At 49.2% G+C, this 57671-nt stretch carries 45 protein-coding genes, 1 pseudogene and 1 other annotated feature (1 of these 47 running past the window's edge); of the genes and pseudogenes, 12 read left to right on the top strand and 34 right to left on the bottom strand.

All coding sequences use genetic code 11. From position 1 onward, the window contains the following. The 3 genes from carB to dapB all read right to left on the bottom strand — a co-directional run. Positions 1-2121, bottom strand: the 5' portion of a protein-coding gene (gene carB, locus HMPREF3091_RS05295; RefSeq protein ID WP_070714615.1) for a carbamoyl-phosphate synthase large subunit. Its footprint begins 1104 nt before the window's first position; 2121 of the gene's 3225 nt are visible here — the first part of the coding sequence; the start codon lies at positions 2119-2121; its stop codon lies beyond the left edge, outside the window. Between the two features lie 18 nt (positions 2122-2139). Then, entirely contained in the window at positions 2140-3327 is a 1188-nt protein-coding gene (gene carA / locus HMPREF3091_RS05290; protein WP_070714613.1) for a glutamine-hydrolyzing carbamoyl-phosphate synthase small subunit, read from the bottom strand. A 470-nt stretch (positions 3328-3797) separates the two neighbouring features. After that, the gene (gene dapB / locus HMPREF3091_RS05285) at positions 3798-4619 is read right to left on the bottom strand and encodes a 4-hydroxy-tetrahydrodipicolinate reductase (RefSeq protein ID WP_070714611.1); all 822 of its coding nucleotides are present in this window, start codon (positions 4617-4619) and stop codon (positions 3798-3800) included. A gap of 513 nt (positions 4620-5132) precedes the next feature. Here dapB and xdhA point away from each other — a divergent pair. From xdhA to xdhC, 3 genes are read left to right on the top strand one after another with little or no spacing between them, the layout of a single operon-like run. Continuing rightward, positions 5133-7418: a xanthine dehydrogenase molybdenum-binding subunit XdhA gene (gene xdhA, locus HMPREF3091_RS05280; protein ID WP_004089117.1), complete on the top strand. Its 2286-nt coding sequence runs from the start codon at positions 5133-5135 to the stop codon at positions 7416-7418. 2 nt (positions 7419-7420) lie between these two features. Then, complete coding sequence (gene xdhB, locus HMPREF3091_RS05275) at positions 7421-8299, top strand: xanthine dehydrogenase FAD-binding subunit XdhB (RefSeq protein ID WP_004089121.1); 879 nt, start codon at positions 7421-7423, stop codon at positions 8297-8299. After that, positions 8296-8772 (top strand): xanthine dehydrogenase iron sulfur-binding subunit XdhC, encoded by a 477-nt coding sequence (xdhC, locus tag HMPREF3091_RS05270; RefSeq protein WP_004089122.1) that lies wholly within the window; start codon positions 8296-8298, stop codon positions 8770-8772. The genes xdhB and xdhC overlap by 4 nt, the downstream gene beginning before the upstream one ends. A 260-nt stretch (positions 8773-9032) precedes the next feature. Here the strand turns inward: xdhC and HMPREF3091_RS05265 are convergent, their stop codons facing one another. The 6 genes from HMPREF3091_RS05265 to ribF all read right to left on the bottom strand — a co-directional run bounded on the left by HMPREF3091_RS05265 (position 9033) and on the right by ribF (position 15858). Beyond that, positions 9033-10016 carry an alpha/beta hydrolase family protein gene (locus tag HMPREF3091_RS05265; RefSeq protein WP_070714609.1) on the bottom strand — a complete coding sequence of 328 codons (984 nt, stop codon included), beginning with the start codon at positions 10014-10016 and terminating at the stop codon, positions 9033-9035. Between the two features lie 57 nt (positions 10017-10073). Next, positions 10074-11021 (bottom strand): 4-hydroxy-3-methylbut-2-enyl diphosphate reductase, encoded by a 948-nt coding sequence (ispH, locus tag HMPREF3091_RS05260; protein ID WP_004089131.1) that lies wholly within the window; start codon positions 11019-11021, stop codon positions 10074-10076. Then, positions 11002-11472 (bottom strand): FKBP-type peptidyl-prolyl cis-trans isomerase, encoded by a 471-nt coding sequence (gene fkpB, locus HMPREF3091_RS05255; protein WP_008814659.1) that lies wholly within the window; start codon positions 11470-11472, stop codon positions 11002-11004. The genes ispH and fkpB overlap by 20 nt, the downstream gene beginning before the upstream one ends. 5 nt (positions 11473-11477) lie before the next feature. Continuing rightward, entirely contained in the window at positions 11478-11966 is a 489-nt protein-coding gene (gene lspA / locus HMPREF3091_RS05250; RefSeq protein WP_035502109.1) for a signal peptidase II, read from the bottom strand. 11 nt (positions 11967-11977) lie between these two features. Beyond that, positions 11978-14827, bottom strand: a complete 2850-nt coding sequence (ileS, locus tag HMPREF3091_RS05245; RefSeq protein WP_070714607.1) for an isoleucine--tRNA ligase — start codon at positions 14825-14827, stop codon at positions 11978-11980. A gap of 92 nt (positions 14828-14919) precedes the next feature. Next, positions 14920-15858, bottom strand: coding sequence for a bifunctional riboflavin kinase/FAD synthetase (gene ribF / locus HMPREF3091_RS05240; protein ID WP_004089138.1), 939 nt, complete (start codon positions 15856-15858; stop codon positions 14920-14922). 408 nt (positions 15859-16266) lie between these two features. Between ribF and rpsT the strand changes: the two genes are divergently transcribed. Next, complete coding sequence (rpsT, locus tag HMPREF3091_RS05235; RefSeq protein ID WP_008814663.1) at positions 16267-16530, top strand: 30S ribosomal protein S20; 264 nt, start codon at positions 16267-16269, stop codon at positions 16528-16530. Between the two features lie 68 nt (positions 16531-16598). Here rpsT and nhaR read toward each other — a convergent pair whose 3' ends face one another. The 4 genes from nhaR to dnaK form a co-directional block, all read right to left on the bottom strand. After that, entirely contained in the window at positions 16599-17501 is a 903-nt protein-coding gene (gene nhaR / locus HMPREF3091_RS05230; protein ID WP_004089142.1) for a transcriptional activator NhaR, read from the bottom strand. Between the two features lie 236 nt (positions 17502-17737). After that, positions 17738-18919, bottom strand: coding sequence for a Na+/H+ antiporter NhaA (nhaA, locus tag HMPREF3091_RS05225; RefSeq protein WP_004089147.1), 1182 nt, complete (start codon positions 18917-18919; stop codon positions 17738-17740). Positions 18920-19141: 222 nt separating this feature from the next. Then, entirely contained in the window at positions 19142-20269 is a 1128-nt protein-coding gene (gene dnaJ / locus HMPREF3091_RS05220; RefSeq protein WP_004089150.1) for a molecular chaperone DnaJ, read from the bottom strand. A gap of 123 nt (positions 20270-20392) precedes the next feature. Continuing rightward, positions 20393-22303, bottom strand: a complete 1911-nt coding sequence (gene dnaK, locus HMPREF3091_RS05215) for a molecular chaperone DnaK (protein WP_004089152.1) — start codon at positions 22301-22303, stop codon at positions 20393-20395. 513 nt (positions 22304-22816) lie between these two features. Here dnaK and satP point away from each other — a divergent pair. Then, on the top strand, positions 22817-23416 hold the full coding sequence (satP, locus tag HMPREF3091_RS05210) for an acetate uptake transporter (RefSeq protein WP_004089157.1): 600 nt from the start codon (positions 22817-22819) through the stop codon (positions 23414-23416). Positions 23417-23500: 84 nt separating this feature from the next. Here the strand turns inward: satP and HMPREF3091_RS05205 are convergent, their stop codons facing one another. The 13 genes from HMPREF3091_RS05205 to tal all read right to left on the bottom strand — a co-directional run bounded on the left by HMPREF3091_RS05205 (position 23501) and on the right by tal (position 39452). Continuing rightward, entirely contained in the window at positions 23501-24994 is a 1494-nt protein-coding gene (locus tag HMPREF3091_RS05205) for an MFS transporter (RefSeq protein WP_004089160.1), read from the bottom strand. 86 nt (positions 24995-25080) lie between these two features. Then, complete coding sequence (nanA, locus tag HMPREF3091_RS05200) at positions 25081-25980, bottom strand: N-acetylneuraminate lyase (protein WP_070714605.1); 900 nt, start codon at positions 25978-25980, stop codon at positions 25081-25083. Positions 25981-26166: 186 nt separating this feature from the next. Beyond that, on the bottom strand, positions 26167-26931 hold the full coding sequence (locus tag HMPREF3091_RS05195) for a transcriptional regulator NanR (protein ID WP_371328677.1): 765 nt from the start codon (positions 26929-26931) through the stop codon (positions 26167-26169). A gap of 227 nt (positions 26932-27158) precedes the next feature. Then, complete coding sequence (locus HMPREF3091_RS05190) at positions 27159-28493, bottom strand: MFS transporter (RefSeq protein ID WP_004089169.1); 1335 nt, start codon at positions 28491-28493, stop codon at positions 27159-27161. A 164-nt stretch (positions 28494-28657) separates the two neighbouring features. Continuing rightward, a complete protein-coding gene (gene mog / locus HMPREF3091_RS05185; protein WP_004089172.1) occupies positions 28658-29245 on the bottom strand; it encodes a molybdopterin adenylyltransferase in 588 nt (195 codons plus the stop codon). After that, positions 29242-29898, bottom strand: coding sequence for an HAD family hydrolase (locus HMPREF3091_RS05180; RefSeq protein WP_004089175.1), 657 nt, complete (start codon positions 29896-29898; stop codon positions 29242-29244). Before HMPREF3091_RS05180 ends, mog begins: the two co-directional genes overlap by 4 nt. A 694-nt stretch (positions 29899-30592) precedes the next feature. After that, complete coding sequence (csiR, locus tag HMPREF3091_RS05175) at positions 30593-31291, bottom strand: DNA-binding transcriptional regulator CsiR (RefSeq protein ID WP_070714602.1); 699 nt, start codon at positions 31289-31291, stop codon at positions 30593-30595. 130 nt (positions 31292-31421) lie between these two features. After that, positions 31422-32822 (bottom strand): GABA permease, encoded by a 1401-nt coding sequence (gene gabP, locus HMPREF3091_RS05170; protein WP_004089182.1) that lies wholly within the window; start codon positions 32820-32822, stop codon positions 31422-31424. A 141-nt stretch (positions 32823-32963) separates the two neighbouring features. Then, the gene (gene gabT, locus HMPREF3091_RS05165; RefSeq protein ID WP_070714599.1) at positions 32964-34247 is read right to left on the bottom strand and encodes a 4-aminobutyrate--2-oxoglutarate transaminase; all 1284 of its coding nucleotides are present in this window, start codon (positions 34245-34247) and stop codon (positions 32964-32966) included. Between the two features lie 117 nt (positions 34248-34364). Continuing rightward, the gene (gene gabD, locus HMPREF3091_RS05160) at positions 34365-35813 is read right to left on the bottom strand and encodes an NADP-dependent succinate-semialdehyde dehydrogenase (protein WP_070714596.1); all 1449 of its coding nucleotides are present in this window, start codon (positions 35811-35813) and stop codon (positions 34365-34367) included. Positions 35814-35861: 48 nt separating this feature from the next. Next, positions 35862-37121 (bottom strand): L-2-hydroxyglutarate oxidase, encoded by a 1260-nt coding sequence (gene lhgO / locus HMPREF3091_RS05155; RefSeq protein ID WP_070714594.1) that lies wholly within the window; start codon positions 37119-37121, stop codon positions 35862-35864. Positions 37122-37210: 89 nt separating this feature from the next. Then, entirely contained in the window at positions 37211-38188 is a 978-nt protein-coding gene (gene glaH, locus HMPREF3091_RS05150; RefSeq protein WP_070714593.1) for a glutarate dioxygenase GlaH, read from the bottom strand. Between the two features lie 310 nt (positions 38189-38498). Next, positions 38499-39452, bottom strand: coding sequence for a transaldolase (tal, locus tag HMPREF3091_RS05145; RefSeq protein ID WP_035502099.1), 954 nt, complete (start codon positions 39450-39452; stop codon positions 38499-38501). Between the two features lie 478 nt (positions 39453-39930). Between tal and HMPREF3091_RS05140 the strand changes: the two genes are divergently transcribed. Next, complete coding sequence (locus HMPREF3091_RS05140) at positions 39931-41364, top strand: alanine/glycine:cation symporter family protein (protein WP_070714591.1); 1434 nt, start codon at positions 39931-39933, stop codon at positions 41362-41364. Positions 41365-41493: 129 nt separating this feature from the next. Next, a complete protein-coding gene (gene yaaA / locus HMPREF3091_RS05135; RefSeq protein WP_070714589.1) occupies positions 41494-42273 on the top strand; it encodes a peroxide stress protein YaaA in 780 nt (259 codons plus the stop codon). A 132-nt stretch (positions 42274-42405) separates the two neighbouring features. Here the strand turns inward: yaaA and thrC are convergent, their stop codons facing one another. The 6 genes and pseudogenes from thrC to HMPREF3091_RS22835 form a co-directional block, all read right to left on the bottom strand. Further along, positions 42406-43695, bottom strand: coding sequence for a threonine synthase (gene thrC / locus HMPREF3091_RS05130; RefSeq protein ID WP_070714587.1), 1290 nt, complete (start codon positions 43693-43695; stop codon positions 42406-42408). Positions 43696-43698: 3 nt separating this feature from the next. Beyond that, positions 43699-44628, bottom strand: coding sequence for a homoserine kinase (gene thrB, locus HMPREF3091_RS05125; protein WP_070714585.1), 930 nt, complete (start codon positions 44626-44628; stop codon positions 43699-43701). A 1-nt stretch (position 44629) separates the two neighbouring features. Next, positions 44630-47089, bottom strand: coding sequence for a bifunctional aspartate kinase/homoserine dehydrogenase I (gene thrA / locus HMPREF3091_RS05120; RefSeq protein ID WP_070714582.1), 2460 nt, complete (start codon positions 47087-47089; stop codon positions 44630-44632). 25 nt (positions 47090-47114) lie between these two features. After that, positions 47115-47238 (bottom strand) — a sequence feature (Thr leader region). Beyond that, positions 47174-47257 carry a thr operon leader peptide gene (thrL, locus tag HMPREF3091_RS23055; protein ID WP_071603088.1) on the bottom strand — a complete coding sequence of 28 codons (84 nt, stop codon included), beginning with the start codon at positions 47255-47257 and terminating at the stop codon, positions 47174-47176. It overlaps the preceding feature by 65 nt. A gap of 241 nt (positions 47258-47498) precedes the next feature. Continuing rightward, positions 47499-48185 carry a tRNA/rRNA methyltransferase gene (locus HMPREF3091_RS05115; RefSeq protein ID WP_070714580.1) on the bottom strand — a complete coding sequence of 229 codons (687 nt, stop codon included), beginning with the start codon at positions 48183-48185 and terminating at the stop codon, positions 47499-47501. A gap of 414 nt (positions 48186-48599) precedes the next feature. Beyond that, a pseudogene (locus tag HMPREF3091_RS22835) lies at positions 48600-48748 on the bottom strand (hypothetical protein). Between the two features lie 112 nt (positions 48749-48860). On the opposite strand from HMPREF3091_RS22835, the gene arcA reads away from it, so the two are divergent. After that, positions 48861-49577, top strand: coding sequence for a two-component system response regulator ArcA (gene arcA / locus HMPREF3091_RS05110; RefSeq protein ID WP_004089205.1), 717 nt, complete (start codon positions 48861-48863; stop codon positions 49575-49577). A 134-nt stretch (positions 49578-49711) separates the two neighbouring features. Here the strand turns inward: arcA and HMPREF3091_RS05105 are convergent, their stop codons facing one another. Next, positions 49712-50827 carry a tRNA/rRNA methyltransferase gene (locus HMPREF3091_RS05105; protein ID WP_070714578.1) on the bottom strand — a complete coding sequence of 372 codons (1116 nt, stop codon included), beginning with the start codon at positions 50825-50827 and terminating at the stop codon, positions 49712-49714. Positions 50828-51097: 270 nt separating this feature from the next. On the opposite strand from HMPREF3091_RS05105, the gene trxC reads away from it, so the two are divergent. From trxC to pssA, 4 genes are all read left to right on the top strand, one after another. Continuing rightward, positions 51098-51529 carry a thioredoxin TrxC gene (gene trxC, locus HMPREF3091_RS05100; RefSeq protein WP_004089211.1) on the top strand — a complete coding sequence of 144 codons (432 nt, stop codon included), beginning with the start codon at positions 51098-51100 and terminating at the stop codon, positions 51527-51529. A gap of 131 nt (positions 51530-51660) precedes the next feature. Beyond that, on the top strand, positions 51661-52353 hold the full coding sequence (locus HMPREF3091_RS05095) for a tRNA-uridine aminocarboxypropyltransferase (protein WP_070714576.1): 693 nt from the start codon (positions 51661-51663) through the stop codon (positions 52351-52353). Positions 52354-52397: 44 nt separating this feature from the next. Continuing rightward, entirely contained in the window at positions 52398-55073 is a 2676-nt protein-coding gene (locus HMPREF3091_RS05090) for a bifunctional acetate--CoA ligase family protein/GNAT family N-acetyltransferase (protein ID WP_070714574.1), read from the top strand. Between the two features lie 132 nt (positions 55074-55205). Then, a complete protein-coding gene (gene pssA, locus HMPREF3091_RS05085) occupies positions 55206-56561 on the top strand; it encodes a CDP-diacylglycerol--serine O-phosphatidyltransferase (protein ID WP_004089216.1) in 1356 nt (451 codons plus the stop codon). A 261-nt stretch (positions 56562-56822) separates the two neighbouring features. On the opposite strand, the gene tnpA is transcribed toward pssA, so the two are convergent. Beyond that, entirely contained in the window at positions 56823-57281 is a 459-nt protein-coding gene (gene tnpA, locus HMPREF3091_RS05080; protein ID WP_070714573.1) for an IS200/IS605 family transposase, read from the bottom strand. Between the last annotated feature and the right edge of the window lie 390 nt (positions 57282-57671).

Raw genomic sequence — 57671 nt, 5'->3', positions numbered from 1 at the left:
CGCCGCGCCCTTCTCAATCGCCTGCTCAATCGTTGACACCGTCGCGTTTGCTGGCTGCTTCAGGCCTAAACGAACCACCGCCTGCTGGAAACGCTCGCGGTCTTCAGCACGGTCAATGGCATCAGGACTGGTGCCAATCACCGGTACGCCCGCGGCTTCCAGCGCACGAGCCAATTTCAGCGGAGTCTGACCGCCGTATTGCACGATGACGCCTTGAGGTTTCTCAACCGCAACAATTTCCAGCACGTCTTCAAGCGTGACAGGTTCGAAGTACAGTCGGTCTGAGGTATCATAGTCGGTTGAAACGGTTTCTGGGTTACAGTTAACCATGATGGTTTCATAACCATCTTCACGCAGCGCCAGTGATGCATGGACGCAGCAGTAGTCAAACTCAATCCCTTGGCCGATACGGTTCGGACCACCGCCCAGCACCATGATTTTTGGACGATCGTTATTCGGGTTAGACTCACACTCTTCTTCATAGGTGGAGTACATGTAAGCCGTGTCAGTCGCAAATTCTGCGGCGCAGGTATCGACGCGTTTGTAGACCGGATGCAGATTGTATTTGTGACGCAGTTTACGAATCTCAGTCTCAGCGACACCAGCCAGCTTAGCCAAACGCGCATCGGCAAAACCTTTACGCTTCAGTTGGCGCAGGAATTCGTAGCTCAGCCCATTAATGCCCACTTCAGCCACACGTTCTTCCAAGCGCACCAACTCTTCGATTTGCACCAAGAACCAGCGGTCAATATTAGTCAGGTTAAATACGCCATCCACGGACAGCCCTGCACGGAAGGCATCAGCGATGTACCAAATACGCTCAGCGCCAGCGTCTTTGAGTTCACGACGGATTTTAGTCAGCGCTTCAGGGTCATCAAGACTAACTTTCGGATCAAATCCTGCCGCGCCGACTTCCAGACCGCGCAACGCTTTCTGTAAGGATTCCTGCTGCGTGCGGCCAATGGCCATCACTTCACCCACTGATTTCATCTGGGTGGTCAAACGGTCATTGGCACCTGCAAACTTTTCAAAGTTGAAGCGAGGAATTTTGGTGACAACATAGTCGATAGACGGTTCAAACGACGCCGGAGTACGACCGCCGGTGATGTCGTTCATCAGTTCGTCAAGGGTGTAACCCACTGCCAGTTTTGCCGCAACTTTCGCAATCGGGAAACCTGTCGCTTTTGAGGCCAACGCTGAAGAGCGGGAGACTCGCGGGTTCATTTCGATAACAATCAGGCGGCCATTTTTCGGGTTCACCGCGAACTGAACGTTGGAGCCGCCGGTTTCTACGCCAATTTCACGCAGTACCGCCATCGAAGCGTTACGCATGATTTGATATTCTTTATCTGTCAGCGTTTGCGCTGGCGCGACGGTAATTGAGTCACCGGTATGGATCCCCATCGCATCGAAGTTTTCAATCGAGCAGACGATGATGCAGTTGTCATTTTTATCACGCACCACTTCCATCTCGTACTCTTTCCAGCCAATCAGCGATTCATCAATCAGCAATTCTTTGGTTGGGGAAAGATCCAAGCCGCGCTCGCAAATCTCTTCGAACTCTTCACGGTTATATGCAATACCGCCACCGGTTCCCCCCATGGTGAAGGAAGGGCGAATAATGCATGGGAAGCCAACGTCAGCCGCGACGGCAAGCGCCTCTTCCATGGTGTGGGCAATGCCGGAACGCGCGGTGTCCAAACCAATTTTCTTCATCGCGATATCGAAACGGCGGCGATCCTCAGCTTTATCAATCGCGTCAGCGGTTGCACCAATCATGGTGACGCCAAACTCAGCAAGTACGCCCTGACGTTCCAGCTCCAGCGCACAGTTCAGCGCGGTCTGGCCCCCCATCGTCGGAAGAACGGCATCAGGGCGCTCTTTTTCGATGATTTTGCGCACGACTTCCCAGTGGATCGGCTCGATGTAAGTCGCATCAGCCATCTCTGGGTCGGTCATGATCGTAGCTGGGTTGGAGTTCACCAGAATCACGCGGTAGCCTTCTTCGCGCAGCGCTTTGCATGCCTGCGCACCAGAGTAGTCGAACTCGCATGCTTGGCCGATAACAATCGGGCCTGCGCCCAGAATCAGGATGCTTTTTATATCAGTACGTTTTGGCATTTTGTTTATTGCTCCTGATTATTTAGCGTTTACGGCTTGGGTATTGACTGAACCCGTGGAACGGTAGTTCTGAATTAAATCAATAAAGTGGTCGAACAGCGGCGCAGCATCATGTGGACCAGGGCTCGCTTCTGGGTGCCCTTGGAAGCTAAATGCGGCCTTATCGGTACGGTGAATGCCCTGAACCGTGTGGTCAAACAATGATGTGTGCGTAACGCGCAGCGTCTGCGGCAAATTATCGCCGTCAACGGCAAAACCATGATTTTGAGCAGTAATCATCACTACGTTTTTATCCAGATCTTTCACCGGATGGTTGCCGCCGTGGTGACCCAACTTCATCTTGATAGTCTTGGCTCCGCTGGCCAGTGCTAAAAGCTGATGACCTAAACAGATGCCAAACACCGGAATATCCGTATCCAAGAAGGTTTTAATCGCGCGAATGGCGTAATCGCATGGTTCAGGATCCCCCGGGCCATTCGATAAGAAAATGCCATCTGGATTAAGTTTCAGTACATCTTCAGCAGGAGTTTGCGCGGGTACGACCGTCAAGCGACAGCCTCTGTCGACCAACATGCGTAAAATGTTACGTTTGACGCCGTAATCGTAGGCAACAACGTGGAATGGCAGCTCAGACGCTTCTTTCGCAGCGGGTAAATCGCCCATCAGCGTCCAGCTACCTTGAGTCCATGCGTAAGATTCTCGGGTTGTGACTTCTTTGGCCAAATCCATCCCTTTTAGGCCTGGGAACGCGCGCGCTTTTTCCAGCGCGAGCTGCGCATCTGGCAATGAGCCATCTACCGAGCCAGTAATAATGCAGCCGTTCTGTGCGCCTTTCTCACGCAGTAGACGGGTCAGCTTACGCGTATCAATATCAGCAATAGCGACGACGTTGTGACGTTTCAGATAATCAGAGAGCGATTCTGTGCTCCGGTAGTTGCTGGCAATCAGAGGCAGATCGCGAATAATCAGACCTTGAGCATGAACAGCGGAGGATTCTTCATCAGAGGCGTTGGTGCCGACGTTACCGATATGAGGATAAGTAAGAGTGACTAGCTGGCGGGAATAGGAAGGATCAGTAAGGATTTCTTGATAACCGGTCATTGACGTATTGAAGACCACCTCGCCCACTGCCGATCCATCTGCGCCTATCGACCGACCGTGAAACTGGGTTCCGTCTTCCAGAACCAATATAGCTGACTTAATCAAAACACCCTCCAAAGAATATTCAGTCACATTATTTGCATATTAATGCAGATCATTCGATCTAAATCAACGCAAAAAACTGCCTTCTTGACTAATTTCCGGCAAATTGCGCGCATTCTAAAGACGCGATGAATCCTTGTCTACCTGAAAACGGGATTTTTTTGTGTTTTTTACAGCTTTGAATTGATTTTTACAACGAAGCGGTCAAAAGAAGATATTAATTGAAAATAGAAAACGGTTGCCAGTATCGGAGTTCAGCGGCAATGGGGTTATGATGCAATTTTCCACTACAAAGGTCAATCAGAGTTTCCATCAAGGTTAACAAAAAGTAAAATACACTTACTTATACCAATTTAACAACCAAAAAATAAAACCACCCCATAAAAAGCAAAAACCCACATATAACACACTGCTATACATGGGTTTTATATAAGATTAAAAACAACAAAATAAAACAAAAATACGTAATTTAACTAGAGTTCATTGAGAGAAAGAACATCTCGCATATCAAAGAGCCCCGTCGATCGAGTGCCTACCCATGCAGCCGCGCGCACTGCACCGCTAGCAAACGTCATCCGGCTCGATGCTTTATGAGTAATTTCAATACGCTCTCCCACATCGGCAAACATCGCCGTATGCTCTCCCACAATATCTCCTGCACGAATAGTGGCGAAGCCGATGCTCTTAGGATCGCGTTCCCCCGTATGCCCTTCGCGGGAATATACCGCACACTCTTTGAGGTCACGTCCAAGCGCCTGCGCAATAGTTTCCCCCATTGCCAAAGCCGTTCCCGATGGCGCATCGACCTTATGACGATGATGAGCTTCGATAATCTCAATGTCGGTGTAATCCCCCATGACTTTAGCGGCTTTTTCTAGCAGTTTGAGCATCACATTGACACCCACGCTAAAGTTGGCCGCAAATACAATCGCGATAGATTCAGCGGCCTGACGAATCGCCGCCTTACCCGCGTCATCAAAGCCGGTCGTACCAATCACCATGTTTTTACGTTGCTTCACGCAGAACTCAAGATGGGATAACGTGCCCTCTGGACGGGTAAAATCAATCAATACATCAAAACTATCGGCGGCATCTTGCAGGCTGGAACTCACGACAATACCGGTTTTACCGATGCCGGCAAGCTCCCCCGCATCAACGCCTAATAATGAAGACCCTTCACGTTCAAAAGCTGCGCCAAGTACGACACCATTTGTGTTTGCGGCAGCGCTGATCAGTTGGCGCCCCATACGCCCGCCAGCCCCAGCGATAGCAATACGGATCTGAGAATTAGACATCTTCCCTCTCTTAATTATTTAATTTCGCTCAGCAATATGGTCAATGAGCCTGCAATGTTAGTTTCAGGTTAACGGCTCTAAGATGTCACTGCCAGAAAAAATGCTCTGTAATTAGAAAATTGCGATGAGAGCTCAATATCATCAGCAATAACAATTTCAAAACGGGATGTTTCTGGCCTAAAACAGAAGCAGAGAATAAAAAATAATCACCAGCATAATCATGCAAAACCAAACAGTTAGCGCCGGTAGAGCTAACATCTCATTACGATAAGCTCAGTGTCAATTTGATACCAATATTCCCACTTTGATAGGCCTCAGCCCCCCTTTCAACGCCTAAAACTGCCGTTGGTCACATTCTGTGGCCCTACCGGTGAAAAACAGCCGATCATTCTCACGTTTCCGAAAATCACACCATTCAATAGCACCCGCTGGCGTGCATCTTGCTGCTTTTATTCTGTTTATACATTTCCCTTCATTTTATTAAAAAAACCACGCTCCTCTAAGGAGAAAGCTATGTCGTTAGGATCACCACTCAAGCGGGTTGATGCTGAAGCAAAGGTTACCGGACGCGCCCGTTATACCGACGATCATCAAATGCCAGGGATGCGCTATGCCAAATACGTACGCAGCCCAGTTGCCCATGCGAAGGTCACCGCTATTGATACTTCTGCTGCGCTAGCCATGCCCGGCGTAGAAGCGATTTTTACCTTTAAAGATGTACCCGAACTCCTCTTCCCTACAGCAGGGCACGCTTGGTCCTTAGAGGCCGCCAAACGTGACGTGGCCGACCGCAGTCTGTTGACCCAGCACGTCCGCCATTTTGGTGATGGGGTCGCTATTGTGGTTGCCAGAGATGCGCTTACGGCAGAACGCGCCGCAGCCCTTGTCGAAGTGACCTATCAGGAATTGCCGGTCATCACCAACGCCCAAGCCGCTCTGGCAGAAGGCGCAACCCCCATCCATCCGAATGGAAACATACTGAAAAAAAGCGACATCAGCGCGAATCAGCCGACAGAGGCGATCTCAGCGGCTGATTTACAGCTCTGCGCACACTTTCAAACGCCGGTGATTCAGCATTGCCACATGGAAAGCGTGACCTGTTTCGCTTATATGGAACAGCCCGATCACATTGTGATTGTCTCCAGCACCCAAATTCCTCAAATCGTTCGCCGCACCGTTGCTCAAGCGTTGGGGTTGCCGTGGTCAAATATTCGCGTGATTAAACCCTATATTGGCGGTGGTTTTGGTAACAAGCAGGACGTTTTAGAAGAACCTATGGCGGCGTTTCTGACGCTGAAAATGGGCGGTATTCCAGTTAAGGTCGAATTGAGCCGTGAAGAGTGCTTTTTTGCCTCTCGGACTCGCCATGCATTCAGCATTGATGCCAAGTTAGGGCTCAATAAAGACGGCATACTCACCGGCTACCAGCTTGATGTGCTCTCCAACACCGGTGCTTACGCTTCTCATGGGCACTCTATTGCATCTGCCGGTGCCAACAAAATTAGCTATCTCTATCCCCGCAGTGCCTTTGGCTATTCTGCCCTCACCCACTATTCCAACTATCCTGCCGCGGGTGCCATGCGGGGATACGGTGCGCCTCAGGTCGCTTTTGCCCTCGAGTGTTTACTAGATGACGCCGCCGAAAAACTTGCGTTGGATGCCGTGGAGGTCCGCTTATTGAATGCCGCACGCAGCGGCGATACTAATCCGGTTAACCACAAAACCATATACAGCGCTGGATTAGTCGAATGTCTGGAAAAAGGCCGCGACATGTTTGAGTGGGACGCGCGCAAAGCCGAATGCCAGCAGCAAAGCGGAGACGTGCGGCGCGGCATTGGCGTTGCCTGCTTCAGCTATGGCTCCAATACCTATCCGGTCGGCGTTGAAATTGCAGGCGCTCGAATGCTGCTTAATCAAGACGGTACGGTTAATCTGCAGATAGGAGCCACGGAGATTGGGCAAGGTTCAGATACCGTATTCGCTCAGATGGCGGCGGAAACGCTGGGGCTTCCCTTTGAGCATATTCGCGTCATCTCCACCCAAGACACCGATATTACCGCCTACGATCCGGGCGCATTTGCATCGCGTCAGAGCTACGTAGCTGCGCCCGCGGTTAGACAGGCGGCGACCGAGTTGCGTAGCAAAATTCTGGCTCATGCCGAATTGATTAGCCACCAGCCTCAGTGGGGGCTTACGCTACTCGATGGGAATGTGGTGATGGCCGCACAGCCTGAAATGGTACTGATGAGCGTCGCTGATGTCTCTATGCATGCCTATTATCATCAGGAAATCGGCGCTCAGTTGCTGGCTGAAATCTCGCACAAAACCACGACTAACCCACCAGCTTTTGGCTGCACCTTTGTCGACCTCACCATCGATATTCCTTTGTGCAAAGTCACGATCAACAAGATCCTCAATTTGCATGATTCTGGCCGAATTCTTAACCCTCAGTTAGCGGAAGGTCAGGTACATGGTGGCATGGGAATGGGAATTGGTTGGGCGCTGTTTGAGGAGATGATTATCGATGAGAAAACCGGCGTAGTACGCAATCCAAACCTGCTGGACTATAAGTTCCCCACCATTATGGATCTGCCCGATCTGGACTGTGCCTTTGTTGACACCTACGAGCCGCAGTCGGCGTATGGGCATAAAGCACTGGGTGAACCACCGATTATCTCGCCCGCTCCGGCAATCAGGAATGCAATCCGCATGGCGACCGGCGTGGCAATTAACACCTTACCCATCACGCCTAAGACGCTGTTTAACGAATTTGTTCTCGCCGGACTCATCAGGGAGTAATCATGTACGATATTGAAAGCTATCACCGCGCTCGCAACGTACAACATGCCTGTGAGCTGCTCACTGAACACCCACAGGCTCGTCTGCTGGCCGGTGGCACGGATGTGTTAATCCAACTGCATCACCTTAATCCTAAGTATCGTCATATCGTCGATATTCACGACTTAGCTGAGCTCAAAGGGATCACACTCGATCGCCATAACCATCTGCGGATCGGTTCAGCCACGACCTTTACTGAAATAATTGAACATCCATTGATCCAACAGCATCTGCCTCTACTTGCCGAGGCTGCGGCCACCATCGCGGGGCCACAGGTGCGTAACGTAGCAACCTTCGGTGGCAATATCTGCAACGGCGCCACCAGCGCAGACTCGGCGTCCCCTACGCTGGCGCTCAAAGCCGAATTAGAAATCGCCACCCAAAGCGGAAGCTATAAACGCTCAATCGAAGGTTTTCACACAGGCCCCGGTAAAGTGGCGCTACAGCAAGGTGAAATCGTGGTGGCTTTCCACTTTGCTCCGGCCTATTACCAAAATATCGGCAGCAGTTACATTAAATACGCGATGCGCGGCGCGATGGATATCGCCACTATTGGCTGCACGGCGGTTTGCCGCATTGCCGAAGGGCGTTTTACAGAACTGCGCTTAACCTATGGGGTGGCGGCGCCTACGCCAATTCGCTGCCCACAGGCTGAAAAATGCGCCATCGGTCAGCCAATTACCCAGCAAACTCTCGCCGCCGTTAGCGAGGCCGTTGCTCAAGATGTTTCACCACGCTCATCTTGGCGCGCAGAAAAATCATTTCGTCTACATCTGATCCGCACCTTGGCCCAACGGGCTATCACATTAGCCGTTGAACGCGCTGGAGGACATATCCAATGAAACATAAAAACTGGGTTGATATTGAGTGCCAAATTAATGGCAAAACCTATCAATTTTGCCTGTCTCCGGCGATGTCTTTAATGGAATTGCTACGTGAGCAAGGCCTAACCAGCGTGAAGCAGGGATGCGGAGTCGGAGAATGCGGTGCTTGCACCGTGCTGATTGACGGTGTTGCCACCGACAGTTGCTTATACCTCGCCGTATGGGCCGATGGTAAGCAGATCCGCACCGCCGAAGGCGAAGTGAAAAACGGGGAAATATCAAAAGTACAGCAGGCATACGTCAATGCTGGCGCGGTACAGTGCGGATTCTGCACGCCGGGTTTGGTGATGGCAACGACGGCATTGCTGGCTAAACATACGTCTCGCCCGCTGACGCACGAAGAAATCCGCCGAGGATTAGCGGGTAATCTATGCCGTTGTACGGGGTATCAAATGGTGATCCGCGCAGTAGATGCATGTAAGGGTGAATAGCAGAATATTTGCTGCCTAGGAATAAGCACGACATCTCACCGGGTGCTCTATCCATTTAGAGCACCTAAAATCGCTGTCATCGCCTTTCCACTCATTCTACCGTGCTAGCAAGAAGCATTATCCGAATTCATTATGCTCATGTTTCTGGAACAAATATTGTTTAACGAATCTACGTGACCGACGACATTCACAAAAGGCCAGTAAAACTGGCCTTTAACAGCAGAAAAATTTCCGTAAAAATTTAAACCCACACACAGAAACTAATGAGAGATACCGTTTTGAATGGTACGCAGATCGCCATCGCTGAACGAAATATTCACTTTATCGTCGGTATCTTGAAGAATTTTTTGAGCTATCATTTCGGTTACCGGAGTAATGATATTAAAGTGGTCTCCACCATCTATTTTATAGATATGCAGCGGGATAGACTTTTCTTTAGCAACCACTTTTAAATCATTGAACTCTGGCCAGAAATACTCTTCACCTTCGAAATAAAAGGTTGGCGATTTTATTGATGTTATAAACTCGCCAGGAGAGCGTAGACGAAATTCTTCAGGGTTATTCTGATTAAATGGTACGGCAACCATCATATTCCCGCCCTCGATACGTTTTTTCAGATCGGGAATGCCGCCCAGTGAAAATGCCGCTCTAAACCCTGTTAAATATTCACTGCCCAAAAGAACACGAGTTCCCCCCGTGCTATGCCCTGCTAAATAAATCCGATTTGGATCAACATAAGTCTGTGATGCTAAGTATTTTCTGGCTGACTCTAAGTCGTCTATTTCACCATAAAACATCTCATATTTTCCTGGGTTAGCATTTTCCCCACGAAAACTTGGCACCATCATCACTAAGCCCGATTTTCTAAATGCGCTACCACTTTGGTCGTTACTGCGATCTTGCTCGGTCCAGAAAAAATCATCGCTGCCAATGCCGCCATATCCACCCACTAGCCAAATAACCGCAGGATGTTTTTTTCCATCATGGGGATCAGGTGTCAGAAATGCCGCCATTTTGCCGTCTTTGGCAGGATAACTTACGAGAGAAAAGATATCTGCGGGGGGAGTTGCCGGTTCACCATCGCCTTGGAAACTGGTATCGACAATTTCTGTTTTGAATTTTGCCCGAGCACTGCTCAAACTCTCAGGAGTTGCTGCGCTGTTATCACACCCACTGACAAACACACTGGCAACCAAAACCATCAGCGTCATTACACGCTTAGAGAAATACTTGTAACCTTCCATGAGAAACTCCGTTTCGTATAACATCCATTAAGCGCCCCACCGAAGTGGGGCAAAATTTTAATCCAATAGTTTAACTCGCAGTTCTTTCGGCACTTCGAAAACAATGTTTTCTTCACGGCCTTGCATCTCAACCGAACCTTCGCCCCCTAATGCCTGAAGACGTTTAATCACTTCTTGCACCAGAATATCGGGAGCAGAAGCGCCCGCAGTGACACCAATGCAATTCACACCTTCTAGCCACTCTTCGCGGATATCTTCAGCAGAGTCGATCAAAAATGCTGGAATGCCTGCGCGTTGTGCCAATTCGGCTAAACGATTTGAATTCGATGAGTTCTTTGAACCAACGACCAACACCACTTCGGCCTCAGCAGCCAAGTTACGTACGGCTTCCTGACGATTGGTGGTCGCATAGCAAATATCATCTTTACGTGGACCAATAATCTGCGGAAAACGCTCGCGCAGTGCGTCAATAATGTCTGACGTATCATCCACTGAAAGCGTGGTTTGCGTCATGAAGCATAGGTTGGCTTCATTTTTAACCTGCAACTTCCACACGTCCTCTGGCGATTCAACCAGATACATCCCCCCTTCAGGGTTGTTGTACTGGCCCATCGTGCCTTCGACTTCTGGATGTCCCGCATGGCCAATTAAAATGGCTTCAGTCCCTTTACGGCTAGCACGGGCAACTTCCATATGGACTTTAGTCACCAGCGGGCAGGTTGCATCAAACAGCATAGTGAGATTACGTGCTTTGGCTTCTGCACGTACGGCCTGAGAGACACCATGCGCGGAGAAAATCAGAATCGTGTTATCAGGGACTTCGCTGATCTCTTCAATAAACACGGCTCCGCGCTCACGCAGGCTGTTGACGACATAACGGTTATGTACAACTTCATGACGGACATAAATCGGCGCGCCATAAATTTCTAGCGCGCGTTCTACGATACTAATAGCCCGGTCGACACCCGCGCAGAAACCGCGCGGATTAGCCAGCAGGATTTGCATCAACGTCTCCCTGCTGCGGGTCAATCTCCAACACCTCTACGTCAAAGGCGACCGGATGTCCCGCAAGCGGATGGTTAAAATCAACGGTCACTGAATCACAGGCAACTTCACGCACGATACCCGGCATTTCGCTGCCGTCTCGGCCAGTGAACATCATAATAGTTCCCGCTTCTGGAACGCCTACATCGGCGAAATCACGGCGGGTAAAGAACTGGACGAGATCGGGGCTGTTCTCACCAAAAGCATCCTGCGGCTGTAAAGTGAACTGAAACTTATCGCCCACCTTATGTCCCAGCAAGTGCTCTTCCAACGCGTCAGACAAACTACCGTCGCCTAAACGAAACAGAGCGGGCTTGCCACTGCTGCGCGTAGATTCAGCCTGAGTGCCATCCTCTAACTGCAAGGTGAAATGCACTAATACTGCGCTGTTGCTCTGCACTTGCTGAGTCATAACGGTTATCCCTTTTTCTTAGGAAGGAAACCTTCCAAAACAATGAGCGCCGCGCCAATGCAAATGGCAGAGTCCGCTAAGTTAAAGGTGGCAAAATGCCAGTCTCCAACGTAGAAGTCGATCATATCGACGACGAACCCATGCCAGAGTCGATCAAACAAATTGCCCAGCGCACCACCGATGATCAGGGCATAGGCGATGTTATTCAGTTTTTGTGTCGCACTTGAGCGATACATCATCACTAACAACACCACACAGATCCCAATGGCAATGCCAGCAAAGAACCAGCGCTGCCAGCCACCGCTGTCAGCTAAAAAGCTGAAAGCGGCGCCGTAGTTACGTGCATAGTGAAGATTTAACGATGGCAGCAATACTTTGGTTTCACCTAAAGCGAACTCTTGTAGGATTAAATACTTGCTGCCTAAATCTATCACTAACACGACCAGCACCAGCCAGAGCCAGCGCAGTCCTGTAGACATCATTGGTCGTTTCATTGCACCTGCCATTATGCAAACTTACGTTGTTCGCCATGACCGGCGACGTTGATCACGCAGCGTGGGCACAGTTCTGGATGCTCGGCGCTCTGACCAATTTTGGTAGAGAAGTGCCAGCAGCGTGGGCATTTCTGGCCATCAGCCTTGCTCAGCGCCACTTTCAGTCCTTTCAACACGTCGCTTTGTACCGCATCGGCCGGCGCATTCGCCAACGGTTCAACCTGAGCGCCGGAGGTGATCAGCACGAAACGCAGCTCATCTTCCAGACTGTTCAGTTTAGCCATCAGAGCATCATCGGCATACAGCGTTACGCTCGCTTCCAGAGAACCGCCAACGCGCTTATCGTTACGCGCCTGTTCAATCACCTTGTTCACTTCGCCACGAACTTTCAGCAACTCGGCCCAGAAGTCATTATTCATGGACTCGGAATCACCCAAACCAAACAGCCCTTGATACCACTCTTCAGTGAAGACAAACTCAGCACGTTCGCCCGGCAGATAGCCCCACAGTTCATCAGCGGTGAAGGACATAATTGGCGCCATCCAGCGAACCAATGCTTCAGCGATATGGTACAGCGCGGTCTGGCAGCTGCGACGCGCAATGCTGTCTGCTTTAGTGGTGTACTGGCGGTCTTTAATGATATCCAGATAGAAGGAGCCCATTTCAACCGAGCAGAACTGCATCAGACGCTGAACCACTTCATGGAAGTCATAGTTCTCGTAAGAGACCAGAATTTCCTTCTGTGCTTCCATCGCGCGCTCAACCGCCCAGCGATCCAACACCACCATGTCTTCAGGCTTAACCATGTGCTGTTTCGGGTCGAAACCATTCAGGTTAGCCAGCAAGAAGCGTGCAGTGTTACGAATACGACGATAAGAATCCGCAGAGCGTTTCAGAATTTCGTCGGATACCGCGATTTCGCCGGTGTAATCGGTAGATGCAACCCACAGACGCAGGATATCGCCACCCAGTTTGTTCATCACATCCTGAGGACTTACGGTATTACCGATTGATTTGGACATCTTGCGTCCCTGACCATCAACGGTGAAACCGTGGGTCAGTACCTGACGATAAGGCGCTTTGCCTTTCATCGCTGTAGAAATCATCAGCGAGGACATGAACCAGCCACGATGCTGGTCAGAACCTTCCAGATACATATCTGCCGTGTTGCCGTGGAATTCAGGACGCGCATCCACCACAGAGAAGCTGGTTGAGCCAGAGTCAAACCATACGTCCAAGGTATCAGGCACTTTTTCATACTGGTCAGCGTCTGCGCCCAGAATGTCTTTTGGATCCAGATCCCACCATGCCTGAATGCCGTCTTTCTCAACGCGCTTAGCCACTTCTTCCATCAATTCAGTGGTACGCGGGTGCAGTTCCTGAGTCTCTTTATGCACGAACATCGACATTGGAACGCCCCATGTACGCTGACGAGAAATACACCAGTCAGGACGGTTCGCAACCATCGATTCGATACGCGCTTTACCCCATGCAGGGATCCAGCCGCTTAGACCATTTTCTTTCAGGCCAACCTGTTCGATTTCGTCGATCTCAGCCAGAGACTGCTTGCGCAGGCCTTTCTGATCCATGCTGATAAACCACTGTGGGGTCGCACGGAAGATGATCGGCGTTTTATGACGCCAGCAGCATGGATAGCTGTGATTCATTTTTTCCACGTGCAGCAGCGCACCATGCTCTTTCAGCAGCTCAACCACCACGTCGTTGGCTTTGAAGACAAACAAACCATCCAGACCAGGGAAAGTCCCCTTCAGGTAGCAGCCGTTCGGACCGACTGGGTTAGCCGTTTCCAAACCATATTTCTGACCGATAACATAGTCGTCAGGGCCGTGACCTGGCGCGGTATGAACGGCCCCCGTACCGGCTTCCAGCGTAACGTGCTCACCCAGAACGATAGGCACATCAAAGCCCATAAACGGATGCTGGAAGCGCTGTAGTTCTAAATCAGCACCTTTGCAGCTTGCCAGCACGATCCAAGACGTGATACCTGCGCGTTTCATCACGCTTTCAACCAGATCGGCCGCCAAGATCAGGCATTCACCTTCAACCTGCACTAACTGGTATTCAAAGTCAGGATGCAAAGAAATCGCACGGTTTGCAGGCATAGTCCACGGCGTGGTTGTCCAGATAACCACGGAAACGTTGCCTTCGACGTTTTTCACGCCAAATTTCGCCAGCACTTCGTCTTTATTGACCGCAGCAAAGCGCACGTCAATGGATGGCGAGGTTTTGTCATAATATTCAACTTCAGCTTCAGCCAGTGAAGAACCACAGTCTGGGCACCAATGAACTGGCTTAGCGCCTTTCATCAGATGGCCGTTATCCACGATTTTAGCCAAAGCACGAATGATGTTAGCTTCAGTGTCGAACGCCATGGTCAGGTATGGGTGATCCCAATCGCCCAGCACACCAAGACGTTTGAAATCTGCTTTCTGACCTTCAACCTGCTCAGCTGCGTATTCACGACATTTAGCACGGAACTCGGCGGCGCTGAACTTTTCGCCCGGCTTGCCGATCAACTGCTCAACTTTCAGCTCAATAGGCAAACCATGACAGTCCCAACCCGGAATATACGGGGAGTCAAAACCGCTCAGCCCTTTGGACTTAATAATAATGTCTTTAAGAATCTTGTTTACTGAGTGACCAATATGAATACTGCCGTTCGCATAAGGAGGGCCATCGTGCAGAATGAAGGTTTTCTTGCCTTTTTTCGCGTTACGGATAATCCCGTACAGATCCTGCTCATACCAACGTTGCAGCATGCCAGGCTCGCGCTTGGCGAGATCGCCGCGCATCGGGAACCCTGTTTCCGGCAAGTTCAGGGTATTCTTATAATCACTCATTCGATTCTCGGTTCCGTTTTCGGCTATCCCCTTGGCTCAACAAACGGCTCGCTCAACGGCAGCCTCTGTGACTTTGGGTATATGTATATAGATTAAACCGGTGTCGCCAGCCCAAAAAACTCACGGGCCGTCACCACATCATTGGCGATTTGTTGCTTTAATGCATCAAGCGAAGCAAAACGCTGTTCATTGCGCAGTTTTGCGCGGAGCACCACATCAATGTGGCGTCCATAAAGATCCATCGTGGTATCCAGCAGATGGACTTCTAACTGCTGACGTACGCCAGCGACTGTCGGGCGGGTGCCGATATTCGCAACACCGGGTAACGGCGTTGGCCCCAGCCCATAAACATCCACGGCGTAAACACCTTTTACCGGTGCCACCAGCCGCTTAAGCGGCAGGTTAGCCGTTGGAAAACCTATCGTTCGCCCAACTTCATCACCGTGCACAACGCGCCCAGAGATGCTGTATGGGTGGCCTAATAGGCTTTCCGCTAGATCAAGCTTATCTTCCTGCAATGCCTGTCGAACGGCGGTGCTGCTAATGCGTTTATTGCCTTCGCAGAAGCTATCAGAGTTAGTTACGGTAAAACCGAACTGTGCTCCCGCCAACTTCAACAACTCATAATCGCCTTCGCGCCCTGCGCCAAAACGAAAATCATCACCGACCATCAGATATTTTACGCCGAGCTTTTCAACGAGTAACTTTTTAACAAAGTCATGAGCTGAATTCGCCGCAAAATCACGGTTAAAACGAACACACAGAAGATAATCAACTCCTGCGTCTGCCAGATAATGACATTTATCGCGTAACCGAGTCAGGCGAGCTGGCGCTTTGTCTGCGCTAAACAGCTCTAACGGTTGGGGTTCAAAAATCATCACCATGACTGGCAACCCCAAGCGTTTCCCTTCCTGCTTCAAACGGGTTAGCAAGGCCTGATGACCGCGGTGCACACCATCGAAATTACCGATCGTCAGCACGCAGCCATGATGGCGCGCCCGTAGATTGTGAATGCCGCGAATTAGCTCCATATCAGGCTCAAAACAGTGGAAATCGGCGGATTATACCTTGTACAGAGACTAAGGTTAACCAGCGATTAGAGAGTTTAAAGGGATTCTGCCACCATACCGGAGATAAGCCGCCGGTTAAATACATTACGCGTGATTTATGCCACTCTATTTACGCATCGGCTAAATGATATTTCGCTAAACCTGCGTTTTTGTTGCAAACGCTGATATAATCAGCAACCGCACAGGAAAAAACTCTCGAAAGGGTGTATTCCAAGGGACAAAGCTGGTAAAATCCCGCGCCATCACAACGCGAAAGTGTCGTTCGTACAAGCGACGCTTATTTGCACAAATCCATTGACAACAGAGGGCTAAAAAGGCATATTTCTCGGCCTTTGAATTGTCCTCATAGAATATTTTGGGAGTTGGACCTTGGCTAATATCAAATCAGCTAAGAAACGCGCCGTACAATCTGAGAAGCGCCGCAAGCACAACGCTAGCCGTCGCTCCATGATGCGTACTTTCCTTAAGAAAGTATACGCGGCGATTGCAACCGGCGATAAAGCCGCTGCACAAAACGCATTTAACGAAATGCAACCAATCGTGGATCGCCAGGCTTGTAAAGGCCTGATCCACAAAAACAAAGCTGCACGCCATAAGTCAAACTTGGTCGCGCAAATCAACGCAATGCAGTAATTGCTTTACGTTGGTAGCTTTGAAAAAAACCGGCCTAGGCCGGTTTTTTTACGCCTAAAAACTGAGTGTTAACGGCTAAATAACGCTGAGAAATCTTTGTTACATACGCGTTGAACGGCCGGATGCTGGATCATTCGCTCGGCAAAAATCACGTAGTACTCTTCCTGCAAGTTATCAATTCGCCCCACTTCCTTGATGTTATCCGATTCATTGGCGTACATATCCTGCGCATAAATCGACGGAGCAACAAAAATTGCATCATGAAATTGAGCAAATGCCTTCATCAAGGCGGCATCATCAAATTCCCCGAGGATTTGTACTGTGAGCCCTTGGCTATTAAACCAGTTCAACAATTTACGGCCTAACATGGTTCTGCGGCCTGGGATCAGCAGTTTCCGTTGCTCGAGACAAGCCGGAAATGGCTGCTCTGGCAGCGGCTGACGGCAAAAGAAACTGACGCCACACTCGCCCAGCTTTACTGAAAACAGCCCTTCTTGCTGGCTAGAATCAACGGGGCAGTCGGATAAAATCATATCGAGCTTATGCTGACTCAACTGTTCCAGCAGCATTTCATGCGTAGACTCGAAGCAACGTAAATGAATTTGCTCATGGTCTGCTACCGCAGTTTCTAGCACCTGACTCACCAGGCGCTTCGACAACGCATCAGCCACACCAACGTCAAACAGCATGTTAGATTCTTTGCGATAGTTCACGATATCCAGCATTTCTTGGCTGAGCATGAACATACGATCGGCATAACGGAAAACGAGCTGTCCCAGCTCTGAAGGTACTAAGCCACGTCCTTGGCGTTTAAACAGTTTCCCGCCTAACCGCTCCTCTAAAGCTTTAATCTGCCCGGTGATGGTTTGAGGTGTTAAAAACAGCGCTTCAGCCGCGCCGACCACCGACCCTTCTTTGCAAACCTGCCAGAAGTAATACAGATGGTTAAAATTGATATGTGCTAGACGCACGATAGTGCTCTCCTATTACGTCCTACATGGGTTAATCACCATGCGAACATTGCTGCAGTGTTTGCCCTTTAGGGCTAATCAAGAAGGCAGCACAAACTGTGCGCCAAGAAAAACGCAGCGGCGTATGGCTTATCTTGCCACTAAAACCGCTGACGACCTATGACGGTGCCTCTTCAACGGGAGCCAGATTACAAAAGACGCCCCAATTAATGTTGGAGCGTCTCAGGTAAGGTGGATTACTCCTCGTCGGCAGCTCGCCGTGGTAGTACACGCCTTAGTAACATATATCCCACTAAGGCAGATGCCGTAGACCCAAGTAAAATCCCTAATCTTGAATAGGTTGCAAGCTCAGGTGCCCCTCCAACAAACGCCAGTGAAGCAATGAAAATAGACATGGTAAAACCGATACCGCATAGCACCGAGACAGCAAAGATATGGCGGAAATTAATCCCACCTGGTAAACGTGCGATACCGATTTTCACCGCCACCCAGCTAAACAGGAAAATCCCCAGAGGTTTACCAATAAACAGCCCCATCATAATCCCAGCAGGAAGAACGCCGGTTAGATCGCCTAGAGATACGCCCTGCAGAGAGACTCCCGCGTTCACAAAAGCAAACAGCGGCAGAATGAGATAGGCTACCCATGGATGCAGGCTGTGCTCTAATTTTTCGGCTGGACGTTTGCCGTTCTTGGCTTTGATTGGCAACATAAAGCCAACGATAACGCCTGCCAGCGTGGCATGAACGCCCGATTTAAGAATAGCCGTCCACAGTACCGCGCCAACTAACAGATAAACCGAGGATTTCCCTACCCCACGCCAGTTGAGATATCCCAGCACCGCAATAGATGCCGCCGCCACGCCTAATGCCGATAAAGAAACCTCATGCGTATAGAACAAGGCGATAATCACGATAACGCCTAGGTCATCAATAATCGCTAGCGCCAGCAGAAAGACTTTCAAGCTGGTTGGTACTCTCTTACCCAGCAGCGCCATGACGCCTAAGGCAAAAGCGATATCCGTAGCAGCAGGGATCGCCCAGCCTTGGCTGGTAATAGGATCGGCATGGTTAAATGCAAGGTAGATCAACGCCGGAGCCAGCATTCCGCCAAGAGCAGCGATTGCTGGGAAAATGGCCTTGTCTCGGCTGGCGAGTGAGCCACACATCAGCTCACGCTTAACTTCTAAGCCAACCACCAAAAAGAAGATGGCCATCAGGGCATCGTTGACCCACAACAGCAGAGTTTTGTTGATATCCAATGCCATAAAACGGAACTGAACTGGCGAATCTAAAAACTGCTGATAAAGGCCCTGTAGCGGGCTGTTTGCCAGAACTAAAGCCACGATAGCGGCCATGATGAGAATTATGCCGCCAGCGGCCTCAAGGCGCAGAAACTGACGGATTGCACGGGTTACCATAGTCACTCTCAGAAACTCCTTACACACATTCGTTAATAATGGGCGAGAGAACGAATTAATGCAGTTAGTTTACGGATTACTTTATTTCGGGAAAAGTAGTTTATAAGTGCTATTAACCAAGGAAAAACCGAGTTATTGATGAGTTTCGTCACACAAAATGTAAAAAAATCCCCACGGATTAGGTAGGGATTTTTTATTAACTGCTTATTTTTAAAGAAAATCCTAACGAGTTAAATCGTCGAAGAATTTCTTTACACCGTCGAGAAAACTTTTAGAACGCGGGCTGTTATTAGCGCTCGAAGAATCGCCAAAACTATCCTCTAGCTCACGCAACAGCTGTTTCTGCTTCTCGTTTAGGTTAACCGGAGTCTCAACCACTACGCGGCACAGCAGGTCGCCCTGACTCCCACCACGCACGGATTTAACCCCTTTACCGCGCATGCGGAACATCTTTCCGGTTTGAGTTTCAGCAGGGATTTTCAGCTTCACGCGTCCATCAAGCGTAGGAACTTCAATCTCACCGCCAAGTGCAGCCATGGCAAAGTTGATCGGCACTTCACAGAACAGGTTATTATCTTCGCGCTCAAAGATAGGGTGAGCTTTCACCTGTACCTGCACATACAGATCGCCAGCTGGCGCTCCGTGCTCACCGGCTTCCCCTTCGCCGCTTAAGCGGATACGGTCACCAGTATCAACACCTGCAGGAATTTTCACCGACAGCGTTTTGGATTTCTCTACGCGGCCATGACCGTGACATTTGTTGCACGGATCTTTGATAATTTGGCCACGACCATGACAGTGTGGACACGGTTGTTGTACGGTAAAGAAGCCCTGACGCATCTGTACCTGACCTGCACCATGACAGGTTGGACAAGTCACTGGATCAGTGCCTTTCTTCGCTCCGCTGCCGTGGCAAACTTCGCATTCAACCAGTGTAGGAATGCGAATTTCTTTGGTCACACCGCGTACCGCTTCTTCCAGCGTCAGCTCCATGTTGTAACGGAGATCTGCACCACGGGTCGCACGCTGACGACGACCGCCGCCGAAGATGTCGCCGAACACGTCACCAAAGATGTCGCTGAAGTCTGCACCGCCGCCGTAGCCACCACCGCCGCCCATCCCACCTTGTTCAAAGGCGGCATGACCGTACTGATCATAGGCTGCACGCTTCTGCGCATCGGTTAAGATTTCGTAGGCCTCTTTGACCTCTTTAAACTTTTCCTCTGCGTCCGTATCCTGATTGCGGTCAGGATGGAACTTCATCGCTAGGCGCTTATAAGCCTTTTTGATTTCGCGCTCTTCCGCGTCGCGGGATACGCCCAAAACCTCGTAATAGTCTCTTTTCGCCATTCTATTTATCCTGCCCTTAACATAACTGCACGGGCGTTGAGTTTCCTCGACGCCCGTGCCGGTTAATAGTCACGACGGTTAGCTAAATTTCACTTCCGCCGTCACCAAGCCCGCTAAGGGCAATTATTTTTTATCTTTAACTTCTTCGAATTCAGCGTCTACCACGTCGTCATCTTTCTGAGCGCTGGTATCAGCCTGCTGAGCACCACCGGCCTGAGCCTGCTGCTGAGCCATTTCTAACAGTTTGCTGGAAGCCTGTACCAGAGTCTGGATTTTCGCTTCGATGTCAGCTTTATCTTCGCCTTTCGCTGCGGTATCCAGCTCAGCCAAAGCAGCTTCGATCGCAGTTTTGTCTTCAGCTGGCAGTTTGTCACCGGCTTCTTCCAACTGCTTACGAGTACCATGAACCAGCTGATCGGCTTGGTTACGAGTTTGTACCAGCTCTTCAAACTTACGGTCAGCTTCAGCGTTAGCTTCTGCATCACGTACCATTTTCTGGATTTCTTCTTCGTTCAGACCAGAAGACGCCTTGATGGTGATCTTCTGCTCTTTACCGCTGTTTTTGTCTTTCGCAGACACGTGCAGGATACCATCGGCATCGATGTCGAAGGTGACTTCGATCTGCGGCATACCACGTGGTGCTGGCTGGATACCATCTAGGTTGAACTGACCCAGAGATTTGTTATCCGCAGCACGTTTACGCTCACCCTGAATGACGTGGATCGTCACAGCAGACTGGTTGTCTTCAGCGGTTGAGAACACTTGGCTGTGCTTAGTTGGGATCGTGGTGTTCTTCGCAATCAGCGAGGTCATTACGCCGCCCATGGTTTCGATACCCAGAGACAGAGGGGTAACGTCCAGCAGCAGAACGTCTTTAACTTCACCGGTCAATACACCGCCCTGAACCGCAGCACCGATAGCCACTGCTTCATCTGGGTTAACGTCTTTACGTGGTTCTTTACCGAAGAAATCAGCCACTTTCTTCTGAACCATAGGCATACGAGTCTGACCACCTACCAGGATAACGTCCTGTACGTCAGAAACAGACAGGCCAGCATCTTTCAGAGCCACTTTCAGTGGTTCCATAGAGCGGTTAACCAGATCTTCAACCAGTGACTCCAGTTTTGCACGGGTCACTTTAATGTTCATGTGTTTTGGACCAGACGCATCTGCGGTGATGTACGGCAGGTTAACGTCGGTCTGCTGAGCAGAAGACAGCTCAATCTTCGCTTTTTCAGCAGCTTCTTTCAGACGCTGCATCGCCAGCGGATCGTTGCGCAGATCCATGCCCTGTTCTTTCTTGAATTCTTCAACCAGATAGTTGATCAAACGACTATCGAAGTCTTCACCACCCAGGTGGGTATCACCGTTGGTTGCCAGAACTTCGAAGGTTTTTTCGCCGTCAACTTCGTCAATCTCAATGATAGAGATATCGAAAGTACCACCACCCAGGTCATAAACCGCGATAGTACGGTTGCCGACTTCTTTATCCAAACCATAAGCCAGAGCGGCTGCGGTTGGTTCGTTGATGATACGTTTTACTTCCAGACCTGCGATACGACCAGCATCTTTTGTTGCCTGACGCTGAGCATCGTTGAAGTATGCAGGAACGGTGATAACAGCTTCAGTCACTGGCTCGCCCAAGAAGTCTTCTGCAGTTTTCTTCATTTTCTTCAGAACTTCTGCAGAAATCTGCGGCGGAGCAATTTTCTGACCTTTAACTTCAACCCATGCGTCACCGTTGTCAGCAGCGACGATACCGAAAGGCATGATGCCTTTATCGCGCTGAACTTCTTCATCTTCGAAACGACGACCAATCAAACGCTTGATCGCGAACAGGGTGTTTTGTGGGTTAGTCACCGCCTGACGTTTTGCAGGCTGACCAACCAGAATTTCGCCGTCCTGAGTGTACGCAATAATAGAAGGAGTGGTGCGGTCGCCCTCGGCGTTCTCCAGCACACGTGCAGTGGTTCCATCCATTACAGCTACACAAGAGTTAGTTGTACCCAGGTCGATACCAATAATTTTACCCATCGAACATCTCCACTAAGAATTTTGTTATTAATCTCGTTGCTACCGTAGGTGGGGGCGATATTTCTTTTTTCAACCGCCTTTTTTCTACCTATACCCTAAATCATTCAAGTTGCTGGAAGGCGGCAAACGAATGAGTCCCAATAAGCTTACCTAAGTAAGTGGCTCGGGTGATTGAGTGCAGCCAACACACCAGCAGCTTAAAGTATGGCGGGAATACCCGGTAACTAACTGCGTTGTAAGTAAGATGGGGTCGCTCAAGACGACAACAAGGGGGGAGATTAAAAAAAATATGATTTTTTAACCCACAAGATCATTGTTTATGTTCTGACTCCTCATTATTATGCCGCGCGCTCGATCGTTGAAAAGAACAACAATGCGATAAAACATTGTGTTCTCGGGCACGTACCAATGAATTTCCACGCCTAACCAATTGATGTTGCAAATATAAAAATCAACCTCAACGGCGCTGGAATATTTATTTCTACATTAAACTTCTCTTATTACAGAGGCTCTATGCACACCAACAAGTTGGCGAATCCCGGTCCTTTAGGCCTGATGGGCTTCGGGATGACCACCGTCTTGCTGAACCTGCACAATGCAGGCTTTTTCCCTCTTACTTCCGTGATCATCTCAATGGGGATTTTCTTTGGAGGGTTTGCCCAAATTCTCGCTGGGCTGCTTGAGTACAAAAAAGGCAACACTTTCGGTTTAACCGCATTTACTTCCTACGGCGCGTTTTGGCTGTCGCTGGTCGGTATTTTAGTACTGCCAAAAATGGGTCTGGCCGATGCCAGCGATGCCAGCTTCCTCGGTACTTATTTAGCGCTGTGGGGCATTTTTACCCTGTTCATGTTCTTCGGTACTCTGGGCGCAAACCGCATTCTGCAATTCGTGTTTGCCAGTCTGACCGTTCTGTTCTTCCTGCTGGCCTACGGCAATATTACGGGCAACGCTGCGGTTCTACACTTTGCCGGTTTTGAAGGTATCGTTTGTGGCGCGAGCGCTATTTATCTGGCTATGGCTGAAGTGATCAACGAACAAGCAGGCCGTACCGTGCTGCCAATCGGCGAATGCAAATGCCATAAAGCAAACGCACATCCTGCTGAACTGTAATTCTAAGCAGTATCACGCTTTTCTATATCCAGAGCGTTAAACAGCAAAAAGCCCCGCCAATGTGCGGGGCTTTTTTTACCCTGATTATTTGTGTGGTACAGGTTCCACTAACGCTTTCTTGGTTATGCGGCCAATGGCGCCGCTGAAAGGTTTTCCATCTATGGTATCGTGCGTTCTGATCCCTTCTGGTTTCAACCAGCGTTGTACCCTTGATGGCATATCCAAGCCAATCAACAGAATAACAACAAAGGTCAGGCTGAAGGAAAGCGAAGCTAACGCCGTACCAAGATCTAGACGTTGGGCTATGGTCGCGCCAAGGATAGGTGCAAGCGCCCCGCCTAACGCGCCGACGTTATAGGTAAATCCTAACCCTGCCGCTCGCTGCTCAGTGTCAAAATAGCCGCCAATGAGCTTAGGTAAAATACCGGAAATCCCCTGTCCCAGCATTTGCTGAAGAAACAGCAGAATCCCCAGCGTCCATAGGCTTCCACCGCCAATAGCAAACACAGGAATAATCAGCAGTTGAGATAACAGTAGGCTATACACATAAGCTTTACGCGTTCCCAGCCAATCACCTAGGAAGCCACCAACACAGCACCCAACTGCTGCACCAAATCCGCTAAAGAACAGAATATGTGCCACGGTCGATGGATCATAAGCCAACTCAGTCTTTAAATAGGTGGGTAACAGAGCCTGAATCGGCCATGAATAAAGGAAGGCGAACAGCACCACGACCATCAGCATCACGCCCGTAGGCCAGCGATTCCCACTGCTTTGCACCATGAAACTAATGAAAATAGCAGCGCACAAAAGTCCAAGCACCGTGATGGCAAAAGGATTTCCAATATCGCCTGCAAAACATAAATAGAGAGCCAGTGAAGCGACTATCGTCATACCAACGTTCATCACTTTATAGGGCCCACGATATAAAATATCCACCATGGTTTTTACTGGCTGTTTATTACCAAATTTCTTTTCCCAGTCTTCCGCTTCAGGAATATTTTTACGTAGCCATAGCGCAAAAATAATCGGCAGAATGCCAATAAAGAATAATGCACGCCAACCCCATACAGGTACGACTACGCTGTATACCTGCGCGGAAAGAACGGCACCAATCGAAAAACCTGAAATCAAAAAACCACTGGCTTTATTTCGTAAATGTTTTGGCCAGCTCTCAATAACATAGGTCGCGCTAGAACCATATTCTCCCGCCATTCCCATGCCAATCATCAGACGAGCAATAAACATGGTGGTGAAACCGGGAGCAAAGCCACAGGCCAAAGTTCCGACTGAAAATAAGACAATGCTGGTTATCATTGCTAATTTTCGGCCATATCGATCCCCCATTGCACCTAATAATAATCCGCCAAACCATCTGGAGATAAATGCGGCTGAAATAAGGCTGGCAGCTTCTACGGTAGTTAATCCAAATTCACTTTGAATTTCGGTTAATACCAAAGCGATCAAGACAAAATCAAAGCCATCTAACAGATAACCAATCCATGCGGCAGAAAATGCCTTCCATTGCGGTTTACTGATGTGTCGATACCACGGTAGATCTTGGGTAGTGTTATTCATAAAGCACTCCCGGCGCAGGTCTTTTAAATTGCCTGCGCTCTATATCGTAGGGTAAGAGTTGTTAGTAGATAAGAAACGGTGTTGTATTATTTTGCCGTTCTTTCTGCACTCAGTAATTGGGCTAGCTGACGCAGCTCAGGTAAATACTGTTCTTCAACCGGAGCAAACGGCTTGCGACAAATTGGCGTATCAACAACATCCATATAGTGCAGAATGGTTTTCAGTCCACGGAATACGCCGACTTTAATCAGAACATCTATCACTTTATTACATTCCGTTTGCAGCGCTTGGGCTCGTGCAATATTGCCCTCTTTCAATGCCTGTATAATACCTTTATAACGCCATCCCATAACGTTATAGGTACTGCCGATACCGCCATCGGCCCCCGCCAACAAGCCAGAAAGGAAGATTTCATCATAACCGTTATAAATGACCTTATCAGGATGTGCACGTCGCACTTGTTCCATCTGATAGAGATCGCCTGATGTTTGTTTCAGAGCCGCCACACCCGGCAGAGTAATCAGCGTTGATATTTGATCGAGAGAAAGCTTCACTCCGCTCAACGCGGGGATGTTATATACCACCATCGGCAACCCTTCGGCAGAGTCGATAATGGCGCGATAGTGATCGCAGTGCTCGGCAAAACTGAATGGATAATAGAAAGGAGTCACCGCAGATACAGCGTCAAAACCATAGCGCTTGGCAGCCTTCGCCAACACCTGACTTTCATGAGTACTAATCCCACCCACGTGAGCAATCAGCGTCACTTTACCTTTCGCTTCTTCCGCAACGACTTCCAAAACCTGCTCACGCTCCTGAGCGTTTTGGATGAAAGCCTCACCGGTAGAGCCTCCCACGTAAAGACCGTCAACGCCTTGAGCAATATTAAACTGCACTAAACGGCGCAGGCTTGGAATATCGAGCTGTTGCTGTGGGTTAAACGGAGTGAGTAACGCGGGCATAACCCCATGGAGATGTTTTGACATATGACCCTCTGACTTGTTTATTTGATGAGCTTAAAGATATACCTTTATACCTATTACACCAGTTTAAAAAACGAACTTTAGCGATATTCGGCTTAATATGTGATCAATCTCAGATATCAGAGAAGGTAAACGATCTTATTTCAATACAAATGCTGAATAAGATCTCGTTTCACGATCCAAGGATCGTTACTTTTTGCGGGCGTAATAGGCAGCAAATACGCTGTTGAGGTGGGACTTCAAAGCTTTGTCGGCGGCATCAGGCTGCCGAGCACAGATGGCTTTATATATTTCAATATGCTGCTGATAACTCACGTTATTATGAGCATGAAGTTCTGCAAGAGAAACGGTTGGACGCGCAGCGATCAGCCAATCCAACAGTGCCACATGGATAACCATAAAGATTGGGTTTCCGGGGATCTCAGCAAGCTCACGGTGAAACTCAATGTCAGAACGAATAAACAGATCGTTATCGTCGAGAGACTGGCTGTTCATTTCCAGTGCTTTTCCCAAGCGCGCAATCTGTTCGTCAGTAGCGAACTCCGCGGCATAACGCACTAAACTAGATTCAAAGAATAAGCGCAGTTGTTCAAAATGGGCGATACCATCCGGCTTAGTCAAAAAGTCTTTCGCCATTCCCGACAGTTCAGAAATGATAGTATCTGCCGAAGGACGACACACACGGGCGCGTTCTCCGTTATTGATCTGTACCAACCCTTTACGTTTCAGCGCCGCCAATGCTTCACGCACGGATGGCCGACCCACGTTGAAAAAAGCCATCAGCTCACGCTCAGAGGGCAGTTGCTCCCCTTCGGCAAATTCACGCCGACGGATCATCTGCTCGAGTTCTTCCTCCACCATATCAGACAACTTTTTGCGCGACACTGGCCTGCGACGCATCGCATGGCCGATAGCTTCGGGAGTTTCAATTGGACGATCGTCTGATGTGCTCATAGCGTTTACGTTTTGGCTGGTTCCGTCAGTCATATATTTATCACCGAGAGGCGATACTGCTTAATCGCCACGCTGGATGACAGATAAATAGTTAATAGGTATAACCATTTGAATCATAACATAGGAAAAGAGAAGCGGCTAAGCAAGAGAGAAAGTGGAAAGCGTGATATCTAACGTGGCGAAAAACAAACTCCCCGCCTTAAAAGCGGAGAGCTTATCACGCTGTTTTAGCTTTGTTTTTGCTGATTTACCGATACATCCAACATAGGCTCAGCATGCGCTTCGCTATTCAAGTCACGCTGTAAATAGAGTCCCAACAGTAGCCCAACTAAAGACAGAGCCAGCACATAATAAGCCGGTGCCATCGGCGTTAGTTTCATTATCAGCGTAACAAAAATCGGCGTTAATCCCCCAAAAATGGCATAAGCCACATTGTACGAGAATGAAATACCACTGAAACGAACTTCTGCCGGAAACGCGCGTACCATGACATAAGGAACAGCACCCACGATCCCTACGCTAAAACCAGCTAATGCATAGCCCAAAAATAACTGTTCAGCACTCACTCCGGCCGCGACCGAGTGGTAAAACGTCCAGCTACACACGGCCAGAAAAAGGCTACCAACGATAAACGTTTTGCTCGCGCCAAAGCGATCGATCACACGACCGGCGATCACGCACCCCATCGTCAGCGCAATTGTCGCCAAACAGTTCGCCTGTAAAGCCAACGCCGGTGAGATACCAAACTGTTTTTGCAGATAGGTTGGCGTCATGAGAATCACCACCACAATGCCCGCCGAAAGCAACCACGTGAGCAGCATAGAAATGGCGACCTCTTTGCGGTGATTTTTCACCACCGTTTTCAGCGGCATTTCTTCTGCTAATGCTTTTCGTGCCTGCATTTCAACAAAGATTGGCGTTTCTTGTAACCAACGGCGCAAGTACATGGCAAATAGACCAAAAATCCCGCCTAAGAAAAACGGAATACGCCAGCCACCAGCCAAAATAGACTCTTGGCTCATAACGGTATTGAGCAATGTCGCCACCAGCGATCCCAACAGGATCCCTGCCGTTAATCCTGCGGTTAACGTACCGCAGGCAAAACCAACGCGTTTACGCGGTACATGCTCAGCGACAAATACCCATGCCCCCGGTACTTCACCACCGATAGCCGCACCTTGCAGCACACGCATTAACAGTAATAACAACGGGGCCGCAATCCCGATGCTTTGATAGGTCGGTAGCATCCCCATGGCTAACGTAGGCAACGCCATCAGCAATATACTGAGTGAGAACATTTTCTTACGGCCGACTTTGTCGCCAAAGTGCGCCATGATAATCCCGCCAAGCGGGCGAGCAAGATAACCCGCAGCGAAAATACCAAAGGTCTGCACCTGACGTAACCACTCGGGCATATCGACGGGAAAGAAAAGATCGCTGACTACCGCCGCGAAGAATACAAAAATGATGAAGTCATAGAACTCTAAGGCACCGCCCAAGGCGGCCAGCGTCAGAGTTTTGTAGTCCTGCCGATTTAAACGGCGATTATGATGTTGTTCCATAAGATCCAGCCCAGTACGTTATTTTCATATTATTTTGCGATGTTGTGTGTTTTAAACAGATGTCATAAAACAGATGTTAAACATTTGTGATGCAAAATAATTAATATAACGTTACTGGGTGACTGGCTAGTCGTACTGAATCTTATGCCACAATGAGCTCAATTTCAGTTGATTGTTTCGCGTCTTGCGCTCTTCGGGCGAAAAGCTGCTATTACACCCGGGTCAGTTTCAACATAGGGACCGTCGAGTAATTGGATGCAATAAGGCACGCTGGCGAAGATACCGTGTACGATAGATTTACCGTTTTCGTCTTTCACACCTTCCAGCGTTTCTTTGATCGACTTAGGCTGTCCGGGCAAGTTAATGATCAACGCCTGCTTACGAATAACGCCCACCTGACGAGATAAAATCGCCGTTGGTACGTAGTGCAAACTGATCTGACGCATCTGCTCACCGAAACCTGGCATTTCACGATCCGCCACGGCTAATGTCGCATCCGGCGTCACATCACGACGTGCTGGCCCTGTTCCGCCCGTGGTCAACACTAAGTGACAGCCCATCTCATCAACGAGCTCGCACAGAGTCTGTTCGATCATCACCTGCTCATCGGGGATCAGACGCGTTTCCAGCGTAAACTCTGTGGTGAGCGCCTGCTCTAACCACTCTTGTAGTGCTGGAATACCTTTATCTTGATAAACACCGCTGGAAGCACGATCGGAAATCGAGACCAGACCTATACGCAATGCATTCATGCAACTACCTCTATGACTATTCCTTGACGCTGGGGATGCAGAATAATACTACGCCAGCCGCTAATAACCACATCTGCACGCTGTAAATGATGGCGTTGATGGCGATTTGTGATGGCAATAACCGTCATTCCAGCGGCTTGCGCAGCCTTGATCCCAGCCTCGTCGCTTTCAAACACCAAACAATCACGGGGATCCACGCCGTAATAACTGGCCGCCAACAGATAGGGCTCAGGGTCAGGGCGTCCGCTAGTCACTTGCTCTGCGCCAATCATCAACGGCGGCTGCGGCATACCTGCCTGCTTCATTTGCACGGCAGCACGAGACTGGTTTGACTGCGTTACTACGCCCCACGGCGTTTCGCCCAAAGCCTGCAACAGTTCAAAAACTCCCTGCTGTAATTGGCTGTGGTGGCGCTGAGTCATTTCCAACAGCGCCTGCTCTAGCGCCTCTAATTCCTGTTGAGTCTCCAGATGAGGCGCTAAACGACGCACGATTTCCTGTACCCGCTGGCTATGAATCTGCGCCCCCAACAAGGCATCATCGATACCATGCCGCTGTGCCCACTGCATCCACACCTGTTCCGCATGATTACCTGAATCTAACAGAGTGCCATCCATATCTAGAAAAACGGCGGCAAATTGTTTTCTCCACATAACGAATACCTCTTAGATAGGAATTAAGCCAAGTATAAGACTTACGGTAAATCCGTCTGGTTTATGAATCAAAGATTCGGAATAAACTGTAGGAGGATGAGTGGCAAGGAGTGATGACAGGAGTTATCTGGATTACATAAATGTCAGGTTTCGTTCACCAGTATATACGCCGCGGAGTAAAGTTTCGTTCGCCGGTTAGCATCTGCATTTTCATGAAATTACTGACGTAGGCGACCGAGTCGGGTGCGCCAGCGCGCGCACCCGACACCCGCGCGCTTTTATCCGAGACGCCATCTCCGCTCCGGTTTGGTATCGCCCATCCCGGGCGCCCCAAACTCCACCGGTACATCCCTGTACCGGCGGCTCTCTCTACCAAAACTTAACTCAAAAAAGACAAAGTCTTTTAGGCTTATTAGATTTTGATCTTGCCGTTGACCTTTTCCGGCACATTACCGGACAGCCGAGTGAATCATGCAGGTTAGGATTCGCCTACAGGGATGTAGGCGAAAGAACGGAGGAGCCAGGATAGCGATTGCCGTTCGTTCCGTTAAGACCGGAATGATGAAATGAGGGCACCCGCGTAGCGGGCTGGAAGGTGGAGCCAAGCCGGGTTGTTAGGGGGCGACGACTGGCCCCCTAACACGGACGCCCGCGCGGTTTAAATGTGGAGTTCAGTGTTTTAAGCGGACGTAGCTTACTCCATATCTAAAACACTTATGCCTCCTCCCCCCATGGCTTCCATGATAATCGGTATCGGCGTCAACAAGTGTTGTCGCATTAGCTCACCCGCCTGTTTTCCATCACGAGCTAGAATGACGTTCACCAGTTGATCGTGTTCATGGTGTTTATTCTCCAGCATTTCTACGGAAAGTACGGTTTCGCGCAGCCAAATAAATCGATAGCGTGCGGCCAAATCAAACAAACGCGCTCGCATTTGCAGTAAATATTGCGAGCCACAACCAGCCACAATCGCGGTATGAAACGCCTGATGGCGTTGATCCCATTCATCGAGCAGTTCTTCGCTAGCTTCTGTCGCCTCGAGTTTGGCAAGCATATGGGCACGCGCCAAAATGTCCGCTTCCCAATCATCGCCTCCGCGCTCAATCGCCAGTTGTACCAGCATTGATTCCATATTGGCGCGCGCATCAAAAATATCCAGCAACTCAGCCTGCGACATCGGCGCTACGCGATAACCCTTTTGGCTCACCACGGTCACCAGATGTTCAGCTACTAGCTGTGACAATGCCTCTCGCAGCGGGCCAACACCTAAGCCGTAGCGATTCGTCAGCAAACTCATACGCAGTTTTTCTTCCGGCTGATAGACGCCACGAATAATGTCCCGTTTCAGCCATTGATAACCGTCAAAGGTAGGATGGGGTAAAGAGGCGGTCATAGGTATGGCTCCTCACTAGCAACGAAGCAAAAAGAATCACCTGACAAAAGTGCAGGCTTTCTAATACCAATAAACGCCGTCCCAGTTCTCGCTGAGATCGGCGCATCAAGATTATTGCCAAGCTTCTGTATTATCTCAAACTCTGCTGAGGCTGTTTTTGCCACTGAAAGAATGTTTTCCAGCGGGTCATAATAGGCACTGTACAAATAATACCAATGCCCAGCAACACGGTAGAAACCACCTCAACACGTTGCTCTGGCCTGAACATCATGACCACCAGAACAAAAGTGATAAACAGAATTACCGTCCAAGTCAGGTAAGGATAAAGCCACATTTTGAGTTTGATCTCCTGCCCACGCATCAACAGAATTTTACGCATGCGAAGCTGGGATACCGCGATCACTAGATATACCAACAAAGCAATGGCACCAGAGCTCGCGATTAAGAAATTAAACACCTTGGCCGGCGCATAGTAATTCACTACCACGGTAAGAAACGCCGCACCGGTAGAGAGCAATACCGCCACATAAGGCGTTTTACTGCGGTTAGTTTTTCCCATAAATGCAGGTGCATCACCGCGATGGCTAAGTGAGTACAGCATACGTGATGCGGTATAAAGCGCCGAATTCAGACAGCTGGTTACCGACAATAAAATCACGCAGTCCATAATCAACTTGGCATGAGGAATATGCAGCAGCTGTAGCACTGAACTGTATGAGCCTATCGTTTTCAACTCTGGGGCATTCCACGGAACCAGCGCTACAACCACGAAGATCGAGCAGAGATAAAAGATCGCAATACGCCAAATGACGGAGTTGGTTGCGCGCACAATGTGCTTATCCGGCGTATCGGACTCAGCGGCTGCAATCGTGACGATCTCGGCCCCCATAAATGAAAACATGGTGATCAACATCGCGCTAATCACGGCACCAAACCCATTCGGCATAAAACCGCCGTGATCCCACAGACGAGAAATACCGCTCACCTGAACGTGCGGATAGAAACCAGTAATCGCAATGGTTCCTAGAACGATAAAAGCCAGAATCGCAATGACCTTGCACAGCGCTAGCCAGAACTCAAACTCACCGTAATTTTTAACGCTGAGCAGATTACTACCGGTCAAAGCAAGGGTAATTAATAGGGAAAAGAGCCAGATCGGCACCACCGGTAGCCACGAATTAAGAATAATGGCGGCAATATTTGCTTCCAATGGGATCACTAAAACCCAAAACCACCAGTAGAGCCAACCAATGGTATATCCCGCCCATTTGCCGATAGAGCGTTCTGCATAAGTGGAAAAGGAACCGGTATCCGGTGAAGCGACCGCCATTTCGCCCAGCATGCGCATGATCAGCAGCACCAGCAAACCGGCGAATAAATAAGACAGTAATACCGCTGGCCCTGCTTGAGAAATCGCAACGCCAGAGCCCACAAATAGACTTGCGCCGATAACCCCCGCAATGGACAGCATGGTGACATGGCGGGACTTCAGCCCGCCTCCCAGCGAGTTTGTTTCTGCAACCTGACCCATAATTAAACCCTCTCGAAAGTTTTTCACTTAGGGAGAGCGCTCCGGCATTCCCGCGCCGGAGCACGCGCGTTGTTATTATTTATCCATCAGACTTCCTTTATGACGGGTGCTACTCACATACCCTCAAGCACCACGTTGCGCTTAATTCTTCTTAGCCTCAGTAAAACATGCAGCAATAATATCCAGCCCTTGCTTAATCTGTGCGTCGCTTACCGTCAACGGAACCAAAATACGCAGCACGTTGTAATACGGCCCACATGACAACAGGATTAACCCTTTATCACGCGCTCTCGCCACCACGTCAGCCGTCAATTTGGCATTAGGTTTATGGACGTCGCCATCTTCAAACAGCTCGATAGCAATCATGGCACCTAAACCACGTACATCACCAATTTCACGATGCGTTTCCGCGATACTTAATAAGCCTTCTTTCAGCTTTTGCCCGACATCATTGGCACGTTGTAGCAGGTTTTCCTCATCAAAGGTTTCGAGCACGGCAAGAGCAGCAGCACAGGCAATCGGGCTTCCCGCATAAGTTCCGCCTAATCCCCCCGGCGCAATGGCGTCCATGACTTCGGCTTTACCCGTTACGCCCGCGAGAGGGAAACCCCCTGCGATAGATTTAGCGAAAGTCGTGATATCGGCGGCAACGCCCAGCTGTTCCATTGCAAACAGCGTACCGGTACGTCCAGCCCCACTTTGCACTTCATCGGCTATCAGCATAATCCCGTGCTCATCGCACAGAGCCCGTAAGCGCTTCATAAAGTCCGGCGAAGCAGAGTAGAACCCGCCTTCCCCTTGTACTGGTTCAATAACAATCGCCGCAATATCTTCCGGCGCTGCGTCATTTTTAAAGATGCGATGAATACTGGCGATGGCATCATCGTCGCTCACACCGTGTAGCTCACACGGGTACAGCGCGCGATATACATGTCCAGGCATTAATCCCATCCCCGCAGAATACGGGTTCACTTTGCCGGTGAGCGATAAGGTATAGTGGGTACGTCCATGATATGCCCCGCTAAAGGCAATGGTGCCGCTACGTTTTGTCGCGGCGCGAGCGATTTTCACTGCGTTTTCAACCGCCTCTGACCCCGTCGTCACCAGAAGCGTTTTCTTGGCGAAATCTCCGGGCACGCGTTTGTTCATGATCTCGCACAGTTCCAGATAAGGCTCATAGGCGAGAACCTGGAAGCAGGTATGCGACAACTTTTTCAGTTGAGCTTCCACCGCGGCGACGACTTTAGGATGCAAATGGCCAGTGTTCAGCACCGCAATTCCGCCTGCAAAATCGAGATACTCACGCCCTTCAACGTCCCATACGCGGCAATTTTCTGCACGCTCGGCAAAAATGGGATGGATCTGCCCCACTCCGCGTGGAACGGCGTTGCCGCGGCGCTGCATTAACTCTTTATTCGTGCTCATCAGATGTCCTCTCAGTGTTCGGGTAGGCGGCTAATGCCGCTCTATTGGCGTTAATAAATCAGTGTGGGTACCTTTATCCCAATCCCTTGAAAAAGAGATGGGCAGCATTGGGTTGTCTTACAAACCAATGCACATATATTTGATTTCTAAGTAATCCTCGATGCCGTATTTAGAACCTTCTCGGCCAAGGCCTGAGGCTTTAATACCGCCAAAAGGCGCCACTTCGTTGGAGATAATTCCGGTATTAATGCCGACAATGCCGTATTCCAACGCTTCACCCACGCGGAACACACGGCTTAAATCACGAGCATAAAAATAGGCCGCTAAACCAAACTCGGTGTCGTTAGCCTGAGCAATAACATCAGCTTCATCTTTAAATCTGAACAGCGGCGCTAACGGACCGAAAGTCTCTTCCTTTGCCACTTTGGCGCTAGGCGGAACGTTAACGAGAATGGTGGGCTGAAAGAAATTACCGCCTAAATCGTGGGGCTTGCCGCCGGTAATGATGCGAGCACCTTTTGATAGTGCATCCTCGATATGCTCTTTCACTTTCGCCACGGCTTTTTCATCGATCAGCGGGCCCGTCGTCACCCCCTGCGCCAAACCATCGCCCAGTGTGAGTTTTTCGACTGCGGCCTGTAACTTTTCGGCAAAAGCATCATAGACACCATCCTGCACATACAAGCGGTTAGCGCAGACACAGGTTTGTCCCGCATTACGGAATTTAGAGGCTAAAGCCCCTTCCACCGCTTTATCTAAATCAGCATCATCAAACACAATAAACGGCGCATTACCGCCCAGTTCGAGAGAGACTTTTTTGATATCTTTGGCACATTGCTGCATAAGCTGGCGGCCAATCTCTGTCGACCCAGTGAAAGAGAGCTTACGTACCAATGCGTTACCGGTGAGCTCATTACCAACCTCACTGGCAGATCCGGTCACGACGTTAAATACCCCAGCAGGGATACCAGCACGCTGAGCGAGCTCGGCTAACGCTAGAGCAGAAAACGGCGTTTGGCTGGCGGGTTTGAGTACCATTGTGCAACCAGCAGCAAGCGCTGGCCCTGCTTTACGAGTAATCATCGCCGCGGGAAAATTCCACGGTGTAATAGCAGCGGTAACACCAATGGGCTGTTTAATCACGATAAGACGTTTATCCGCCTGATGCCCTGGAATCGTGTCGCCATATATACGTTTGCCCTCTTCGGCAAACCATTCGATAAAAGAAGCCGCGTAGGCAATTTCACCCTTAGCCTCGGCGAGCGGTTTGCCCTGCTCCAGCGTCATTAGCTTGGCAAGATCGTCTTGATTGGCCATCATCAAATCAAACCAGCGACGCAAAATCACCGCACGCTCTTTGGCAGTCAATGCACGCCATGCGGGTAGAGCCTGATTAGCCGCTTCAATGGCGCCGCGAGTTTCACCTGCCCCCATTTTGGGCACCGTGCCCAATAACTGACCATTGGCCGGATTCGTCACATCTATGGTTTGTTGGTTATTGGCATCACGCCATTCCCCTTGAATGAAGGCCTGCTGGCGAAATAGCTTATGGTCGTTAAGTTGCATTTTTATTTCCTTATCCATCATTAATTTAGCTATTTTTATGCGGTGTTTTTACGGCACTGCAAACGCAGTTTTATCTTGAATATTCGCGGTTAATGAACGACCGAGATGAGGTTGCCCAGCCAACAAAGCCTGAACTTTACTTACAATATGCGTGCCAATGGGAATGGCCGAAGTCGCCGCCGGTGAAGGCGCATTGCAGACGTGGATGCTGCGAGCGGTCGTCACGAACAGGAAGTCATCGATAAGTTTGCCGTCGGGAGATACGGCCTGCGCACGGACACCCGCGGGATAAGGCTGCAGATCGTTTTTCGTTAAGCTAGGGCAATACTTTTGTACTCGCTTGAGGTACCCACTCTTACACAGGGAATTCTTCATCTCATCCAAACCTGATTTCAGGTTTTGGCGCATAACGCTGCGGATACCAGAAGAACCCAATATCTCCAGCGTATCGCTCAATGAAATATCGCGCTTACGGTAGCCCTCACGCTTAAATGCCAGCACGGCGTTTGGCCCCACCGTCACGCTACCGTCGATCATGCGGGTTAGATGCACGCCGAGGAATGGCATTGCAGGATCGGGAATAGGGTAAATAAGATGGTTGACGATCTGATTGTGCTGCGGCGCTAAACGGAAATATTCACCACGAAATGGGCAGATAATGAATCCAGGATCGATGCCCAACATTTTCACCAAACGATCCGCCATTAGGCCAGAACAGGTGATCAGGTTAGATCCTTCGTATTCGCCCTGAGTTGTGGAAACAATCACGCCCTGCGCATGTTCCTGAAGGGCGGTGACTTCTGCATTATAAAAAATCTCGCCACCAGCCGCACGAAAGCGCTCGGCCATCGCGGCGGTCACTTCGGTGTAGCTCACAATGCCGCTGGAAGGAACAAGAATACCGCCTAAGCCCACAATATTGGGTTCGCGCTCGTGTAGCTCCTCTGCGCTAAGCCAGTAACGCTCTAAACCGTTAGCTTCGGTGCGATCCCACAGTGCACGCATACGTTCCATTTCCAGCGCTGAAGTTGCCACCAGCATTTTTCCGCAGGTGTCATATCGAATGCCGGTTTCATCACAAAACGCTTTGGTCGCACGATTACCTTCAAGGCAAAACCTGGCCTTTAGACTACCGGGTGTGTAATAAACCCCCGCATGTATTACACCGCTGTTATGCCCAGTTTGATGACGCGCGGGCCCGCTCTCTTTTTCTAGCACTGCAATACGGGCGTCAGGATAAACGCCGATCAACTGCATGGCAGTCGACATTCCAATAATGCCACCGCCAACGATCACAAAGTCATACATCCGGCTAATTCCTTCCTCGAACTCTCTTGCGTGCTCTCGTGCGTAGATACACGAGAGCACGCTTGGTTAATAAAAGGCAGGGAGAGAACTTATTGCCCAGTCTGATAGTACGAAGTGGAATAGCTGATATAACCGCGCTGACGCATCAGCTCTCGGCGAAGTTCTGGATGCGGTGTAAAACGATCGCGACCATGTAGCCAGAACACGTTGTTAATCAGCAACAGCTTTCCAACCGGAACCGGAACCGAAACAATATTGCGGCTACCTTCTAATGCGTCTGATAACTCACTCAGCCAGTTCCCCTCTTCAAAATCTTTTGGTTGGACAAACTGATCGATATACCGCATCACAGGACGGCCTTGACCATCGACATCAAATACGGGATGGAAAACATCTTGCGAGACATTTTTGCTCGGTGGCGCTGTCCAACGCATCGGTCGGCGTGCCAGAGGATGACTGAAATATTTGTCCAGCGATTCCCAATCATCGAGATGCAGCAGAAGGGAGTTTCCCCCTTGCATATTCTGTTCGTCGATTTTCATCATCAAAACATAGTCGGTCACTTCGTCGACAAAAGTGCCGTCGTTATGCAACTCCAGCACACGATGTGGCTGACGCAGATAGCTATCTGAACTATCGACATTTTTCACCACAAAACGCGCATAGAATTGGCCACTCATCGCATCGTAGTTTGAACGACCAATGAGATGAGCTACCGCGGTAGCAATTTTTACCATCTCATCAGCTTGCTCTACGTGATCGATACCGTCTGCGCCAATCAGTAACGCGCCCTGTGAGCGGGAAAGAATGGTATTGAGCAAAAGCGGCTGGAGCTGCTCTGCGCAGAGTTCATTAAGGATCTTTGCCACTCGGAAACGCAGGAAAGATTTGTACTCCAAAGCCTGTACCGGCCATTCAGCAACTAACGCCAAAAAACGTTGGGTCGTGGTTGCATCAAAATTGAGTTCAAGCATGCGCGGCGACTGTGTAGAAGGTCGAACGGTAAAGCCCTGCCCATTGGCTTTAGCTTCAGAGATATCCTGTTTTACGGCGGTTAACGCATTCATCAGAAAGTATCCTCGTTGCAGAAAATTATCTTCGGCAGAGCAATTCTTAGACATGCTCATTTCGTAGCCATAATCTAAAAATATCTACATTTTTGAAAATTGCGTATAAAAAGCACATAAATGTTTATTTTTTGTGATCAAGAATACACATTTTATTTACATTCAGATAATGAGGGATTAGAAGAAAAATAATTAATTTCTTTAAATTCAAATAATTATTTATTGAACACAAGGAAGAGAAGAAAAGTAGATGTTGTTTAGATGTAAAAAAACCAGCCCTAAGGCTGGTTTCATTGGCTGAATAGCGAGATTACAGCAGATCAGCGATCATTTTTTCCAGTTTGCCCTGGTCTACGGCAAACTTACGGATGCCATCAGACAGTTTATCAACGGCCATTGGATCCTGATTGTGCTGCCAGTAGAATTCCGCTTCGGTCAAACGGGCTGGACGCGCTTTGATTTCGCCGGTGTAGCTCAGTTTACGCTCAACATCGCCCTGTGCTTCAGACAGTTCTTTCAGCAATGCAGGTGCGATAGTCAGACGGTCACAACCAGCCAGTTCCAGAATTTCACCCATGTTACGGAAGCTTGCGCCCATAACCACGGTTTCATAGCCGTGCTGTTTGTAGTATTCGTAGATTTCGGTCACAGACACTACGCCTGGATCTTCGTTTGGCGCATATTCTTTCTTATCGGTGTTAGCTTTGTACCAGTCGAGGATACGACCAACAAACGGAGAAATCAGGTATACGCCAGCTTCTGCACAAGCACGAGCCTGCGCGAAGGAGAACAGCAGCGTCAGGTTACAGTTGATACCTTCTTTTTCCAGCTGTTCAGCAGCACGGATACCTTGCCAAGTAGAAGCCAGTTTGATCAGAATGCGATCGTTGCTAATGCCAGCATCGTTATACATTTTGATCAGACGCTTAGCCTTAGCGACGCTTGCTTCGGTGTCATAAGACATGCGGGCGTCAACTTCAGTAGAAATACGGCCCGGAACCAGTTTCAAGATTTCCAAACCGATATTGACGGCCAGCTTATCTGAAGCATCCACAACCTGCTGAGCTTTGTCGTTGCTCTGGCTGCGAGCCCAAGCGATAGCTTCATCGATCAGCTTACGGTATTCAGGAATTTGTGCCGCATTCAGAATCAAAGAAGGGTTGGTCGTTGCATCTTGTGGTTGATACAACTTCATTGCAGCGATATCGCCGGTGTCGGCCACAACGGTGGTCAGCTGGCGTAGGGATGTCAGTTTATCGGTCATTTTTAGCGTTTCCATTATTGGTGCATAAAACCAGAATTAATGCAGCAATGGTTTTGCTTGTCACTTTTGAGCTATAACACTGATAACCCCAAGTGAATAACGCCATTGTGCATGAACTGTTGGCGGTTTATGACGTGCCTATCGCTGATAATAACACGCATCACGTGTTGCGCAATGCACTAAACTCGTCATAAAACCTATCACTTTTATCGGTTCTAACGCAGAAACGGCAAGCAACCGTTTTCGCCCTAAGTAAAAACAGCGCACAGCCGATAACGAGAATAAATCGCCATAGGTTTTCAAACTTATGCTACATTCTTGCCGTTTTTTCAAACCACACTTTTGCGCGAGTTGCGCAACGCCGAAGCCCATTTGTCACAATAAAAATATCCTCGGCTAGGTGAAATTTGCGTAATGCTTGCCGATGTAGTTACAGCAAGTATAGTTACGCCAAGTAATTAAACACTAGGAGAGCATTTTGACGGATCTAATTAACTTTATTAACAGCATATTGTGGGGATCGGTACTGATCTACCTTTTGATCGGTACCGGTCTGTTTTTCACTATACGTACCGGTTTTATTCAGTTTCGCCACTTCGGCCATATGTTTTCGGTACTCAAGAACAGCAACAAGTCAGACACTGCAGGGATTTCCTCATTTCAAGCACTCTGTACCAGCCTCGCGGCTCGCGTTGGCACGGGTAATCTTACCGGCGTGGCGATTGCCATCACCGCTGGTGGGCCTGGCGCGATTTTCTGGATGTGGGTGGTCGCTATTATCGGCATGTCGACGTCCTTTATTGAAAGTACGCTGGCTCAGTTATACAAAACCAAAGACGATCAAGGGAACTATCGCGGCGGCCCAGCCTACTACATGGAGAAAGGGCTTGGCATGCGCTGGATGGGAGTGCTGTTTTCCATCTTCTTAATTATCGCATTTGGTTTGGTATTCAACGCCGTCCAGTCAAATTCTATCGCACAGGCAACAGCCGTCGCCTTTGGTATTCAGCCACTCTATGTCGGCATTGGATTGGTGATTCTCAGTGGCGCTATTATTTTTGGCGGGCTACGTTCAATTGCCAAAACCGCAGAGCTTATAGTTCCCTTTATGGCTATCGCCTATCTGCTGCTCGCGTTCTGGGTGGTGGGACATAATCTAAGTCGTATGCCTGAAGTGATTATGCTGATCTTTAAAAGCGCTTTTGGTCTGCAAGAGGCCGCTGCTGGCGCTGTTGGTTATGGTATTGCCCAAGCAATGACGCAAGGGATTCAGCGCGGTCTATTCTCAAATGAAGCGGGTATGGGCTCGGCGCCAAACGCAGCCGCGTCAGCAACCCCTTACCCGCCGCATCCGGCTTCGCAAGGCTATGTGCAGATGTTTGGGGTGTTTGTAGATACCTTGGTTATCTGTAGCGCTACAGCCGCTATCATCCTGTCATCCGGTGCATTAGAGCATACGTCAGGCTCCATCAGCGGTATTGAACTTACCCAGCGCGCGCTCTCTTCTGCCGTGGGGGGGTGGGGCTCTTACTTTATTGCCACCGCCATCTTCTTCTTCGGCTTTACGTCAATCATAGCTAACTACTCCTATGCTGAAAGTAATCTCATTTTCCTTGAGCATAACCATCCTGCAGGGCTGATGCTGTTTCGTTGCTGCACGCTCGGCATGGTGATGTTTGGCACACTTGCCGAATTACCGTTAGTGTGGAAGATGGCCGATCTTTCGATGGCGATGATGGCCATCACTAACCTAATTGCCATTTTGTTGCTCTCAGGCGTGGCGCTCAAACTGGCTAAGGACTATAACCACCAGCGCAGTATTGGTCGGTTACCTACTTTTGATATCAGCCAATATCCTGAAATCCAGCAGCAGGTTGAGCCCGGCATTTGGGACAAACCGAAATCTGAATAATTGGTAGACTCCATCACTCGCTATTCATCATCAGGGGAGCAAACTATCGCTCCCCTATCACACTGATTAATCACTCCGCATAATAAATTTGTTACATTAGTCACCAGACACTAACCACAGGATCGATCCATGCTGATTATTATTTCACCTGCCAAAACGCTGGATTATGAAAGTCCGCTGGCGACAACGCGCTATACCCAACCTGAGTTGCTCGATCACTCTGCCCAACTGATGGAGTACTGTCGTGAGCTAACACCTGCGCAAATCGGCAGTCTGATGAAGATCAGCGATAAACTAGCAGGCCTAAACGCAGCCCGTTTTGCAGAATGGCAGCCTAATTTCACACCGCAAAATGCCCGTCAGGCTATTTTGGCATTCAAAGGCGATGTTTATACTGGTCTTCATGCTGAAGATTTCAGCGAGCAAGACTTCGACTTTGCTCAACAACACCTACGCATGCTTTCTGGATTGTATGGGTTACTGCGTCCGTTGGATTTGATGATGCCTTATCGTTTAGAGATGGGCATCAAGTTGCACAACGCTAAAGGCAGCGACCTGTATAGTTTCTGGGGCGATTTGCTCACCGAAAAATTAAACCAGCAACTAAAAGAACAAGGCGATGATGTGCTGATCAATCTGGCCTCCGATGAGTACTTTAAAGCCGTCAAACCCGCCAAACTGGACGGCCAACTGATTAAGCCGGTGTTTTTAGATGAGAAAGGTGGGAAATTTAAAGTCATCAGCTTCTACGCTAAAAAAGCGCGTGGATTAATGAGCCGCTTTATTATCCAGAACCAATTGACTCAGCCAGAACAGCTGAAAGATTTTAACCTTGAAGGTTATTTCTTTGATGAAGAAAAAATCGATAAATCAGGCAGCGAGCTGATTTTTAAACGCCACGAGGCGTAAACCGCCGACAACGTTGCAGGGAGCATAGAACACATGAATGTGTTCCTTGCTCCCTCGGCGTGGTAGACCCGCGTATTTCGACCTCTTAAACGATCAGAACACCTAGTTTTTTTATCACTTATTTTCGCGTTTTCACTTTGCCCATTGCATCATAAAAGCGCGAAGCGGAACGAAATCTGCCGCCATCTGATGCGAGAGCAGAGGCAAATTGGCGCGTTCTGCCAGTTCGGCAGGCAAAGGTAAGTCGCTAGATAAAATCTCGTCAACCACCTCTTTAAATTTCGCTGGATGCGCAGTGCCCAAGAACAAACCAAACTCGCCCGGTTGCAATGTATCGCGCAACACGCGATATGCAATCGCAGCATGTGGCTCAGAGATATACCCCAACTGGGATAGCTCGCGCACGGTCTGGCGTGTGACGTCATCAGAAACATGCCCATACGCCAGCTCTTTGAGCTGCCAAATTTTACGCCGGAATAGCTCTTCTACGCGTGGCCAGTTATTTGGCCGGCTCACATCCATTGCATTCGACAATGTCGCTACGGTGCTATGCGGCTGCCATTGCCCTGTCGCAAGGAAACGAGGCACGGTATCGTTCGCGTTGGTCGCCGCGATAAAGCGTTTGATAGGCAGCCCCAACGACTTCGCCAACAGACCCGCGGTTAAATCACCAAAGTTACCGCTGGGTACAGAAACCACCAGTTGGTTGCGCGCTTCCTGCGGCAGTTGAGCCACAGCTTCAAAGTAATAACAGATTTGCGCCAGCAATCGGCTGATATTGATAGAGTTAGCGGAGTTAAGCCCCAATGCCTTTTTCAGTTCTTCATCATCAAAAGCCTGTTTGACTAGCGCCTGACAATCATCAAAATCCCCCTCAATGGCAATCGTCTGAATATTTCCACCTAAGGTGCAGAATAACTTTTCCTGCAGTGGGCTAATTTTGCCCTGCGGGTACAGAATAACAACGCGCACGTTTTCCAAGCCATAAAACGCATGGGCCACTGCAGCTCCGGTATCGCCTGAGGTCGCGGTCAGAATCGTCACTGGCTCACTGCCCGCCACTTCCTGCAGCATCTGCGCCATAAAGCGCCCACCGAAATCTTTAAACGCTAGCGTGGGTCCATGGAAGAGCTCCAATGACGCAATGTCAGGCTCAACAGAAGCAACTGGTGCGGGGAAAGCAAATGCTGCTTTGACTCGGTTATAAATCACGTCTGCTGAGAATTCATCACCCAGATATGCCGATAGAATATTGGCGCTGCGGGTAACAAAATCTTGTTGCAAGAGGTTATCGATCTCAGTCAGTTCAAACTCAGGGAGTTCAAGAGGAAAAAATAGCCCCTGATTCTTACCTAAGCCCTGTTTAATCGCCTGCGCAAAGCTGACCTGTTCGTTATGATCTTTCAAATTATAAAGTTTCATGCATTATCCCAGTCGTCGTGCGCCTGCGTTATCCAGACGGCAAATGTGAACAAAACCTTCTTCGTTTTGCAGATAGTTAGTTTCCAGCCACTGTGCCATACGCTGCGCGGTATCTTGACGATCGCAAATGGCAAACAGCGTTGGGCCAGAACCAGAAATCCCACAAGCCAGTGCACCGATATCCTGCGCAGCCTGACGTGCCTGCGCAAATCCTGGTAACAGCCGTGTACGGTATGGTTCGGCAATAACATCATGCATCAATTTAGCCGCCAAAACGGGCTGGCGGGTATGGCACGCATGGATGAAGCCGGCCAGATAGCGTCCGTGGCTGATACAGTCTTGTCGGCGATACTGAGCAGGTAAAATAGCGCGGGCTTCAGCGGTGGAAACTTTGATGCCCGGATAAGCCATCACCCAGAACCATTCATCGAAACCGGGAACGGTTTGGCTAATGATGCCGTTTTCTTCCAAAATCAGCTGCAACCCACCGAGGTAACAGGGTGCCACGTTGTCATAATGCACGCTGCCGGAAATGCGCCCTTCCATTTCACCCATCAGGGCCAATAGCTGAGTTTGATCGAGTGGTTGCTCCGCGAATTCATTGAGAGCCATTAATGCGGCCACAACGGAGCAAGCGCTAGACCCTAAACCAGAGCCGATAGGCATGTTCTTTTCCAGTACCATCGCTACCGGCAGTTCGCGACCAATCGCCTGACAGAAGCGCTCCCAGCACTGATAAACAATGTTCTCTTTCGGATCGCTTGGCAACTTGCTCACGAAGCTACCTTTCGCACTCAAGCTGAATACATCCGCAGCTTCAACGCTAACGCAATCGCCAAGAAATTGGCCATCAATAGGTGACACGGCGGCACCCAACACATCAAAACCCACGCTGACGTTACCAATTGAAGCCGGTGCGTAAACCTTAACCATATTAGACTCCCAACTTCCATGACAAAGTACGCAGCAAATCTGCAAATACACCGGCAGCGGTAACATCGTTACCCGCCCCATAGCCTCGCAGAACCAGTGGAATCGGCTGATAATAGCGACTGTAAAACGCTAAGGCGTTTTCGCCATTTTTCACTTTATAGAGCGGATCATTACCATCCGCTTCTACCATTTTGACCTGACAACGGCCATCAACAATTTGCCCAACGTAACGCAGCACCGCCCCTTTCTCGCGCGCGTTCGCCACTCGCTCGGCAAACCCATCGTCTAACTGAGGTAGGCGAGCCAAGAACGCCGATGTATCCCCACCTGCGTCGAAATCGGCAGGCAGTACAGACTCAACCTCAATGTCGTTCAGCTCCATGCTGTAGCCCGCTTCACGCGCCAAAATAAGTAGCTTACGTGCGACGTCCATACCAGAAAGATCGTCACGCGGATCGGGCTCGGTATAGCCGAGTTTCTTCGCTTCAAGCGTGGCTTGCGATAAAGACATCCCCTCTTCTAACTTGCCGAAAATAAAGGAGAGTGAACCTGACAAAATCCCAGAGAACTGCACTAACTCATCGCCAGCGCTCAGCAAATTTTGCAGGTTTTCGATAACTGGCAAACCCGCGCCGACGTTGGTGTCGTATAAAAACTTACGGCGCGACCCCGCTGCTGCCTGACGCAGTTGATGGTAGTAGTTCATGGAACCGGTGTTGGCTTTCTTGTTTGGCGTCACCACGTGGAAACCGTTGCTAAGGAAATCAGCATATTGATCGGCCACCTCCTGACTGGAGGTACAGTCAACAATCACGGGATTCAGCAAATGGTATTCGTTCACTAAACGGATTAAGCGACCAAGGTTAAACGGCTCTTTAGCATCAGCCAATTCGCTCTGCCAGCGATCGAGCTCAATACCATGCACGTTGGTTAGCAGCGCCCGCGAGTTCGCGATGCCACACACTCGCAGGTCGATATGTTTATTCTTCAGCCATGACTGTTGGCGATGGATCTGCTCGATCAGCGCACCGCCTACGCCACCGGAACCAATCACGAAGACCTCAATGACCTGATCGGTATTGAACAACATCTGGTGGCTGACACGAACGGCCGTGGTCGCTGAGTCGTTATTGACTACCACGGAAATAGAGCGTTCTGAAGAGCCCTGTGCAATTGCAATAATATTGATATTGGCACGCGCCAGAGCGGAGAAGAACTTAGCCGAAATACCGCGCATAGTCCGCATGCCGTCACCGACGACGGAGATTATCGCTAAGTGCTCAGTGACATCCAGCGGCTCTAGCAAACCATCTTTCAGCTCTAGATAGAATTCTTCGTTCAGTGCACTTTGCGCACGCTCCAGCTCACGCTGAGGAATGCAGAAGCTAATGCTGTATTCGGATGAGGACTGGGTGATCAGGACGACCGAAATCCCACTACGCGACATGACCGCAAACACGCGCGCCGCCATACCAACCATACCTTTCATGCCGGGACCGGAGACGTTGATCATCGCCATGTTGTTCAGATTAGTTATGCCTTTTACCGGTACGCCATCAGCACCACTCTCGCGCCCGATGAGGGTTCCGGGTGCCTGGGGGTTTGCGGTATTTTTGATGAGGCAGGGAATTTGGAACTGGGCTATAGGTGCAATGGTGCGAGGATGAAGAACTTTGGCGCCAAAATAAGAGAGCTCCATCGCCTCTTGATATGACATTGATTTTAATAATCTTGCATCGGGTACAGTGCGTGGATCGCAAGTGTATACACCGTCAACGTCGGTCCAGATCTCACAACAATCAGCGCGTAGGCAAGCCGCGAGCACCGCAGCTGAATAATCAGAGCCATTACGGCCTAATACCACCAGTTCGCCTTTATCGTTACCTGCGGTAAAACCCGCCATTAATACCATGTGATCGGCTGGAATCGGCGCATCAGCGATACGACGAGTGGACTCCGCAATATCTACAGTTGATTCCAGATAGCCACCAACGGCCAAAAGTTTTTCCACCGGATTAATCACGGTAACGCCGTAACCACGCGCTTTAAGCAGCTCGGCCATAATTGCAATCGAGAGTTTTTCACCGCGACAAATCATCGCTGCATTCACACTATCTGGGCATTGTCCCAACAGCGAGATGCCATGCAACACCTGTTTAATTTGAGCAAACTCAGCGTCAACCAGCTGCTTTAGGCGGCCATATTCAAATCCAGACTGAGCCTGATCAAGCCCTGTCAGTAAATCGGCAAAAATCGCTTCCGCGTCGCTGATATTTGGCAGCGCATCTTGTCCAGCGATCGTTTTTTCTACCATTGCCACTAAGTGATTGGTTATTTTCGCCGGCGCAGACAGCACGGTGGCAACCTGTCCCTGACGGGCATTATTTTCTAAGATGTCAGCAACGCGCAGAAATCGATCTGCATTCGCCACTGAGGTACCACCAAATTTCAGCACTCGCATTTGTAACACTCTCCCGAATTAGGCTTAAAAAAAAGCCCGCACTGTTTAGGTGCGGGCTTTTTTCTTTCTCTTTTTCTGTACGCGTCAGCCCGCCCCGTTACATGTAGTATCGGTGGTGGTAATAATTGTTGTGGTGTTCAGGCTGTAGTTATGAAAACTAATACGCATCTCTGTCTGTCCAATAAATTCTTGTGTCTGCCCTATATTGGTTAAAGCAAAGGCCAACCTAAGTCAACGAAATTCTGTTTTTACTTGGCAACATACTGATAACCTAAGCAGCATAAAAACCTTTATAAAAACCCTATCTCAGCAAAAGTGCGCTGAGTCACACTTTATGACTGAGCAGAATGGGATAACTTTGCGCACCTTCACCGAGCATTCGACGTTTTCGGTTTTTTTCTTCGTTAGCTTATTTTTTCAGCGCCTTTTCGATATCGTGAATCAACGTATGTAGCATCGAAGTGTCACGCTGAGCGAGTAAACCGAGTCGTTGATCGAGCCAATCTGATAGTTTTTGATCGTCCTCAACGTTCAACGCGCCCAGCAAACGATGAACCCTATGACGCAAAGCCACCAGTTGGTTCTGTTCGGCCGGCTGCTGGGTTTCGATCCTATTTTGCATCAACGACGATAGCTGATAGCAAAACACCATCACCGCCTGACCCAAATTCAACGACGGATAATCCGCCACCATAGGAACCCCGGTCAGAATATCCGCTAAGGCGAGTTCTTCGTTTGATAACCCCGACTCTTCTCGTCCAAAAACGATAGCGCAGCTTGTGGTCCAGTTCTGCTTTTCCTGCAAGATACCCGTAAGTTCCTGAGGCGAGCAGTAATAGTGGTATCTGGCACGGCTTCTGGCGGTCGTCGCAACGGTGAAATCCACATCAGCCAACGCGGCTTCCAAGGTATCAAAGTGCTGGGCATTATCTAAAATATCTCCTGACCCGTGCGCGACCCAACGCGTGGCAGGCTCAAGGTATGCCTGACTATCAACAATCCGTAAAGATGAAAACCCCATGGTTTTCATAGCCCTTGCTGCCGCGCCAATATTTTCAGGTCTGGCCGGAGCGACCAGTACGATGTGTATTTGCATATAAATGCCCGATTTTTAACAATTCGTAATTAACAGAGCGCACTTTATCTTGCTCTAGCTGGTTTTTCCAATACCTGCAAAGTTACATTTATTTAACAAAACAACGGATTTTTCTATTAGATAAAAAAGGAAAAAGGTATTTTAATCAAAAAACATGCAGAGACTAAGTTATTTAGAACAAATACGATAAATTCATTTTTACAATCAATGAATTAAATTTTCTATAAATCTAGAATAAAGTTTAGCTTTGCCGTGCAAATTTACCGAGCTTAATCAGAGACAAACTGGCTTAAGTTCGTTATTAAGCTCACATACTTGTAAGTGTTTTTCACAAATCTGTTAACGTGCTACAATTGGATTTGATATATGTCAACAAAGCGTAGTTTTGTTGGATGGCAATTGCGGTGTGTGCTGTTATATTGCTGTTAATAGGGTTAGGATGTGCGCCGCTTTTGGCACCACCGGGGCTGTAGGGAGTAACATCCCCTGACCAACCTAGCGATGTTGTTGACGTTGATGGAAAGTGCATCAAGAACGAGTTTACGTACTTTAGTCTGTTGAATCTCTATGTTGTTACATCATCGAAACAGCCACACTCTCGATTTGATGTTTTAGGATCCAAGACTACTGTACTTCCCTATTTCTATTTTGTTGGCAATTTTAGGTAGCAAACACATGCAGACCCCGCACATTCTTATCGTCGAGGACGAACTCGTCACTCGAAACACACTTAAAAGTATTTTTGAGGCGGAAGGTTATATCGTTCATGAAGCCAATGATGGCGCAGAAATGCACCAGATCCTGTCAGAATTCGACATCAATCTGGTTATCATGGATATCAACCTGCCTGGTAAAAATGGCCTGTTGTTGGCTCGCGAGCTGCGTGAACAAGCAAATGTAGCGCTGATGTTCCTGACTGGCCGCGACAATGAAGTGGATAAAATCCTTGGCCTGGAAATCGGTGCCGATGATTACATCACTAAGCCATTCAACCCACGTGAGCTGACTATTCGTGCTCGCAATCTTCTGTCCCGCACCATGAATCTGGGCGGTGGCACCGAAGAACGCAAGCTGGTTGAAAGCTATCGCTTCAACGGTTGGGAGCTGGACATCAACAGCCGTTCATTGGTTAGCCCTAACGGCGAACAGTACAAGCTGCCACGCAGTGAATTTCGTGCCATGCTGCACTTCTGCGAAAATCCGGGGAAAATTCAGTCCCGTGCAGAACTGCTGAAAAAAATGACCGGCCGTGAGCTCAAGCCACATGACCGTACCGTTGACGTGACCATCCGTCGTATCCGTAAGCACTTTGAGTCTACGCCAGATACTCCGGAAATCATCGCGACGATTCACGGTGAAGGCTATCGTTTCTGCGGCGATCTGGAAGAGTAATCTCCAGCGCTAAGCAAGACACACAAAAAAGGCCGGATAATCCGGCCTTTTGCTTATCTGTCGTATGAACTTCTCATCAATAACAGCAATAAAAAAGCGGAGTTTCCTCCGCCTATTCATCATCTCAAACGCGATTACGCGTTTTGACGCCACCATTCAGCGAGTAGAATGCCGGTCGCGACAGACACGTTCAGGCTCTCAACCTGACCTGTACCACCGATAGACAAACTTAAATCGCCCTGCTGCATAACGGTTTCAGACAGGCCGTCACGCTCTTGGCCTAACACTAACACCATTTTCTTAGGCAATGCCGCCTTAGTCAGCGGCGTAGTGCCTTTATGGCTGGAAGTGGTGACAATGGTATAGCCTGCACGACGAAACTCATCCAGCGCGCCATCAAAGCCATCGGCATCAATAGCCTGAATATGCTCTGCGCCACCTTCAGCGGTACGCACAGCTGCGCCAGACTCCAACATCGACGCATCCTGAACCATCAGCCCTTTTACACCAAAGTGCGCACAGGTACGCATGATGCCGCCTAAGTTATGCGGGTTGCCCACATCTTCTAACGCCAGAACACAGTCGGTATCCGCTGCTGTTTTCAGGTAAGTACGAGCATCTAGACCATTACGTTTTTTAATCAGGAAGCATACGCCGCCATGATGTTCGGTTCCTGATGCTTTCGTTAGTTCCTCATCATCAACCACATGATAGGCTTTGCGGTTCGCAGCCATCCAGCGCAGGGCTTCTCGGAAACGTGGTGTTACCGACTGAACAAACCATGCGCGAACAATAGCGTCAGGGCGGCTTGCAAACAGAGCCTGACAGGCATTTTCGCCGTAGACTCGAGTTTCTTCAGCCCGCTGACGACGCAACTGCTCAGGGTCGATAAAGCTCTTACCGGCGATACCGCCGTGATCTGGCTTATCTTCTTCATTCGGTGCACGAGAAACCGTTTTCCAAGGCGAACGATCATAAGGGCCTTCACTCCGCCCCTCGCTACGACCTTCACTGCGGCTCGCACCAGCAGGACGGCGTGAGCGATCGTTTTCCTGGCTACGGCCTTGACCACCACGGCGATCGTTGCGACGGTCTCCATCCTGAGCACTACGGCCCTGTCGACCACCTCGTTCACCTTGACGCCCTTTACCTTCCGGACGCGATTTTTGGTCACGGTCTTTGCTGTCGTCCTCACTACGGACGTACATCACTTTAACCTTGCCATTTTTGCCATTAAAAGAATCGTTCATTGCTATCTCCACCAACGCGCAGGGCGCGAAGATTACCTGATGTGTGACCACTAAGCTATACCCAAATGGCTTGCAGCCGCTAACAAATTACGGCGGCAAACAACGTGAGCACTTAAGCTTCGGACAAAAGCTGGCATCTATTATAACCATTGAGGAAACCTGATTGTGATTAATATCCCTAAGCACCATAATGCTTAACATTATCTAAACATTAACGTTGCTTTTACCGTTGAAAAGCACGGAATATTTATCCAAACCACGAGGTTAACCATGAATACCGTTTGTCCATCCTGCCAAACCACCAATCGTTTACCCGAAGAGCGCATTGAGGATCAGGCTAAATGCGGTCGCTGCGGTCATGAGTTATTCGATGGTGAAGTGATTAACGCAACGTCTGCTACGCTAGATAAAATTCTCCAAGACGAATTACCTGTCCTAATCGACTTCTGGGCACCATGGTGTGGCCCGTGTCAGGGATTTGCTCCTGTGTTTGAAGAGGTCGCTGAAGAACGTGCTGGGCAGATTCGTTGTGTGAAAGTCAACACCGAGGCAGAGCCCGAGCTCAGCGCACGTTTCCGCATTCGTAGTATCCCAACGATCATGCTTTACCAAAATGGTCAATTGGTAGACATGCTAAACGGCGCGGTGCCAAAAGCCCCGTTCGATGGCTGGGTCAACGAGCAACTTGCCACTAAAGCCTAGTTTTCCATTGATGCTATCAAGCCCAGAGAAATTCTGGGCTTTTTACTTTTTATCGATGTCCACGCCTATCGACGCTGTACCCTGCTAGCCCGCTTGTTTAAAATAGCGCTTTTGCCTCATCAGAGAAGTCGATGTCTCCTAATGCCGTTCTGCGTTTGCGCGAGCTACGCTTAGCCAAAGCAACAAAACCCTTTCTTACCCGTGGAGGTCGAGTCACACGCTGTCAGCGTTGTCTATTGCCTGCAACGCGCTGCTTATGCGAAACCATCTCACCACGCATAGCAAACAGCCGTTTTTGTCTGATGATGTACGATACCGAGCCGATGAAGCCGAGTAACACAGGGCGCCTAATTGCCGATATTTTGCCAAATACCGCGGCCTTTCAATGGGCTCGAACCGAAGTTGATCCTGAGCTTTTAACGTTACTTAATAGCCCTGATTATCAACCCTATGTGGTTTTTCCCGGTTCATATGCCCCAGAGCGGGCCGTAACAACGCTAGATGCAGATATGAATGCCAAACCACCGCTATTTATCATGTTAGATGGTACATGGCGCGAAGCGACCAAAATGTTTCGTAAAAGCCCTTATCTCGACAAGTTCCCCGTTTTCTCTTTAGAGGCAAAACTTGAGAGTGACTACACGCTACGCGAGTCGGCACGTGACGATCAGCACTGTACGGCAGAGGTTGCTGCGGCTTTATTGGATATCGCTGGCGATAGCGAGGCGGCTCAGGGGTTACAACAGCACTTTACCTATTTTCGTCGTCAATATTTGCTAGGTAAGCCTCATCACCGTGAAGAGGTCACTGCAGAAAATATCTAGAGGTATTAGACTCAGCCTATCCGCTTCGGCAAGGAGTCATGGCTATGAGTCAACGCAGTCTGGAATCGTTGTTACGCCCCAAATCAATCGCCGTTATCGGTGCATCAAATAAGGTTGGGCGTAACGGCCACCTGATAATGCAGAATCTGCTGAAAGGAGGGTTCTCCGGCCCTGTAATGCCAGTCACTCCTCGTTATCAGGCTGTATGTGGTGTCCTTGCCTATCCCGACATAGAGTCTCTCCCCTTTGCTCCTGACCTCGCCATTTTGTGTATTAATGCCAAACGCAATATCGAAGTCATCACCGCATTAGGAAAAAAGGGATGCCGAGCGGCAATTGTTCTCTCCTCTCCAAGTGCTCAGGCTCAAGAGCTAAAATCCTGCGCTCAGCAACATAATGTGCGTCTGCTGGGACCAAACAGCTTAGGCCTATTGGCTCCATGGCAGAAAATGAATGCCAGTTTCTCCCCTGTCCCTATTTTGCCTGGCAAGCTGGCGTTTATCTCCCAGTCTGCCGCCGTATCCAATACGATTCTAGATTGGGCTCAACAGCGTGAGATTGGCTTTTCATTATTTATCGCATTGGGTGATAGTCTTGATATCGACGTTGATGACTTACTCGACTTTTTAGCACGAGATAGCAAAACCAGCGCCATCCTGATCTATCTTGAGCATTTGCATGATGCCCGACGTTTTCTTTCTGCGGCGCGAAGCGCATCGCGTAATAAACCCATACTAGTAATCAAAAGTGGTCGCAGCCCGCAGGCTCAGCAGCTACTCAATAGCGTGCAAGGACTGGACGCTGCCTATGACGCAGCGATCCAGCGCGCAGGTTTACTCCGTGTTCAGGATACGCATGAGCTTTTCTCTGCGGTAGAAACGCTCAGCCACATGCATCCTCTGCGAGGGGAGAAGATCCTGATTATCAGCAACGGCGCAGCACCGGCTGCAATGTCAGTTGATGAATTACTGCGCCGCAACGGCAAGCTTGCCACACTGGATGAGGAAACCCTGACGGTATTACGTAGCAAAATGCCTGACGATGTTTATCTGCAAAACCCGATCGACCTACGCGATGATGCAACGCCTGCACGCTATCAGGTAGCTCTCAATTGTTTATTAGACAGCCACTGCTACGATGCGGTACTAATCATCCATGCTCCGAGCGCTGCGGCACCGGCTACGGCCACTGCAGAAACCGTGATTCAGGCGCTTAAACAGCATCCTCGCGGCAAACGAATTTCAGTACTGACGAACTGGAGCGGCGAATTTTCATCGCAGGAAGCGCGCCGATTATTCAGCGAAGCGGGAATCCCGACCTATAGAACACCAGAAGGTGCCATTACCGCCTTTATGCACATGGTTGAATACCGCCGCAACCAACGTCAGCTCATGGAGACACCGGCTCTGCCAGCGGCCCTAATAGCCAACCCTACTCAGGCCCATGACCTTATTCAGCAGGCAATGAAAGAGGGGATCTACCATCTCGATACCCATGAGGTGAGATCCATTCTGTCGCACTACGGTCTGCATACGTTACCCACGTGGATTGCCAACGATAGCACCGAAGCGGTACATATTGCGGAGCAAGTTGGATATCCGGTCGCCCTAAAACTCCGTTCGCCAGATATACCTCATAAATCGGATGTACAAGGGGTCATGCTTTATCTGCGCAACGCGAGTGAAGTTGAGCAAGCGGCAAATGCGATTATAGATCGTGTTAAGCACGCGTATCCTCAGGCTCGAATTCATGGTCTGCTAGTCCAAAGCATGGCTAACCGCGCGGGCTCTCAGGAGCTACGGGTACTCGTCGATAACGATCCGGTTTTCGGCCCACTGATCATGCTGGGAGAAGGCGGTGGGACATGGGATCCTGACCATGATGCGGCCGTTGCTCTTCCTCCGCTAAATATGACACTGGCTCGCTATCTCATCATGCAGGCAATTAAAGGCGGTAAAATTCGCGGCAGAAGCCCTCTGCAGCCATTGAATATCGATGGGTTAAGTCAGCTACTTGTTCAGGTTTCTGACCTTATCGTCGACTGCCCAGAGATTACCCGCCTCGATATTCATCCCGTCTTGGCCTCGGCAGAGGATTTCACCCTGCTGGATGTCTCGTTACAACTAACGCCTTTTGCTGGTGATGCTGAAAACCGCCTAGCCATACGCCCTTACCCACAGCATCTCGAAGAAAATGTCACGTTGCGTAACGGAGCGACCTGTTTGCTGCGCCCTATACTTCCAGAAGACGAGCCGCTACTGCAGCAATTTATTCAAAAGGTGACTAAAGAGGATTTGTACTATCGTTACTTTAGCGAGATCAACGAATTCACTCATGAAGATCTTGCTAAGATGACGCAGATTGACTACGACAGAGAAATGGCTTTTGTCGCGGTTGTACAGGAAGAAGGGCGAGATGCCATTATTGGTGTCACTCGCGCACTATCGGACCCCGATAATCACGAAGCTGAGTTTGCCGTCCTCGTTCGTTCAGATCGTAACGGCTTGGGACTAGGAAAAACGCTATTAAGTAAAATGATCGCTTATTCAACCCAGCACGGTCTTGAGAAGCTCGTAGGCATTACGATGCCCAATAATCAGGGAATGATTGGTCTAGCGCGAAAGCTTGGATTTCAGGTCGATATCCAAATCGAAGACGGTATTGTCAATCTATGCTTACCGCTAGGTAATCTCACACAGGAACATACTGAATTTTGCTGAGAGGGTAGCGACAAATCGAGGCAAAACATACGCAATCAAGGGAAAGTAGTGTTATTATCGCCCGATTCCCTAGGCTAATATAACTGTATGTAGCGTTTTGCTACACAATGATGAGAGAAGAAGCGCACTGTGATGTTGTCTAAATTTAAACGAACGAAACATCAACAACACCTTGCACAACTGCCAAAACTTCCCCAGACAGTTGAGGATGTTCAGACGCTGTTTACGCCAGAGGCTTTCCGACTGGCTCTAATAGACGCGATTTCTAACGCCTCTCGCCGTATTTACATCACGGCGCTGTATCTGGAAAACGATGACGGCGGACGCGATGTTCTCAATGCCTTGTATAGCGCAAAGCAACAGCATCCAGATTTAGAAATCTACGTTCTCGTCGACTGGCACCGTGCACAACGTGGACGTATTGGCGCCGCGGCAACGAATACAAATGCCGACTGGTACTGCGCTATGGCCGATCAACACCCTGGCATTTCAGTTCCTATTTATGGCGTACCTGTAAATACCCGTGAAGCTCTCGGCGTTTTACACCTCAAAGGCTTTATTGTCGACGATCAAGTGATTTATAGCGGCGCAAGCCTGAATGACGTATATCTACATCGTCATGACAAATATCGTTATGACCGATATCACTTCATCAAGAACAGCCGCTTGGCCGATACGATGTCTGCTTATATTCAAAATAAGCTGCTTACCGATCCCGCGGTTCAACGTCTGGATCGTGACGATCGTCCTAAAAGCCCAGAAATTCGCAATGAAACACGACAATTCCGCCATGGCTTACGCAGCTGCGGCTATGATGTGGCAGCGATTGCCAGCAACGATGAATTAGCAGTAACCCCTCTTGCTGGATTGGGTAAACATAGCGTACTCAATAAAACAATCCATCATTTGATGTGCAGTACAGAAGAGAAAGTTACGCTCTGTACGCCTTATTTCAATATGCCGGCTCTTTTAGTACGCAATATTATTTATTTATTGCGGCAAGGTAAGCAGGTTGAAATTATCGTGGGCGACAAAAAGGCGAATGATTTCTATATTCCAGAAGATGAGCCATTCAAGATTATTGGTGCGCTTCCCTATCTCTACGAAATTAATCTACGCCGATTTATGAGCCGCCTGCAACGTTTCGTCGATAACGGTCAGCTCGTCGTGCGTCTTTGGAAAGATGAAGATAATACCTATCATCTAAAAGGCATGTGGATTGATGATCAATGGCAGCTGATTACGGGAAATAACCTGAATCCCCGTGCATGGCGACTAGATTTAGAGAACGCAGTTCTCATTCATGATCCTAAGCACCAGTTACATGACCAACGCCAAAACGAGCTGGAGTGTATCCGGACCAACACGCATATTGTGCGTAGCTACCTTGAGCTTGAAACTATTCAACAGTATCCACTAAAAGTACGTAAGCTAATAAGACGACTCCGTAGAATTCGTATTGATCGCCTAATAAGTCGAATATTGTAACTATATTAAGCCTCCTGCTTGGAGGCTTTTTTATATCCCTACACCAATGGGTATTATTCATTGGTTTATCTTTGCCAATAACTCAGCTATGCACAAATAAACAAGCTTACTCGATGAGTTTCAGCGGCTATTTTTTTTAGATTTTTTCAAATAATAAATATCCTCCGGCATAGCCGGAGGTTTTTCAGATGCGCCTATAAGGCTTTGTTACCAGCCGCGCCCTAACAGGCGCATACGATCTGACATTTGCATCAGACTTCGTTACTTACAGCCCGTAAACGGGCTACCCGGATAAGGGATCGATAACTGCTCACCCATCTTATCCTCTTCCAGTTGGTGCTTTATGTATTCCTGTATCCTGGCTGTATTTTTACCAACCGTATCAACGTAATACCCTCGACACCAAAACTCCCTGTTACGGTATTTGAACTTCAAACCGCCAAACTGCTCATAAAGCATCAGGCTACTCTTTCCCTTCAGATATCCCATAAAACCCGACACACTCATTTTCGGTGGGATTTCCACAAGCATATGGATGTGATCCGCACAGCATTCTGCTTCTAGAATATTCACACTTTTCCATTCGCACAGCTTTCTTAAGATGGTGCCAATCGCTTTACGCTTTTCCCCGTAGAACACTTGTCTTCGGTACTTCGGCGCAAAAACTATGTGATATTTACAGTTCCATCGCATGTGAGCTAAGCTCTTTTCGTCCCTCATAGGGACCCCCTTTTGATTTCTTGTTGAACGTTTGCAGTTGCCAGACCGCAAACTGTTTTAACAAATCAAAAGGGGTTTTTATAACTGGCTCAAAGCTGAAAGCTTTACGGAACCTCCAGCCTAGCTGGAGGTTTTCTGTGCACAACAAAAAACCTCAGCCTTTCAACTGAGGTTTTTTTACTTTATTTAATGCCTGCTGTTATATGACGGGCTTCCTGCCTGTCACCCTTCGTGCTGTGCAAATCCGTCGGGAACGGATTTGCACTACTCAAAGCGTAACTCACCGACAAACAACATCTACCAGAACAACACTACCGCCCAAACAACCTCAGAAGATCGTTTTATCAGCTCTCCAAAGCAAAAAAGCCCCATGCTTTCGCATGAGGCTTT

Source organism: Hafnia sp. HMSC23F03 (assembly GCF_001816025.1).
GTDB classification, from domain to species: domain Bacteria; phylum Pseudomonadota; class Gammaproteobacteria; order Enterobacterales; family Enterobacteriaceae; genus Hafnia; species Hafnia paralvei.
Note: the sequence above shows the minus strand (reverse complement) of the source record. Positions and strands in the feature narration are given on the sequence as shown.

Coding starts and splice junctions, on each gene's coding strand:
- HMPREF3091_RS05180 (WP_004089175.1), bottom strand. CDS start 29,898: ATGTGGAGAAAACAATTTGCCGCCGTTTTTCTAGATATGGATGGCACT.
- HMPREF3091_RS05205 (WP_004089160.1), bottom strand. CDS start 24,994: ATGAATAACACTACCCAAGATCTACCGTGGTATCGACACATCAGTAAA.
- xdhB (WP_004089121.1), top strand. CDS start 7,421: ATGTACGATATTGAAAGCTATCACCGCGCTCGCAACGTACAACATGCC.
- nhaA (WP_004089147.1), bottom strand. CDS start 18,919: ATGGTAACCCGTGCAATCCGTCAGTTTCTGCGCCTTGAGGCCGCTGGC.
- ileS (WP_070714607.1), bottom strand. CDS start 14,827: ATGAGTGATTATAAGAATACCCTGAACTTGCCGGAAACAGGGTTCCCG.
- ispH (WP_004089131.1), bottom strand. CDS start 11,021: ATGCAAATCCTGCTGGCTAATCCGCGCGGTTTCTGCGCGGGTGTCGAC.
- gabD (WP_070714596.1), bottom strand. CDS start 35,813: ATGCAACTTAACGACCATAAGCTATTTCGCCAGCAGGCCTTCATTCAA.
- fkpB (WP_008814659.1), bottom strand. CDS start 11,472: ATGACTCAGCAAGTGCAGAGCAACAGCGCAGTATTAGTGCATTTCACC.
- xdhA (WP_004089117.1), top strand. CDS start 5,133: ATGTCGTTAGGATCACCACTCAAGCGGGTTGATGCTGAAGCAAAGGTT.
- HMPREF3091_RS05115 (WP_070714580.1), bottom strand. CDS start 48,185: ATGCAAATACACATCGTACTGGTCGCTCCGGCCAGACCTGAAAATATT.
- HMPREF3091_RS05105 (WP_070714578.1), bottom strand. CDS start 50,827: ATGAACGATTCTTTTAATGGCAAAAATGGCAAGGTTAAAGTGATGTAC.
- lhgO (WP_070714594.1), bottom strand. CDS start 37,121: ATGTATGACTTTGTGATCGTTGGCGGTGGCATTATTGGAATGTCGACT.
- arcA (WP_004089205.1), top strand. CDS start 48,861: ATGCAGACCCCGCACATTCTTATCGTCGAGGACGAACTCGTCACTCGA.
- lspA (WP_035502109.1), bottom strand. CDS start 11,966: ATGAAACGACCAATGATGTCTACAGGACTGCGCTGGCTCTGGCTGGTG.
- mog (WP_004089172.1), bottom strand. CDS start 29,245: ATGAATGCATTGCGTATAGGTCTGGTCTCGATTTCCGATCGTGCTTCC.
- dnaJ (WP_004089150.1), bottom strand. CDS start 20,269: ATGGCGAAAAGAGACTATTACGAGGTTTTGGGCGTATCCCGCGACGCG.
- gabT (WP_070714599.1), bottom strand. CDS start 34,247: ATGAGCACGAATAAAGAGTTAATGCAGCGCCGCGGCAACGCCGTTCCA.
- thrL (WP_071603088.1), bottom strand. CDS start 47,257: ATGCGTATTAGTTTTCATAACTACAGCCTGAACACCACAACAATTATT.
- satP (WP_004089157.1), top strand. CDS start 22,817: ATGCACACCAACAAGTTGGCGAATCCCGGTCCTTTAGGCCTGATGGGC.
- HMPREF3091_RS05090 (WP_070714574.1), top strand. CDS start 52,398: ATGAGTCAACGCAGTCTGGAATCGTTGTTACGCCCCAAATCAATCGCC.
- tal (WP_035502099.1), bottom strand. CDS start 39,452: ATGACCGATAAACTGACATCCCTACGCCAGCTGACCACCGTTGTGGCC.
- HMPREF3091_RS05195 (WP_371328677.1), bottom strand. CDS start 26,931: ATGAGCACATCAGACGATCGTCCAATTGAAACTCCCGAAGCTATCGGC.
- glaH (WP_070714593.1), bottom strand. CDS start 38,188: ATGAATGCGTTAACCGCCGTAAAACAGGATATCTCTGAAGCTAAAGCC.
- tnpA (WP_070714573.1), bottom strand. CDS start 57,281: ATGAGGGACGAAAAGAGCTTAGCTCACATGCGATGGAACTGTAAATAT.
- dapB (WP_070714611.1), bottom strand. CDS start 4,619: ATGTCTAATTCTCAGATCCGTATTGCTATCGCTGGGGCTGGCGGGCGT.
- nanA (WP_070714605.1), bottom strand. CDS start 25,980: ATGTCAAAACATCTCCATGGGGTTATGCCCGCGTTACTCACTCCGTTT.
- gabP (WP_004089182.1), bottom strand. CDS start 32,822: ATGGGTCAGGTTGCAGAAACAAACTCGCTGGGAGGCGGGCTGAAGTCC.
- HMPREF3091_RS05190 (WP_004089169.1), bottom strand. CDS start 28,493: ATGGAACAACATCATAATCGCCGTTTAAATCGGCAGGACTACAAAACT.
- thrB (WP_070714585.1), bottom strand. CDS start 44,628: ATGGTTAAGGTTTACGCACCGGCTTCAATTGGTAACGTCAGCGTGGGT.
- HMPREF3091_RS05095 (WP_070714576.1), top strand. CDS start 51,661: ATGTCTCCTAATGCCGTTCTGCGTTTGCGCGAGCTACGCTTAGCCAAA.
- thrC (WP_070714587.1), bottom strand. CDS start 43,695: ATGAAACTTTATAATTTGAAAGATCATAACGAACAGGTCAGCTTTGCG.
- HMPREF3091_RS05265 (WP_070714609.1), bottom strand. CDS start 10,016: ATGGAAGGTTACAAGTATTTCTCTAAGCGTGTAATGACGCTGATGGTT.
- csiR (WP_070714602.1), bottom strand. CDS start 31,291: ATGACCGCCTCTTTACCCCATCCTACCTTTGACGGTTATCAATGGCTG.
- trxC (WP_004089211.1), top strand. CDS start 51,098: ATGAATACCGTTTGTCCATCCTGCCAAACCACCAATCGTTTACCCGAA.
- xdhC (WP_004089122.1), top strand. CDS start 8,296: ATGAAACATAAAAACTGGGTTGATATTGAGTGCCAAATTAATGGCAAA.
- dnaK (WP_004089152.1), bottom strand. CDS start 22,303: ATGGGTAAAATTATTGGTATCGACCTGGGTACAACTAACTCTTGTGTA.
- thrA (WP_070714582.1), bottom strand. CDS start 47,089: ATGCGAGTGCTGAAATTTGGTGGTACCTCAGTGGCGAATGCAGATCGA.
- ribF (WP_004089138.1), bottom strand. CDS start 15,858: ATGGAGCTAATTCGCGGCATTCACAATCTACGGGCGCGCCATCATGGC.
- pssA (WP_004089216.1), top strand. CDS start 55,206: ATGTTGTCTAAATTTAAACGAACGAAACATCAACAACACCTTGCACAA.
- yaaA (WP_070714589.1), top strand. CDS start 41,494: ATGCTGATTATTATTTCACCTGCCAAAACGCTGGATTATGAAAGTCCG.